Genomic DNA, 57,671 nt, shown 5'->3' with positions numbered 1-57,671 from the left:
TTCGCCACCACCACCGGCACGGCGCAGGCCATGGCCTCGAGGGGCGGCAGGCCGAAGCCTTCGTAGAGGGAGGGGTAGACGAACACGGTGGCCGCCTGGAAGAGCTCGATGAGGCGCTGGCGGGACACCCGGCCGAGCAGAAAGACGCCTTCATCGCGCAGCCTTTCGAGGCGGGCGACGAGGTCGCGGCTGCCCCAACCGTAGCCACCGGCGATCACCAGGGGAGGACAGTCGGGGTTCTCGTGCCGCAGCCGCTGCCAGGCGTCGAGCAGGGCGCCGAGGTTCTTGCGCGGCTCGAGGGTGCCGGCGGCGAAGAGATAGCCCTCGGGGGCGCCGAGCTCCCGGCGGATGGCGGCGACCTGCGCCGGCGAGGCCGGGCGAAACGCCGCGTCGACGCCTTCCGGCACCACCCGCAGACGCTCGCTGCTCGCCGGGTCGAAGGCGGCGAGGTCGTCCGCCGCCGACCGCGAGGGCGTCACGATGCGGCGGGCACGGCGCAGCGAAGGGCGCAGGAAGGGCTTGAGGCTCCAGCGCACCTTCCAGTGATGGGCTTCGGGAAACAGGAAGGCGGTCATGTCGTGGACCGTGACCACCGCCGGTACCGGGGTGCGCAGCGGCAGGGTGAAGAGCGGTGACCAGAAAAGGTCGATGTCGCCCCGGGCCAGCCGCCGCGGTAGCCGAAGCTGCTGCCAGAGGACGCCCAGAGGAGCCGGTTGGTGCTCGACCCGCACGCCGTAGTCCGCCAGCTCGGCGAGATTGCTCGGCGGCCGGTGAGCGAGGCCGAGGAGCGCGAAGTTGTCGCGGCCGCCGAGGGCCCGCAGGAGCTCGGTGGTGTAGATCCCGATGCCGGTCGGTTCTCGCACCACGGCCCGCAGGTCGACGGCGACGGTTGGGCGAGATCTCATGGCGCGGCGTCCTTCGGGCGCTGCGCCTCGGCAGTCACGGCGAAGACCCGGGCGTGCTCTTCCGCCGAGCGCTGCCAGGTGAACTCTCGGCTGCGTCGCAGGGCGCGCTCGGCGAGGTCGCGGCGGAGCGCCTCGTTCTGCACCAGCTCTTGAATCGCCTGGCGCCAGGCTGCGACGTCTTCCGTTCCGAGGTAGCGGGCGGCGTCGGCGGCGACCTCGCGAAAGACCGGAATGTCCGACAAGAGAAGTGCCTTGCCGGCGGCCATCGCCTCCACCGCTGGCAGGCCGAAGCCCTCGTAGAGGGAGGGCAGGGCGACGGCCGTCGCGCCCTCGTAAAGGGCCGCCAGCTCGCCTTCCTCGACGTACCCGAAGTGGTGTAGCCAGCCCTCCTCGACGCCGGCTTCCACCTGCGGCCGAAGCTCCTCCGTGCCCCAGCCGAAGCGGCCGGCGAGGACCAGCGGCAGGGTGCCCTGACGGCAGGCGGCGAGCAGCGTCGAGAGGTTCTTGCGCGGCTCGAGGGTGCCGACCGACAGCAGGTAGCGGGGCGGCGTGCCCGCCGGGCGCCGGGTGGCGCTGGCGCGGTGGCCGAGGCCGTGGTGGATCGCTTCGACCCGCAGCGGGTCGAACCAGCCGGCGTCGGCGATGTCCTGGCGCACCGCATGGCTGGGCGTGATGACGCGCTGCGCCTGGCGCAGGGTGAGGGCGAGGGAGGCGGCGAGGGCGTTGCGGGTGTCCGGCCGAACCGCCCAGGGCAGGCGATGCAGGCTGAGGTCGTGGACGGTGACCACGCGGGCGCCGGGCGCCCGCTCGAACTTCGGGGCGAGCAGGAAGTTGGGACCGAAGAGCACCCGGTTGCGGTCCGCCGCCAGCAAACGGGCCTCGCGGCGGCGCAGCCAGCGGAAGAGCAGCGAGCGCGGCAGCAGGAGGTCGTCCGGCACCTCGTAGGTCACCCACTCGAGGGCCGGTCCTGTCGGGATCTCGACCTCTGGGGGCGGCACTTCCGGCCCGCGGGGTAGCGCCGCGCCGTAGAGGCGCAACCGCAGATCGTCGCGCGACGCCAGGGCCTGGAGAACTTCGTAGAGGTACCAGCCGATGCCGGTGAGGGGCTCCCAGAAGGCGGCGATGTCGACCCCGACGGTGAGCCGGGTCTCGCGGCGCCGGCGCTGGCTGGCGGCGCGGATCGACCTCCGCCACTGCCAGGTGCGGCGCCAGCGCGCCGGCCCCAACCGATGGGCCAGCCGCCGACCGAGTCGGACGGCCCACACCAGGGGCGGAATCTTCTTGAGCAGGGAGCGCATGGTCGGGGGGCTGGAGATCGGTATGATACCCGCGCCTTCAGCGCCTTTCGACCGCCGCGCGGTCGCCCCGGGCCACGCCACGCCATGAGATCCCTACGACCGCTCCACGCCGCCTGCCTGGCCGTTCTCCTGTTGGGACTGTCGGCAACCCTCTACAAGATCCACTTTCCGCCCGGGCCGGTGGCCGACGAAGCCGCCTACCTGATGATCACCCAGAGCCTGTGGCACGACCACGATCTGACCTACGATCATCGCGATCTGCGGCGCTCCTACCGGATCTGGGATCAAGGCCCCTACGGCCTGATCCTGTTCACCGACGACGGCGGCGAAACGATGTACTTCGGCAAGCCTTTGGCCTACTCGGCGGCGGCGGTGCCGTTCTATGCGGTCTTCGGTCCCCAGGGCTTGGTGATCCTCAACATGGCGCTGTATCTGGCGATGCTCGCCATCGCCCTGGCCCTGGTGCGCCGGGAGGCGCCGGAGGGAGCCGCCGTCGGCCTGTGGGTCGGTGGTTTCTTCTTTGCGTCGGCCGGTCTGGTCTATGTCTTTTGGATGCAGCCGGAAGTGTTCAACATGGCCTGCGTCTTTCTGCCCCTGGCCCTCGGCTGGAGCCTGCGGCAGCTCCCCAGCCTCGGGCGTCGGCACCTGCTCGCCCTGGTCGCCGCCGGAGCTTTGCTGGCGGCGGCTTTCGTCTCCAAGGAGCCCCTGATTCTGCTCGGGGCGCCGCTCGGCATCGATTTGCTCTGGCGGCGGCGTTTTCGCGGCCTGGCGGCCCTTGCCCTCGGCGCGGCCCTCGGCGCCGGCCTGTTGATCGGTCTGCAGTGGAAGCTCAGCGATCACTGGAGTCCCTACCGCGACGTGCAGCGGCGCTCCTTCGAGGCGACCTTCCCTTTGGAGGTCGAAGAAGACCTGTGGAGCCTCTACAAGGGCACCAGCTTCGGCTCCTGGTCCGGCGTTCGGCCGAGCTCCACCCTGCCGGTGCTGGCGCGCAACGCGGTCTACTTCCTGATCGGTCGCCACACCGGCCTGCTGCCTTACTTCCCCTTCGGCCTGGCCTGCCTGGTGATGTTCTGCTTCGCCCCCCGCAATCGCTACCGTTGGCTGGTGCTGCTCTCGGTGGTCGCCTACTGCGGCCTCTTGTTCCTGCTGCGGCCGGGCAACTACCACGGCGGGGCAGGCTTCATCGGCAATCGCTACTTCGCCTCCATCTATCCGGTCTTGCTGCTCGTCGCCGGGCCGCTGCGCGCCCGCCGGGCGCTGTGGCTGCCGTTCGCCGCCGCCGGTCTGTGGACGGCGTCCGTGGTCGCCGTTCCGGTGATGCAGATCGCTCCCGAGTTCACCCTCCAGACCCACGTCCGCTCGCGGCCCTTTCAGGCCCTGCCCCTCGAGCTGACGCTGCTGCCGAGTGGTCGTATCCCGGGCTACTGGCAGCGCAACTGGGGACAGGGAACCTGGGTTCTGCGGCGCGACAACTTCTTCGCTCAGGAGAAGCACCCGGAGGGCATCTGGGTGCGAGGCGATTCCAAAACGGAGGTGGTAGTGGTGTCCCAGGAACCGCTCGAGGCGCTGCGCTTCAAGGTCATCTCGCCATTGCCGGAGAACGTTCTCACTCTCGATTCGGGCAGCCATCGTCAGGTGATTCGCTTCGACAGCGAGGCCAAGCGCCAAGGCGTGCCGGTGGAGTTGCCGGTCAAGCCGGTGGCGCGCAACCTCGGCTTCTATCCGGCCGGTCCACCAGACTACTACTACCGCTTCACCCTCGAGACCACCGACGGCTGGGTGCCGGCGCGGATGGCGCCGGGCAAGAGCCGGGACATGCGGTACCTGAGCGTCTTCCTGAGCTTTTCCGGAGACGCTCCATGAGCGACCGGGAGCGCCAGGAGGTCGCCGAGGTCTTCGAGCGCGTCAAGGCCGGCATCCGAATGCGCCAGGGCGAGCTCGCCAGCCTCGGCGAAGGCCGCGAGGAGGCCCGCCTGCAGCTCGCCGAGCTGCGCCGGCGGGAGTTCGTCGACGAACCCATGCCGATCTCGCCCCGGCCCTTCCTCGGTCGGCCCCTGATCTTCCTGCGCAAGGCCTTTTTTCACCTCTTCGGCAAGTGGTTCGCGCGCCCGGTCCTCGAGCAGCAGAACGGCTTCAATCGCGTTGCCGGGCAGCTACTCGACGAGCTGACCAGCTCGCAGGAGCGGCTGGCGGAGTCCCTCGACAGCCTCGACAAGCGCTTGCGAGCCCTCGAAGAGCGCCTCGCCGAGGACGAGCCGGAGCGATGAGCCAGCGCATTCTGGTGTGCAACAGCCAGATGCCCTTCCTCCACGGTGGGGCCGAAATTCTCGCCGACAGCCTGAGCGACGAGCTGCGTGTGCGCGGCTTCGAGGTCGACCAGGTGCGCTTGCCTTTCAGCATGGCGAGTCGGCGGGCGTTGCTCGAGAGCGCCCTCGCCTGGCGCCTGCTGGACGTCACCAAGGTCGAGGGTCGGCCCGTCGACCGGGTCATCTGCACCCGCTTTCCGTCCTACCTGGTGCGCCACCCGCGCAAGGTGGTCTGGCTGGTGCACCAGCTACGCCAGGTCTACGATTTGCGGGGCACCAGCTACAGCGACATCGACAGCGATCCCCGGGATCCACGGTTGGTGGAGATGGTGCAGACGATGGACCGGCGCAGCCTCGCCGAAGCTCGGCGGTTCACCATTTCGCGCAATGTCGCCGGCCGCCTGGAGAGCTTCCTCGGTCTGTCCGCCGACTGCCTCTACCCGCCCTCGAAGCTGGCGCCGGAGCTCGCCGGCGGCGACCACGAGCTCGGTGACTACGTGCTCAGCGCCGGCCGGCTGGTCGAGCCGAAGCGCTTCGATCTGCTGATCCGCGCCCTGCCCCAGGCTCCTGGTGTGCGCGCCGTGATCGCCGGTCGCGGCCCCGAGCGGGAATCCTTGCTGGCCCTGGCCGATCGCCTCGGCGTCGCCGACCGGGTGGAGCTGCCGGGGTGGGTTTCGGACGATGATCTGGTGCGCCTCTACCGCGGCGCTATGGCGGTGTTCTATGCCCCCTACGATGAAGACTACGGCTACGTCACGGTGGAAGCCTTCAAGGCCGGCAAGGCGATGCTCACCACTCCCGATGCCGGCGGCGTGCTCGAGTTCGTGGTCGACGGCGAAAACGGCTACGTCTGTGCCCCCGAGGTCCTCGGTGCGCGCCTGCGGTCCCTGGACCAAGATCGTGCCCTCGCCCGGCGCCTCGGGGCCAACGGCCGGAGCACCGTCGCCGAGATCGATTGGGATCACGTTATCGCCCGCTTGACCGAGTAGCGATGCGCGTCGCCTATCTCAGCCCGCTGCCACCGCGTCCCTCCGGGATCGCCGACTACAGCGCCGAGCTCCTACCGGAGCTCGCCCGGCGCTGGGCCGTCGACGTCTACACCGAGGCCGATTACCGACCGGCGGCGCCCTGGGAGGAGGCTCCCTCGGTGGCGGAATTTCGGCGGCGGGCGGGCGACTACGATGCAGTCGTCTATCAGATCGGCAACCACCCGCATTTCCACGGCGCGCTCTACGACTGCGCCCTCGAGATACCCGGGACGGTGGTGCTGCACGAGGTGGTGTTGCACCACATGGTGCGGGAACGCACCGTCGTGGCCGGAAACATCGCGGCCTATCTCGAAACCCTGCGCTACTGCTGCGGCCCGACGGGCTACCGCCTCGGCCGGCGGATGGTGACCAGCGGGCTGCCGGTGGATCCCTTTCGCTACCCCCTCTTCGAGCGTCTGGTCGATCGCTCCCGGGGGGTGATCGTGCACAGCGAGGCGGCGCGCCGACGAATCCTCGCCAGCCGTCCGGCGGCGGCGGTGGAGGTGGTGCGGCAGCACTTCCACCTGCGCCCTGAGGAGACCGCAGGGGAAGCCGGTGGGAAGGCCGGCGCACGCCAGCAGCTAGACCTCGATCCCGACACACTGGTGGTGGCGACCTTTGGCTTCCTGTCTCGACCGAAGCGCATCGAGATCTGTCTGCGGGCGTTTCAACGGCTCCGTCGAGCCCACCCCGAGGCGCTTTTCGTGCTCGCCGGCGATGCCGATCCCCAGCTCGATCTCGACCGCCTGCTGGCCGGCGAGCTCGGCTGTGGCGTGCGCTGGCTCGGACGAACGCCGATGGCCGACTTCCAGCGCTGGATGCGGGCCGCCGACATCGCCCTCAACCTACGCCACCCCACCGCCGGCGAAACCTCGGCGGCCCTGATGCGACTGCTGGCCCTCGGCAAAGCGGTGGTGGTGAGCGATGGTGGCTCCTTCGCCGAGATCCCCGAAGGATGCTGCTTCAAGGTCGAACCGGGCGCCGGCGAGGTAGAGCTGATCGCCCGCGCCCTGGTCTTGCTGGCCGCGGACCGCGACCTGCGCCGGCGGCTGGGGCGCAACGCCCGGCGCTACATGGCGGAAGCTCACACGGTGGGTCATGCCGCCGACGCCTACGGCACCGCCCTCGAGCGCTTTGGGTCGCGGCCGGCGGCACCCTTCCGGCCGCGTCCCCCGTTGCTCTCCTATCCGGTCGCGGATCTCGACAGCGAGTGGTTCGAGCGCATCGGTCGACACCTCGCCGACCTCGGGATCGAGGAGGGGCAGGAGGATCTGATCGCCGGCGTCTGCGAGCATCTGGTGGAGCTCGGGGCGCGGGCCGAGCCGGAAGTCGGGGAAGATTGACAGGCCTCCGACCGATGGCGTAGGCTCCGCCTTCCGCCTCGGGGGATCTCGAAGTGAAGATACGCCTCGAAGAAGCCAGCAACGAGCCTGTCACGTGGGAAACCGCTGTCGATATTCCGGCAGCTTCTCTCGGACGCTCCGAGCTCTTGTCCCTCGAGCCGGTGATCTGGCGGGGGCGGGTGTTTGCGGTCGAGGGAGGATTCTTGCTGCGAGCTCGCCTCGAAACCTCCCAAGGCCTGCAATGTGATCGCTGTCTCACGACCTTCGATCACGAGCTGATCAGCGACATCGAGCTGATGGTGGTGGCGCAGGACGAAGAGCCGGATCTCGAAGTAGAGCTCAGGGCCGATGATCTCGGGCTGCTGTATGTCGAAGGTGAGTTCTTGGACACCCAGCCGCTGATGCTCGAGCACCTTCAGCTCGGGGTGCCGATGAAACCGATTTGCCGTTCCGAATGCCAGGGCCTTTGTGCCGGCTGCGGGGCGGATTTGAACGACGGGAGCTGTTCCTGCGAGGGGTCTTCGCCCGACCCTCGTTGGGCGGCCCTCGGGGAGCTCAAGGGACGCCTTCCGGAAGGCTGACCTGCTGGCTCCAGTCACAAGCGAGGCGGTGGTACCGCCGCCGACGAGGTTGAAGAAATGGCCAATCCGAAGCGACGTACGTCCAAGGCCCGCCGGAATCGCCGCCGGGCTCACGATGCGCTGGTCCGACCGGGCTCGTCCCTCTGCCCCGATTGCGGCGAGGTGAAGCGTCCGCACCGCGTCTGCCTGTCCTGCGGAACCTACCGCGGCCGCGACATCATCGAGCCCAAGGACGCCCTCTGATTCTGGGCGAGGGTGGAGCCGGCTCGCCGCCATGGGGTGGCGGCGGCTCCTGCTCTTGACGAGTTGACCGTACCGGCGGTGATGGCGCGGTCGCCGCCGCCCTGCAGGAACCTCTAATATTCGGCCCAACCAATGCGGCTCCCCGTCGGGGATCACCGCGGTTCAGTGCCATGTGGATCGCCGTCGATGCCATGGGAGGAGATCACGCACCGCGGGCAGTAGTGCGCGGTGCGTTCCGGGCGGCGCGCGAAGATCGCACTTCCATCTACCTGGTGGGTGAGGAATCGGTGCTGCGGCAAGAGCTCTCGAGCCTCGGCCCCGGCGCCGGCAATCGCCTCGAGATCGTCCATGCAGACCAGGTCGTCGGCATGGACGAACCGGCGATCTCGCCGATCCGCAAGAAACGCCGTTCCTCGATTCGCCGCTGTGGCGAGCTGGTGCGGGAAGGCCGAGCCCAGGGCATGGTCTCCGCCGGCAACACCGGCGCCGCGATGATCGTCGCCAAAATGGTCATCGGCACGGTCCGCGGCGTCGATCGTCCGGCGTTGGCGGCGATTCTTCCCAACGGCACCGGGCGAACGGTGCTCCTCGACGTCGGAGCCAACGTCGACACCCGGCCCGGTCACCTGCGTCAGTTCGCCGTGATGGGCCACTTCTATGCCCAAGAGTTGATCGGCACGCGGGCTCCCAAGGTCGGGCTGCTGTCGATCGGTGAGGAAGAGGGCAAGGGCACCGACCTCACCCGCGAGGTCTTCAAGGTCTTGCAGACCACTGGCCTCAACTTCGTCGGCAATGTCGAGGGCAGCGACGTGTTCAATGGTGCCGTCGACGTCATCGTTTGCGATGGCTTCGTCGGCAACGCGGTGCTCAAGAGCGCCGAATCGCTGGCCCAGCTCCTCGGGCGCATGATGCGCGAAGAGCTGGTGAAAGGAGTGCGGACCCGGCTCGGTTATCTGATGGCCAAACCGGCCTTCGACAACCTGCGCCGGCGAACCGATTATCGCGAGTACGGCGCGGCGCCGCTGCTCGGGGTCGAAGGCGGATGCTTCATCGCCCACGGCCGATCCAACGAGCGCGCGGTGTTGAGCGCCATCCGGCGGGCCGTCGAGTTTTGCGGCGCGAACCTGCACCACAAGATCCGCGACAAGATCGCGGAGCTGCACAGCCAGGAGGCTCGTCTCCTGGGCGATCGGGAGGAAGCGGGAGCATGAGTCAAACGGCGTTCGTCTTTCCTGGGCAGGGGTCCCAGAAGGTCGGCATGGGGCAGGACTGGGCGGAGGGCTGGAGTGTCGCCCGCGAGGTCTTCGCCGAAGCCGACGAGGTGCTCGGTTACAGCCTGTCGCAGCTTTGCTGGCAGGGCCCGGAAGAAGATCTGCGGCGCACCGCCAACACGCAGCCGGCACTGCTTACCGTGTCTACCGCCATCCACCGGGTAGTGGCGCAGGAAGGTCGCCTGTCGGCGGTGGCGATGGCCGGTCACAGCCTGGGCGAGTACTCGGCCCTGGTCGCTGCGGACGTGCTTTCCTTTGGCGATGCGGTGCGCCTGGTTCGCCGCCGCGGTGAGCTGATGCAGGATGCGGTGCCCGAAGGGGAGGGAGCGATGGCGGCTGTCCTCGGCCTCGATGCTGCCGACGTCGAGGCGGTGGCGGCGGAAGCGGCCGGCGACCAGGTCTGCGCCGTGGCCAACTACAACGCCCCCGGTCAGACGGTACTGGCCGGCGCCAGCGCGGCGGTCGAGCGGGCGGTCGAGCTGGCGCGTGAGCGCGGCGCCCGCAAGGCGGTGGCGCTGCCGGTCTCGGCGCCCTTCCACTGCTCGTTGATGGCGCCGGCGCGGGAGGCGATGGCGGAGCTCCTCGACAACACCGAATTTCGCGATCCGCGGGTGCCGGTGGTGGTCAATGTCGATGCTGTGCCGGTGACCCGGGGGGACGCCGCGCGCGATGCGCTCATCCGCCAGATCGACAATCCGGTGCGCTGGGTCGAGTCGGTGTCTTGGATGGCGACCGAGGGCGGCGTCGAGGGCTTCGTCGAGATCGGGGCCGGCAAGGTTCTCGCCGGTCTCATCCGGCGCATCGCCCGCGGTACCCGCCAGATCAGCTTGAACACTGCGGACAGCTACCGGGGCCTCGAAGGCTGACCGGGCGGAGAATCATCATGAAGCGATTCGAAGGCAAGACGGCCCTGGTCACCGGGGCTTCGCAGGGCATCGGCGCGGCGATCGCCCGGCGTCTGTCAGCGGAGGGCGCGTCGGTGGTGCTGGCGGCGCGCAATCAGGAGAAGCTCGAGGCCCTGGCGGCGGAAATCGCCGCGGCCGGTGGCAGTGCCGAGGTCTTTCCCATCGACCTGGCCGACACCGGAGCCCTCGAGGGACGCATCGCCGAGCTCGGCGCGGCGGTCGACATCCTGGTCAACAACGCCGGCATCACCGCCGACAACCTGCTCGCCCGGATGAGCCTGGAAGATTGGGAATCCGTCCTGAGAACCAACCTCACCGGCACCTTTGTATTGACCAAGGCCCTCGTGCGCGGCATGATGCGCAAACGGTGGGGGCGGATCCTGTCCATCTCCTCCGTGGTGGGGTTGATGGGCAACCCGGGCCAGGCCAACTACGCGGCCTCGAAAGCCGCCCTGGTGGGCTTTACCAAGTCCCTGGCCAAGGAGCTGGGAAGTCGCAATATCACCGTCAACGTGGTCGCGCCCGGCTACATCACGACGGCGATGACGGACCGGCTTCCGGAGGCCACGCGCCAGGAGTTGACCGGAGCCATTCCCCTCAAACGTATCGGAACCGTGGAAGATATCGCCGCCGCCACGGCGTTCTTGGCCAGTGACGAGGCCGGCTACATCACCGGTCACGTGCTGAATGTGTCCGGCGGACTCTATATCTGAGGACCCATCCCGCTCGCCGCCCTGCGTAGACCTTGGGGCGGCCTTTGTGCTAGAACCGCGGGGTTCGTAGACGAAGACCTGAAGGAGGATTGAACCATGTCTACTTCTGACAAAGTCAAGGCGATCATCGTCGAGCAGCTCGGAGTCGGCGGTGACGAAGTCACCGACAAGGCCAGCTTCACGGACGATCTGGGCGCCGATTCGCTCGATATCGTGGAGCTCGTGATGGCCTTCGAGGAAGAGTTCGGAATCGAGATCCCGGACGACGACGCCGAGAAGATCGCCACTGTCCAGGACGCCGTCAGCTACATCGACAGCAACGCCGAAAAAGAGAACTAGACCCCCCTCCCGGGCTTATCGGCCCACCCGAGCACCAAACTTCCCCGAGGACCAGCCATGAGTCGCCGAGTGGTCATCACCGGAGTGGGTCTCCTTTCACCGCTGGGCGTCGGCACGGCGGTGAACTGGGACGGCCTGCTGGCCGGGCGCAGCGGTATCGGACCGATCACCCGCTTCGAGGTGACGGACGACTACCCGTCGCGCATCGCCGGCGAGGTCGAAGGTTTCGATCCGACGGACTTTCTCGACAAAAAGGAAGTCAAGAAGAGTGACACCTTCATCCACTACGCCTTGGCGGCGGCGGATTTCGCCATGGAGGACTCGGGGCTGGTGGTCGACGACGGCAATCGCGACCGCATCGGTGCTCTGGTGGGATCCGGAATCGGCGGCTTGCCGCTGATCGAGAAGATGCACGAGACCCTGCTCAACCGCGGGCCGAAGCGCATCTCTCCGTTCTTCATCCCGGGCCTGATCGTCAACATGGCGGCAGGCCAGGTTTCGATCCGTTATGGCCTGCGGGGGCCGAACTCGGCCCCTTGCACCGCCTGTACGACGGGCCTTCATGCGGTGGGAGATGCCTTCCGGTTGATCCAGCGGGGCGACGCCGACGCCATGTGCGCCGGCGGCACGGAGGCGGTGATCACGCCCCTCACCCTCGGTGGCTTCGCCGCCATGAAGGCCCTGTCCACCCGCAATGACGAGCCTGAGAAGGCATCGCGGCCGTGGGACAAAGATCGCGATGGCTTCGTCATCGGCGAAGGCTCCGGCCTGTTGATTCTCGAAGAGCTCGAGTCGGCTCGCCGTCGTGGTGCCGAGATCTACTGCGAGATTCTGGGTTATGGCATGAGCGGTGACGCTTACCACATCTCGGCACCGCTGCCCGATGGCGACGGTGCGGCCCGGGCGATGCAGGCGGCGCTCGACGATGCGGCGATCGAGCCCACCCGGGTGGGTTACATCAATGCCCATGGCACCTCGACGTCGCTCGGCGACCTCGGCGAGGTGCGGGCCATCCATCGCGTCTTCGGGGACCATGCCAATGCCTTGGCGGTCTCTTCGACCAAGAGCTCCACGGGACATCTCCTGGGAGCTGCCGGTGGTCTCGAGGCGGGCATCCTCGCCCTCGCGCTGCGCCACCGCACCCTTCCCCCGACCCTCAACCTCGACGAGCCGGGCGAGGGCTGTGACCTCGACTTCGTGCCCCATTCGGCGCGAGAGGTCACCAACCTTGAAGTGGCGGTCACCAATTCCTTCGGTTTCGGTGGCACCAACGGCTCGTTGGTGATGTCGACGTACGGTCTTTAGCGCCCCTGAGAGCTGGTGACGCCGTTGGCGAGGAGCTCGGCGACCTCGCGGTCGGCGCGAAAGGTCGCCCGCAGCTCGAGGTCGTCGCTCAGCCGCTGATCGAGCACCGCTACCGCATGGGCAGCCTGCCGTTGGGCGGCGGCGGCCTCCTCGGGCCGTCCCTGCAGGCGCCGCAACCGTTCGAGGGTGCGTCCGCCGGCCCAGGCCACCGGGGGTGCGAGGTCGCCAGCGAGCTCGCGCGCCCATTCTTCGAGTCCTTCGTGCCTTCCCTGAGCCAAGGCGGCTTCGATCACCAGGGTGGCGGCGTGGGCGCGATAGGAGCTTTCTCCGGGGCCGACGGCGAGGCTGTGGAGCTCCTCGGCGGCGCGCTGGGCCACCTCCGGTGACCCTTGGGCGAGCTCGGCGCGAGCCTTCCCGAGGGAGAGCGGTAGGAGCAGAATCCAGTCCATCAACCCGGCATCGCCGCTGCGTCGGCGCTGGACTTCGGCGAGCTTGGCGAGGGCTGCCGACGGATCGCCCCCCGCGAGGTCGACCCAGGCGGCGACGATCAGACTCTTGAACAGCAGCTGACCGGTGTCGCCATAGGCTTCCCGGGCGCGGCTCAGGGCGGGCTCGCAGAGGCGGCGGGCGGTCTCGAGGTCGCGCGCCTGTTGGTGGCGCCAACCGAGGGCGATGCGCAGCAACAGAGCCCAGGTCTCGTGTCCATTCTTCTCGGCCATCGTGATGCCGTCGCGGATCATCGGGCCAAGGCCGTCCCAGCGGCCGTTGTGGAGCCGAGCCCAGACGCGGAAGAAAAGGCACACGAAGTAGTCGAAGGCATCGGCCTCGTCGAGGGCCAGGCTCATGCCCGCGGCGCCCTGATGGTCGGCGGCGGAGTAGTCGCCTTTCAGGCAGCTCAGGTAGACGTGGCGGACCGTGTGTTGGCGCACCAGGCCGCGATCACCGCTGCTCTCGGCGGCCTCGACGGCGGCCAGGAAGGCCGCTTCGTCCTGCGCCCGCCAGCCGCGCAGGTTGAGGTTCCAGTGACCGCAGTAACCGCGCACATGGGTCTGCAGCAGAGGATCGTCGAGGACCGCGGCCCGCTGCTCGATGTCGTCGATCAGGGTCAAGCAGCGCTCACGCCGAAACCAGTAGAGGGCGCTCACCAGGTAGAGCAGGCCCTCGATCTCCTGCTCGTGGGCGCCGCTGCGCGCCGCCAGTGCCGCCAGGCTCTCGAAGTCGGCAACGGCCGAGGGCATGTCGCCGCGGGCGCGGTGGATCAGGCCCCGCTCCTTGAGCAGCTCGAGGCGGAGGGCCGACTCGTCCTCGCCGAGCAGGGCCAGGGCCTGCCCGAGGTGGTCGACGGCCTCACGATTGGCGGTGCGGCGGGCCGCCGTGGCCGCCGCCCGGCGCAGGTAGCGAATCGCTCGAGGGCGGTCGAGGGCACGCTCGAAGTGATTGGCCAGCTCGCTCGCCACGGCATCGGCGCGCTCGCCGTGGGTTTGCTCGAGGAAGCGGCCGAGATGGTGGTGGAGGCGGGAGCGTCGCGCCGACGGTAGGGCTTCGTAGAGCACCTGCTGGTAGAGAGCGTGGGCGAAGCCGTAACGGGCCGTGAGGGCGCCCTGACCGCTCTCTTCGATGCCGGCCGGAACCAGCACGCCGCGCTGTACCCAGCGCTCACAAGTCTCTTCGACGCCGAGGGCGGTGTGGTCGAGGCCGGCGGCGACGGCGGCGGCACTGAACTCGGCCCCGGCGACGGCGGCGGTCTCGAGGATGGTGCGGTCGCCGGAGCCTTCGAAACGCCGCATGATGAGCTGGCGAATCTCATCCGGCACAGCGATGCCGCGGGCCTCCTGATCGAGCACCCAGGACTCGCCGTCGCGGTGAATGCGGCCCTCGGCGACCAGATCATCCAGCAGCAGGGTGAGAAACAGCGGATTGCCGCCCGTATGGCGCAGCAGGCGGCGGGGAGTGTCGCGGGGAAACCGGTGCGGCGAGAAGCGCTTGTCGAGCAGCGCCGCCACCTGGCCGCTGTCGAGCTCCTGGAGCTCGAGGAGCTGACCTTGGCGTCGCGCCTCGAGGTCGCTGCTCAACTGCTCGAGGGGCGGGTCGTCGTCGCCGGGATCGCTCGGTCGAAAGGTGGCGACGGTGAGCAGGCGGGCGCGGTCCGGTCGGCGCGCCAGCAGCGAGACCAGGTCGAGGGTGGAGCGGTCGCTCCAGTGGAGGTCCTCGAGCACCAGCACTACCGGCGATTCTTGGCTCAGGGCCTCGAGGGCTTCTGCCATTTCCCGCAGCATGCGCTCCGGAGTGGCGCCGACCGTTTCGCGGTGGAGGGCTTGCCACTCCGACTCCTGGACCAGCGAAGACATCTGCAGCAGCCAGGTGGGAGCGAAGCGGCGCAGCAAGGGGACCAGGGAAGTGCCGCGGGGAGAGCGACAGAGGCGTCCGAGAGCCTCGAGCAGGGGCAGGTAGGGCTCGCCGGCGCCATAGTGCTCGAGGCAATGGCCCCGAATCACCCAGGGGTCGCCGAGGCCTTCGAGAAACGACTCCACCAAGCGGGTCTTGCCGATCCCGGCGCCGCCGGAGAGAAAACAGGTGCGGCGCTGGGCCGTCAGGCATTCCTGGAACGCCTGGTCGAGCACCGCCAGCTCGTGCTCTCGTCCGATCAGCTCGCGGCGCCCTGGAACCTCCGCCGACAGCCGCAGCGGCGAGGGCCCGCGCTCGACCGGCGCGATGAAGCGATACCCCTTGCGGTGAGCGGTTTCGATGTAGGTGGGATGACGAGCGTCGTCGCCCAGCACCTTGCGCAGCTCGCGAATGGTGACCTTGAGGACCCCTTCGGTGACACTCCGTCCTTCCCAGACGGTGTCGAGCAGATGGTTCTTGGTGAGGAGCTCGCCGGGATGGCGCAGAAAGAGGGCGAGAAGATCGTAGGCCTTCGGCGTCAGGGCGACGGGACGTTCTTCCGTCGCCAGCTCGAAGAGGCGCCCGGCGGTCGAGTCCAGGCGAAAGCTTGCGAAGCGAACAGAGGAGATATTCGACCTCTCAGACCAACCCCAAATTAGGCGACCAACAGTCCAACAAACAGCCGACGGCAAGACTTCTAACCGTATTCTAACGGTTTGGCGGCGAGAACATGGAGTCGTAACCGTACTCTCAGGCTTTGCGTGGCGAATTTCCCTAGAGTCAGGTCATCAACCCGGAGGAGGGACTGGTCGCGACCGGTAACCCGGCCGGCCCCATGGACCGATCGACTCGACGAAGGAGTGTGGGATATGCGCTCGAACCATTCAAGCTCCCGCGACCGGCTCCGCAAGCCGATGCGCTGGTTGAACCTGCTCATGATTCTGCTCCTCGCCGCGCCGGCTCTGCCGCTGATGGCGCAAGAGCTCAAGGTCGAGGCGCTGCGCCAGATCGACCAGATATTGACCCTCAAGCGCAGTCGTACGGCGGCGCAGCACAAAATCGATTCGCGACTGCTGATGGAGCTGCGGCAGCGCCGCGGGGAGGGCCTGCGCGGCCGCTTGCCGCAGCTCCGCATGGGCGCCCGGGTGCAGGCCGACGGCACGGTCCGGGTCGACCTGGCGGCGCAGGTCTCGCCGCAGCTTCTGTCGCGCATCGCCGAGCTCGGCGGCCGCGTGCTGAGCTCGCATCCGCGCTTCGAGGCGGTGCGGGCCGATCTCCCGCTGGAAGCTTTGGAGGCCCTCGCCGGGATGCCCGCGGTGCGCTCGGTCCGGCCAGCGGACGTGATGATCACCCAGATGATCAACACCACCGAGGGCGATGTCGCCCACGGCACCGACACGGCCCGCCTCGACTTCGGGGTCGACGGCAGTGGCGTGCGGGTGGGCGCCATGTCCGACAGCGTCGATGCGCTGGTATCGCTGCAGGGTTCCGGAGATCTTCCGGCGGGTGTCACGGTGCTGCCGGGCCAGAGCGGCAATCCCGGCACCAGCGAAGGCACGGCCTTGCTCGAGATCGTCCACGACATGGCGCCGGGGGCGGATCTCTTCTTCGCCACCGGCGCCGGCGGACAGGCCCAGATGGCGCAGAACATTCTCGACCTCGCCGCCGCCGGCTGCAACGTCATCGTCGACGATGTGCTCTACCTCACGGAGCCGGTGTTCCAGGACGGCATCATCGCCCAGGCGGTGAACGAGGTGGCGGCGGCGGGTGTCTTCTACTACTCGTCGGCCGGCAACTCCGGCAATCTCGACTCCGGCACGGCCGGCGTCTGGGAAGGCGACTACTCGGGCATCGCACTGCCCGGTCCGCTCGCTGGCAATGGCCAGTCGGCCCACGATTTCGGCGGCGGCACCAACAACAACGAGATCACCTTCGATTCGCCGAGCCTGGTGACCCTGCAGTGGGCCGACCCCTTCGGCGCCGCCAGCAACGACTACGACCTGTTCATTCTCGATGCTGCCCTGGCCAACGTGCTCGATGCTTCGACCAACACTCAGAACGGCACTCAGAATCCGGTCGAGGCAGTCGACAGCATCGCCGATGACGACACCGGCAACCGGGTGGTGGTGGTGCTGTTCGACGGCGTCAGCCGCTTCATCCACGTCAACACCCATCGCGGCCGCCTGGCCAGCGGTACCGATGGTCAGGTCTTCGGCCACCCGGCGGCCGAAGGGGCGATGGCAGTGGGAGCCGTCAACGTCGCCACCGCTGGTGGTGGTGTCTTCACCGGCGGCCCTGCCAATCCGGTTCAGACCTTCAGCTCCGATGGCCCGCGCCGGATTTTCTTCGAAGCCGATGGCACGCCGGTGGCTCCCGCCGTCGCGACCGCCGTCGATCCGGGCGATGAGCCGCTCGGAGCTCCGATGCCGGAGGTGCGCCAGAAGCCGGACGTCTCTGCTGCCGACGGAGTATCCACCGCAACCCCGGGATTCAACCCGTTCTTCGGCTCGTCGGCCTCGGCGCCCCATGTCGCCGGCTTGGCGGCTCTGCTCAAGGAGCTCATGCCGTCTCTCAACAGCGAGGGGGCCGAGAACCGGGTGAAGGAAGGTTCGGCGGATATCGAGAGCCCGGGCATGGACAACCTCACTGGAGTCGGTTTGCCGATCGGTACCGACGTGCTCGATGGCGCTCAAGGCTTCGATGAGGACATTTTCGACTTTTTGCTGAAGCTGGGGGAGAACGGAAACTGCTCGTCGCCTCATACTTCCGGAACCGGGGACAACGAAGTCTTGTTCGACGGTCTCGACGAGCTGCTCGATCCTTACACCAACGGTACTCAGCCCTTCGTCTTCGAGTTCGAGACCGACGCCAACGACTCGGACGGCTTTACGGGCGAAATCACCGCCAAGTCGGACAACGGCGAGGACCTCTTCCCGGACGGCTTCGAGGATCCCGACAGCGGAACGCCTCTCGATGCCGCATGCATCGAGATCGGGATCGACGACACCCTGGACAGCGACGAAGAGGTGCTGGTGAGCTCGGCGATGGTCGAGTTCTTCAACGACGGCACCGGGCTCTTTGGAGGACCTATCGACATCACGTCGTCCTTCTCGAATCCCTTCGACGGCCGATTGAGCATCATCTTTCCGGGTCTCGCCGGGCAGGACATCGACGAGGTCCGGCTGACCATGGATGTCCAGTCGAAGGACATCTTCGCCGATGGCTTCGAGTCCGGTGACGCGTCTTCCTGGACGGACCAGGTGCCCTGAGTCTGGGAAAGGCGGCTTCCCCTCAAGGCCGATCGGGTTGGAGCTCTTTTCGAGCTTCGGCCCGATCGGTCGTTGGGTTCAGGCCTGGTGGTCGAACAGCGGATCCGGAACCAGCACCACCTTGCCGCGGGCGCGCTTGGTTTCGAGGTAACGGTGGGCTTCGGCGGCCTGAGAAAACGGCAGCACGCGGTCGACGACGATGTCGAGCCCACGGGCGGCGTACCACTGGTCGAGCTGGCGCAGGTCGGCGCCGTTGCCGCGCACGATCACCATGCGCCGGGGGCGCCCGAGGAGCCGCCCCTGGAGCTCGCGCAGGATGGCTCCGGGCGAGGGAACGGTCGTGCAGTGGCGGCCGGAAGGCAAGGCTCGCGAAACCCGGGCCGGTGGGCAATTGCCGAAGACGTCGAAAAAGGCATCGTAGGGGCCGGAGCGGGTGACATCGGTGTGCGTGTAGTCGACGACTTCGTCGGCCCCGAGTCCCGCCACCAGCGCGGCGTTGCGACCGCTACAGACGGCAACGACCTGGGCACCCAGGAGTTTGGCGATCTGCACCGCGAGGGTTCCGACTCCTCCCGAAGCGCCGTTGATACAGACCCTCTCGCCTTCCTTCACCCTCAAAAGGTCGCGCAGGGCCTGCAGTGCGGTCATACCCGCCAAGGGCAGGGCCGCGGCCTGAACAACGCTCATTTCGGTCGGTATGGGAGCGAGCTCCGACTCGCCGGCCACGGCTTGCTCGGCACAGCCCCCGCCGCGCCAGCCGTTGAGCATGCCGTGAACCCGCTGGCCGATGTCGTAGGTGGCTACCGCCGAGCCCTTGGCGATGACCTCACCGGCGATGTCGAGGCCCGGAACCATCGGGAATCGACGTCCGGTGAAGAGCTTGAACTTGCCCTTGCGGGTCAGGATGTCCTTGGGGTTGAGGGCGGCGGCCGCCACCCGCACGAGAACTTCGGTCCGTCGCGGTAACGGCGCCTCGACGGTGCCGATCTCGAGAACCTTCGCCTCGCCGTAGCTGCGGTAGAGGACGGCCTTCACGATCGGATCGTAGCAGTCCAGGGGCTCGCCGGATCTGCGGTGCAACGAATCGCTGCCGGCTGCCCCTAAGCAAGGCAAGGTCTTCTTCGGAAGGCTCCGCGCCCTGGGAGATCGGGCCTTCGGCGCGTCAGCCGACGAGGGCGATGCCTGAAGACCGCGGGCGGTCCGGGTGTGCCGGGCCGCCCTTTCTCGTGGGCCTACTCCGCCAGCTCGCGCTCGAAGAATTGCGTCATGCGGGCGTAGAAATGGCGCGCCGCTTGGCCCCGGAAGCCGTGCTTCTGCTCCGGGTAGATGCCTTGTTCGAAGGCCTTGTCGGCGGCGATCAGGGCCTGGCTCAAGATCAGCGTGTTCTGCGGGTGGACGTTGTCGTCGGCGACGCCGTGGATCACCAACAGGGTGTCCTCCAGGTTGCCGGCATGGGTCACCGGTGAGGACTGCTCGTAGCCGTCGCCGTTGTCCTGCGGGTGATCCATGTAGCGCTCGGTCCAGATGGTGTCGTAGAGGTCCCAGCGCGTCACCGGAGCCCCGGCCACACCGGCCTTCCAGGTTCCAGGGCTGTTGAACAGGCAGTAGAGGGTGTTGCTGCCGCCACCGGACCAGCCCCACAGGCCGATGCGATCGCCATCCACCCAGGGTTGCTCTCGCAGGTAGTCGACGGCGGCGAGCTGGGCCGCCAGGTTGGTCGGCCCGAAATTGCGATGCACTCGATCCTCACCGGCCTTGCCGAAGAAGACCGACGCCTGGTTGTCGACGCTGAAGACGACGAAGCCGCGGCTCGCCATCATCTTGTGCCACAGGTCGCGCCGCCCCCAGCCGTTGCGCACCACCTGCGACGCCGGGCCACCATAGTGGTACATGATCACCGGCCTCGGGGTGGTGTCGTCGGTGCCCGGCGGACGGATCATGCGGGCCGGCAGGCGCGAGCCCTCGGGACCCGGGATGGTGAGGAACTCCCAGCTTGGCAGGGTCGAGGCGTCGAGCGGGATCTCGGCGGCCGAAAGGTCGGCCACCACCTGGCCGTCGGGACTCAAGACGCGTCGCTGCTGCGGCCGGTTGGCGGTGCTGTGGGAGTGCACCCAATGGCCCCCGGAGGGCGCCACCTGGGCGCTGTGCCAACCGCCGCCGCTGGTCAGCTCGGTGATGCCGCTGCCATCGAGGGCGACGGCCAGAACCCGCCGCTCCTGCGCGCCGACGGGGCCCTCACCGTAGGCCGAGACGACGGCGATGCCGCGCTCTTCGTCGACCGTTTCGACGCCGGCCACGGCCCATTCGCCGGAGGTCAGTGTCGCCACCTGACGGCCGGAGGCGTCGTGGCGATAGAGGTGGCGTCGGCCGCTTGCCTCGGAGCCGCGCAGGAAGCCGCCGTCGGCGAGAAAGAAGAAGTCGTTCTCGATGTTGATCCAGGTCGGCCAGCGCTCGCTGTGGAGCTCTGAGCAGGTGCCTTCGCCGGGAGCGCAGGCGAGGGTCTGAAAATGGTTCTGCTCGCGGTTCATCTTGCGGATGGTGAGGCTCTTGCCGTCGGGCCGCCAGTAGATCCGCGCCAGGTATTCGCGATCGTCCTCGCCGGTTTGCATCCAGCTGGTCTCACCGCTGTCGACGTCGACCACGCCGACCCGCACCCGGGGATTGGTCTCGCCGGCCTTGGGATACTTCTGCAGCGTGACCTCGGGATAGTGCGGTTGAGAGTCGAGCAGGGTGTAGGTCGGCACATCGGTCTCATCGAAGCGGTAGAAGGCGACGCGACGACTCTCCGGCCCCCACCAGAATCCAGTCCCTGCGCGCCCCCAGATCTCTTCCCAGTAGACCCAATCGGTGGTGCCGTTGAGAATGACGTTTTCGCGTCCGTCGAAGGTCAGGCGCTTGGCCTCGGCGCCGGCCGCGACCGGCAAGACGTAGAGGTCGAAGTCGTGCACGAAACCGACGTGCTGGCCGTTCGGTGAGATCTTGGGATCTTCGACTGCACCGTCCGGCGTCGTCAGGCGCCGCGGCGAAGCGCTGCCGACCTGCCACCAGAAGAGGTCTTCCTCGGTCGCGAAGAGCAGGCTCTGGCTGTCCGGGGACCAGTGGAAGGCCTCGAGATCGAGCTCCTTCGCCCCCTCCTCTTCGCCCAGGGAGCCGGGCCGTAGCGCCGCCTGCCGCTGGCCATCGGCCATGGCGAGCAGCCAGAGGGCTTCGCCGCTCTCGTCGGACTCGACGAAGGCCAGCGTCTGACCGTCCGGAGACCAGGTAATGCTGGTCGCGCCGCGGGAAGGACGCTCCGCCGGGAAGACATCGTCGAGCTCGAGTCGACGACTGTCTTGCGCGCCGAGGGGAAGGGTGATCGACAGCGCCAGGCAGGTGATGGCGGCAGTAGCAGCGATTCTCGGAACCATCGGGAGATCTCCTCGTGTGGGTGCGGGTCTACGGGAGCCGGCATTCTATCGGCTGCCGGCCGGCTCGCCCCGGGGCGCGACTCGGAAGGCTGGCGGCGCGATCGTGATCGCTGCCGTCGTGGCTCGATCGACTACAGGAGCTGTCCGGTGAAGGGCCCGGCGGCGCGCACCAGAACCACCGTCGGCAGGTCGCCGACGAGCTCCATCAGGCGGCGCGCGTAGGCCTCTTCCTCACCGGCCTTGACGGTCTTCAAGCCCAGGAAGACGGCGTCGGCGTTGTAGGACTCGCGCTCGATGATGCTGCGCACGGTCTCGCCGTTGGAGCGCTCGATGACCTTGGTGTGGGCCTTGATCCGGCAACGCTCGATGAGGGCGGTGAGGCCGCGTTGGGTCTGGTCGAGGGTCATCTGGTTCGAGGCCACCGTCTTGACGGCGAGCTGAACGCCGGACCACTCGCGGTTGAGGGACACCAGGTAGGCGAACAGCAGCAGCATGTCGCCGTTGTTCTCGAGGCCGCCCCACCAAATGTCGATGCGGCGCTGGCGGCGGGCCCACTTGCGCTTGGCGATGCGGCACAGAATCGTCGACTTGCCGAGGGAGGCGGCGCCGCGGGCGATGCGCAGCATCTTGGTCAGACGCTCGAGCTGGTCGCTCCAGCCGAACATGATGGTGTTGGACGCCAGGCCGGCGATGCCGTTTGCCTGGCAGATGTTGAGGGCGCCGGACTCGAAGTCGCGCGCGATCTCGACCTCGGCGAAGGCCACGATGCCGTGTCGGTGGAGGAACTCGTTGGTGCGTTGATTGTGCTCGGGGATTGCCGGCGCCAGCTCTTCGAGGTCGCCGATGAGGAGCTCCGAGACGGTCAGGATGCCGCGGTTTTGATTCAGCCAGGAGGAGAAGCGGATGAGCTCCAGGCGGCGCTGGGCGTCGTCGGCGAAGACCAGGATGTGGGGTCGCCAGTTGCGCGGATCCATCGGCAGGCGGCGCAGGCGCAGCAGGGTGGTGCGCACCAGGGACATCAGGGCGCCGTAGCGCAGGTCCCCCCAGGAAGCGCCGAGGGAGCGGCGGCGCAGGGCCAGGTAGACGGCGGTTTCGACCACGATGGCGACGGCGGCGGCCAGCGGATTGATCAGGATCATCACCCAGACGCAACCGAAAGCGCCGAGCAGTGAGATCACCCACGGCACCGAGATGGTGGGGCGGAAGGACGGCGAGCGACTGATCTTCTCGATGCCGGCCACCAGATTGATGACGCCGTAGGTGGTGAGGAAGAACATGGTGAGGATCGGGGCGACGGCGTTGAGGCCGCCGAGGCCGACGGCGGCGAGGGCGACGGCCGTCGACAGCAGGTGGGGAAGCTGTTTGCCGATCGGTAGGCCGAGGATCTTGGGCGGCATGGCCGGAACCACGCGGTCGCCGGCCAGCGCGTCGAGGGTGCGCGGCGCACCCAGAATGCTGCCGAGGGCCGACGACAGGATGGCGCCGAAGAGGCCCGGGAAGATCAGCACCGGGACCGCCGCCAGCTTGAACCAGATGAGGTTGTCTTCGGCGAGACTCTGCGGGTCCGCCGCGGCGGCGAGGGCGAAGGGGACGGTGAGGTAGACGGCGAATCCGACACCGACGGCGTAGAGGGTGCCGCGGACGATGCTGCGCGTCGGATTGGCGAGGTCCCCGGAAAGGCTGATGCCCGCCATCAGGCCGGTCACTGCCGGGAAGAACACCGCGAACACCTGCCAGAAACCCACCGCTCCCGAGTCCAGGCCGCTCCACAGGGGGACGCTCTCGGACACTCGCCCGGCGGCGCCGATGAACAGCGAGATCAGGGCGAGGGCGATGGCCACCATGATCGGCACCTGCGCCTTGAGGGCGAGATGGGCGCTCTTGCCGGCCAGCAAGGAGACGACCAACACGGTGGCGGCGGCCACCGGTCGCATCGGCAGCTCGGGCCAGAACAGGCGCAGACTTTCGGCCAGGCCGAAGGAGTAGAGGGTGACCGAAAAGGTCTGGGCGAGGAACAGCGGAATGCCGATGGCGCCGCCGATCTCGAGTCCGAGGGAGCGCGAGATCATGAAGTAGGCGCCGCCGGCGCCGACCTGCATGTTGGTGGCGATGGCCGAGACCGAGAGGGCCGTGCTGACGGTGATGATATGGGCCAGCAGGACGATCGCCAGAGCCCCCATCAGGCCGACATTGGCGACCACCCAGCCGGTGCGGAGGAACAGGACGACGCCGAGAATGGTCAGGATCGACGGCGTGAAGACGCCGTAGAAGGTGCTCAGGCCGGCGTTCCGCGCCGCTGCGCCGCCGTTGCTGCCGAGGGCCATGACTAGAGAAAGGAGAGACGGGAGGCCGGGAGTGCGCCCGCAAAAAGTCCGGCGCGGATGGGAACAGAACGATCGACAATCATCACATCGATTCCTGGCAGGGTCCGGTCGGCCCCTCCCGAGGGACCCCGCCATCGAGACAACCGCGCTATCTTAGCCTTTCGCGACCGCTGGTGTCGGAAATCGGCTCTCGGCCGAGGTGGTCGCGAGCCTTGGTCGGGCTGGGTCGAACAACTGCACTCCGAAGGGAGATCCGTGGAAGTCGTCTACTACGTGGCAGCCAGTGTCGATGGCTTCATCGCGACGGCCGATGGCGGCGTCGACTGGCTGAGCCCGTTTCAGGGGCCCGACGAAGACTACGGCTACGGCCGCTTCATCGCCGGCATCGATGTGCTGTTGATGGGCAGCCGAACCTATGAGCAGGTCTTGGGCTTCGGAGCGTGGCCCTATGAACAACCTAGCGTGGTGTTCTCGTCCCGGCTGCCGGCAAGTGACGTCGCCGGCGTCGAGGTGACCGCGCGGGCCATCGGGCCGGTTCTCGAGGAGCTTGCCGCAGGGGGCCACCGCCGGGCCTGGCTGGTCGGCGGCACGGCCCTCGCCACCTCCTTCCGACGGCTCGGCCGCATCGACCGCTACGAGCTCTTTTTGATGCCTCGGTTGCTCGGCCGAGGGGTGCCCCTCTTCGAGGCGATCGCGACTTCCGAGGATCTTCTGCTCGAGGCCAGCAAGAGCTACTCGAACGGCGTTCAGCACCTGCGCTATGGTCGGCGGCAGAGCCAATCTGGAACTTTCTCGGAGAAGATTCCGTAGGGGCTAGGAAGGTTGGAATGGACGGACACTCGCGAGAGGAGAGAATCATGTTGCGCCAAGCGCCCCGCTGGATCTTGCTCTGCGTCGCCGCCCTGGCGATGCTCAACGTTTCCTGCACCTATGACATCGAAGCCGGCGTCTCCGGCCCGGTGGCGACCGAGAGCCGGACCCTCGAGCGGACCTTCCCGGCGGACGTCCGCCTGGCCAATCTCGCCGGGACCGTCGAGATCGTCGAAGGCTCCGGGAGCGAGGTTCGGGTGACCGCCGAGATCCACGCCAAGGGGGACTCGGACAGCGAGACCCAGGAGCTTCTCGAAGGCATGGATTGGATCGAGTATCGCACCAAGAAGGGGGTCGACCTGTGGGCCCTCTCCTATCCCGTCGACGAGCACCGGAAGTTCTCCTATCCCCGCAAGGGCATGGGGCTCCTCCGGTACGGTAGCTCGAGCTCCTATTACCTGGGGAAGAAGGTGACCGTCACCCGCAAGCCCTCCGGAGCTCCAGTGCTCTATGCGCACCTCACCATCGAGGTGCCGTCCGGTGCCGATGTCGGCATGCGCAACCTCGTCGGTGGGATCGAGGTCGAGTCGTTGCAGGCGTCCCACGACCTCGACACTGGCTCCGGCGACGTCACCCTGGCCGATCTCGAAGGTGACCTGATGGTCGACACCGGCTCTGGCAACGTTTCGACCGGCTCCGTCGATGGCGATGTCGGGATCGACACCGGCTCCGGCGATGTCGAGATCGCCGCCGTCCGCGGGGGTGAGCTGGAGGTCGACACCGGCTCTGGCAATGTACAGGTGAGCAGCGGCCGGGTGCGCAGCGTGATGATCGACACCGGTTCCGGCAATATCCGGGTCGAAGACTTCGACGCCGAGGAAATGGACTTCGACACCGGTTCCGGCAACATCACTGTCGACAGTCCCCTCGACTGGGCCCGCAAGGTGGTGGCGGACACCGGCTCCGGCAACGTCACCATCCTGGGCGATGCCGAGGCCTCCTTCAAGATTCGCTCCGACCAGGGCAGCGGTAACCTGACCATCGGCTACCGCGACGCGGAGCTGATCAAGAGCGGTCGCGAGCTGGTGGGGGCCGAGCGCGGCGACCAGCACACCCGCATCGATGTCGACACCGGTTCCGGCAATGTGCGCCTGAGTCCGCGCTGATCCAACGGATCCGTTGCTGAAAAAGGCCCTGCTCTGCGGAGCGGGGCCTTTTTCGTTTCCGCTGGTCGCCGGATGTCGATTCAGCCTATGATGAATCCCGCTTGGGGCCGCAAGCCAGGAGAGGCTGGATATGACGACTCGTCGAGGCGCCGGTGGCGCGCCGATCGCTGCTCTCGCCGCCGCGGCGGTGAGCCTCACGGCCCTTGTTGTCCCTCCCGCCCCAGCCCAGGTGCCCCAAGCCCAGCCGGACACTGGGCCTCGCGGCGCTACCGTGCCGTGGCGGCTCGATCGCAGTCTGACCGAGGTGTTCGAGAGCTCTACCCTCGTGATCCCTGCGCTGTCTCTCTTCGCCGGCGAGGTGCCGGTGCGGTTGCAGCTCGAGCGCATGCAGGTCTGGAAGCCGGGGGCGCGGGTGACGGAGATCGGTTCCGGTGGCGAGCGCACCCTCCACAAACCAACCGCGCGCCGCCACTTCCAGGGGCGGGTGGCCGGAGAGGAAGACTCTCTCGCCTTCCTGGCGGTCGACGCCGAGGGTCGATGGCGGGGTTTGGTGTCGGCCCAGGAGCAGCTCTTCCTGCTGGCCACGCCGCGAGGCGGTGCGGCCGCCATCGAGCTGGCGGCGGTCGGCCCGATCGCTGCCGATTGGAGCTGCGGCAACAGCGCCCTGCCGGCGCCCTTGCGAGGCTCGAGCTCGGTGTCGACGGTGGCGGCCCCAGGCAATGCGATCTCGGGTCGAGGAGCCGGTCGGCCGACGGCGGCGGATCTCGCCGTCGAGACCGATGCCGAGTTCTTCGACCGCCTGGGGTCCGCGAGCGCCGCCTCCGCCTATGTGGCGGATTTGGTGGCGGCGGTTTCGGCGATCTTCTTGCGCGATATCGACGCCGTGCCCCAGATCAGCGATCTCTACCTCTACAGCGGCGGCACGAGCTCCGATCCTTGGACCGCCACCAGCGTCGTGCCGGCGGTCTTCGAGGTGCGGGACTACTGGCTCGCCAACCGTGGCGAGGTCGAGCGCTCGTTGGTCCACTTCCTCACCGGCAAGGCGATGGGGGGCGGTGTCGCCTTCGTCGGCAGCCTGTGCGACACCGTGATGGGCTACGGGGTGACCGGCGAGATCAGCGGCCGGTGGGAGCCTTCGAACCCGCTGGCGGTGCTCGATCTGTTCACCTTCTCCCACGAGCTCGGCCACACCTTCGGGTCTCCCCACACCCACTGCTACAACGACAGTCCGCAGCCGGGCGATCCGCCGATCGATCGCTGTTGGGGGAGCCAGGACGGCTGCTACAGCGGCCCAGTCAGCATGCCGGTCGATGGTGGGGGCATCATGAGCTACTGCTCACTGCAGCCCGGCGGCACCAGCAACGTCAGCCTGTGGTTGGGGCGAGCGGGATTCTACGGCGAGCGCAGCGAGCGGGCGCCGCAGCGCATGCGGGCCTATCTCGACAGCGTTGCCTCCTGCCTACCGGCCTTCGTCGAGACGATCTTCGAAAACGGCTTCGAAACCGGCGACACCAGCGGCTGGGACGCGACCGTCGGCGGTCCTTGAACTCGCGTCTGCGGCTCTTCAGCAGCCTGCTAGCAGGTTGCTGAAAAACTCATCGGCAACCTGCGACCGAGCCCAGAAGGGCTCGGCGGCGGCTCAGCCGCCGCGACGGGAGAGGAGGCCCAAGAACCGCGCTTCTTGGGCCGGAGCGGGACGCGCAGTCAGGGGCGCGCAGCCCCTCTCGGAAAAAACAGCTAGCAGCGCTGAAAAAGTTCAGGTTCGAGGACTTCCGGCCCGCGTGGGACCCCGAGCCCAGCGGGCGAGGCGGCGCCGAGGGCGCCGAGGACGGGGCCGCCCTGGATTGGGGTGAAGGCGCGCGACATGCGCGTAGCCGGGCCGCGTAGGCCTGAGGGGGGCGCCTTTTAGCCCCCCTGGCCGGGCGCCCCTGAAATAGACAGCAGGCGCTGAAGAAGCCGCCACGCGGCTTTTTCAGCAGCCTGCTAGCTGGGGGACTCCGACGGCGTCAGGGACTGGCTCAGCTCCGGGGCCGGCTGGCGGCGCTTCGAGCGCCGCGGGGTGACGACGCTGATCGCCAGCGTGCAGGCGGCGAGGGCCAGGAAGGTGAGGTCGATGCGGATCACCTCCGGCGTGAGCAGCGGCGACATGGTGAGGTCGCCGGCGGCGGTGAGGGCGAGAAGGGCGGCGGTCAAGAAGCCGCCGGCGCGACAGACCAGGAATCCATTGGGAATCACGTAGGCCACGATGAGGCCGAGCACCCAGGTGCTCCAGAAGACCGGCTCGAGAGATTCCGCCATGAAACGGCCGGCGGCGATGGCGGCGGCCGATGCCACCACCTGGCCCACGCAGACCCCGAGGGTCAGCTTGGAGAGCCAACGATGGCGCGGCTTGGCCCCGACCTGGCGTGGCGACGGCTGGCGCTTCTCGAGCCAGATCAACGAGCCGCTGACGATGCCCAAGGACAGAACCAGGCCCGAAATGAAGTAGAGCAGCTTCAGGCCGAGGCCTCCGAAAAGGGCGTAGTGGACCGGCTGCATGGCGCCGAACAGACGGGAGCCGGCACCCTTGCCGGTGAAGGAGCTGCGATGGAAGGTCTCGCCGCTCACCAAGCTGATGCGGTGGGTTTCACCGGCCACCAGCTTGCGGTAAGGGGTGGGCTCGAGGTTGAGCCCGACCTCCGCCGACTCGTCACCGTAGTGGCGGAGCAGGAAGCTGTGCGCCTCGAATCCGGGATTGGCCGCTTCCGTGGTCTCGGCGAGCTCCGCGATGGAGAGCATGATGGCCGGGTTTCCGGTGGCTTCTCGCGGTGGTCCGGAGAACGCTTCCGTCGCCTTCCCGACATCGCCACCGAAGGCGCTCAGCACCATGATCGGGGCGAACAGGCCGAGCAGGCCGATGACGGCGCCGGTGAAGGCCATCACGCCGCCGAAGACCAGTCCCCAGACGCCGGCTTGCTTGTGGAGGTCGCTGAAGCTCATCCGCAGGCTCGGGCGCCAGCGCAACAGGAACAGCTCTTTGAACACCTTCGGGTGGGCCATGGCGCCGGAGATCAACGCCATCATCAGGAAGATTCCGATGAGGCCGACGAGGTAGCGCCCCCAGGGGCGTGGCAAATGCAGGTCCGTATGGAGATGGGTGAGAAAGTCGAAGGCGCTGTCTTCCTTCGTCGCGATCGGCTGGCCGGTGGCGGGATCGAGATTGACCCGGCGCACTCCGGTTTCGCCGAAGGTGCGGGCGTGGAAGGCGGCATTGGCCTCCGACGGTAGCTCGACGAAGACGGTCTCCTCGAAACCACCGAGGTGCTCCTCGGCGTGCTCGATCAGCGCATCGGTGCCGAGGGACTCGGCTCCCGGGGTGCGCCGGAGAGTGGGATTCTCCCAGGAGATGAGGTCGTGCTCGAAGAGGGCGATGGTGCCGCTGAAGCAGCAGACGAAGAAGATCAGGCCGCCGATGACCCCGACCCAAGAATGGATGTCGTAGAACAGCCGATAGCGGCGAGTGTCGAGGCGAAAGGGACCGATGGTCTTCTTCATAGCAAGAGCCCCGCGATGTCGAGGGCGACGAACAGGACGAGCGGCACCAGCGCTCTCAGCCAGGCCCGTCCGGTGGAGGTCGCGAAGAGAATCCACAGCATCACCATCGGCCAGATGAGGACCAAGGCGAGGCCGCCCTGAAAAGCCTGATCGAGGCCATCGAATCCCGGCATGTAGATGGTGATGGCCACGGCGATCGCAAACGACAGCAGGGTACCACCGAGCAAGCTGGCGGTGATCCGGCCGCGCCAGCGAACCTTGGTCGGTGCGCCCTTCGACGCCGCCTTCACGGTCTTGCGAGGGGAGGGGGTAGCCGTTGTCATCGCTCCTCCTCAGAGGATCCAGGCGACCGCACCGGCGGTGAGCCAGAGGACGGCGATCCACAGCGATGATCGCGGCCAAAGGCTCAGCCAGGCGGTGGCGAATAGTGCGGCCAGGGCCGCCCAGATGAGGAAGTAGGCGGCTCCCACTTCACCTCCCTGCTGGGCGATGAAGGCGGCCAAGCACAGGGCGAGGAGAATCCAGCCCGCGAAGAGCACCCACGAACGCCTGCCCGGGTGTCTCGCCAGCGGGCTTTCCTTACCCTGGTGCGCCATGGTGCCACCGAGGGCCAGGCAGGCGGCGAAAACGCCGCAGATGGTGGCCGGCATCATCGCGATCAGAAGCGCACGGTGAACTGCAGGCCACCGGCCCGCGGTGCTCCGAGCTTGCCGAGGTCACGGCCGTCGACGCTCTGGAAGGCGGTCACCGCGTAGGTCTCGTCGCTGACGTTGTTGACATAGCCGATGAGCGAGTAGCGCGCCGTCTCGTAGCCCAGGCGGAAGTTGAGAATGGTGCGCTCGTCGAGCTCGATGTCGTTGTCGACGGTGGCGAAGGCGTCGCCCTGGTAGTTGACGTCGCCGTGGACGAACCAGCCCTTGCCGAAGCGAAAGTTACCGCCGATGGCGGCGGTCACTTCCGGAGCTCCGGCGAAGCGGTTGCCGGAAAGGTCTCCTTCCGTCGCGCTCTGGAAGTCGGTGAACTCGGTGTGGGCGAAGCCGAGGGCGCCGTAGATGTTCCAGCGGCCGACGGCCTGGTAGTTGGTTTCCAGCTCGACCCCGTAGATCTCCGATTCGCCGGCGTTCTCGGTGATGAAATCGAGGGTGCTGGCGCTCTGCTGCACGTTGACCTGCTGATCGTTCCAGGAGCCGAAGTAGAGATTGCCATTGACCACGGCGCGGCCGACGTTGGCCCGGAGAGAGAGCTCGACCAGATCGAGGAACTCGGGATCGAACTCGTTCTGCCGGCCGACCAGGTTGAGCTCGGCGCCGCCGGCGCGGTAGCCGCGCTTGTAGAACAGACTGGAGGTGACGTCGTCGGTCCACTGATGGCTGATGCCCGCCTCAGGCAAGAAGGCATCGTAGTCGGTGGAGGTCGAGATCTCCGAGGTGCCGAGCTGGCTCTCCAGCAGGGCGTTGACCTGGGCGATCGCGCCGGCGAGCTGCGGCGGCAGGCCCGGGGCGGTGGGATCCGGCAGGGTGCTGATCAGGAAGGTACGGCTGAACTGCTCGGAGTCCTGTTCCTCGCTGTCCCAGCGCAGGCCGGCGAAGGCCGACCAGCGCTCGTTGACGTCCCAGTCCCAGTGCGTGAAGACGGCGAGATTGGTGGTCTCGAACTCGGCCGGGAGCTCGCCCGCGACCCGGATCGGGTTGGGGTACAAGGGCAGGAGAAAGGCCGGGATTCCGAGCTCGATCGGCCGCAGGTTGGTCTCTCCGGAGGTGTCGTTGTCGAGGTCCACCTGGGTGTAGTAGATGCCGCTGACACCGCGCACCCGGTCGATGGCGTACTCGAGGCGCAAGTCCTCGGCCCAGTTGCGGTCGACGGCGGTGCGGGCGCGATTGGAGTTTCCGCCACCGGGTGACTGGTCATCGTCGTCGAAGCGGTCGTAATCGGAGTCGAGGTAGGAGGTGATGGAGCGCACGCTCCAGGTGTCGCCGAGGGCCCAGGTCAGGTCCATGGCGAGCATCAGGGACTCGTTGTCCTCGAAGTCGTCGAGGTTCGAGAAGTTCTGCCGCGCGTCGCGATCGGCGAAATCGATGGTGTCGTTGCCGCGGCTGGTCTCGCCGTACTGCACCGAGAACAGAGCCTGCACGCCATCGCCCCGCTCTTGGGGCTGGTAGAGCCACTTGCCGCGCAGCGTGAGATTCTCGCGCGCATCGAAATCGTCTTCGTTACGCGTCGGGTTGGAGACGAAGCCCTCGGTCTCCCAATACTCGGCGGTGAAGCGCACGGCGGAATTGTCGCCGACCTGCGCATTGACCGCTGCGGCGCCTTCCCAGGTCGACTCGCTCGCCGCGCCGAGACGCCAGGAGCTGGCGTTGGTCATGGTCGGGCTCTTGGTCTGCATCAGCACCGCCCCGGCGAGGGCGTTGCGGCCGACGTTGGTGGTCTGCGGGCCACGCAGGATCTCGACCTGCTCGACGTCCCACAGGTGCATTGGACCGAAGCGCTTGGAAAAGCCGGTGAAGGCCACCCCGTCGATGTAGTAGCTGCCGAGCTCGCCGCCGCCGCCGGTGCCGACGCTGTTGTGGTTGATGCCGCGAATGCCGAAGCCTTCGCCGTTGCCGATCTGGTAGACGTTGGCGGTTTGGTTGTAGATGTCCTGCAGCTCACGCAGGGCGGCATCGGTAATGGCATCGGACTGCCAGACGGCGACGCTCTCCGGCGTGTCCTGGAGATCGTCCTGGATCAGGCTACCGGTGACCACGATGCTGTCCTCGACCACCTCCGGTGAGCTCTCCGCGGCCTCTTCGGAAGTCTCTTCGACGGTTTCGGAAACCTCTTCGACGTCTTCCCTGGGCACTGCCTCGGCAGCCTCCGAAGCGAGATCGAAGGCGAGGGTGGAGGGGACGACTAGAAAGAGCGAGGCAAGGCCAGCGACAAAGGAGCAGAGCTTCATGGGGAGATCTCCGAGGACTGCGCGTATCGAGGGGTTATTGAGATGAAGTCTCAATAAGGGCTTTCCTATTTTGGACTCATTTAGTCCTTTTTGTCAACGAAATTGCGCCGTGGAGACGGCGGCGATCGGCCGAGAGAGCCCGCCGGCGGGGCCGCTGCCGGCGAAGAGATCCGGGCACGCGATGACCTGCAAGGGTTACAATGGGTTCTCGGACCCGTGCCCGGGTCCTACTGGCTCCTCGGGGGAGGGTGCTGTCAACTTGCTCTCGGAGCCCGCTCGGTGACGTTTTCGCCGCTCCACTCGGAAATCCGTGGCCCTGGTATCGCGACCGACGAAAAGGTCGGTGGCGTTGACCACTTCCGAGGGGAAGGTTCGTTCGGCGGGATCCAAAGGAGATTGGGATGTCGAGGGATTTGAGCGTTGTGAGGATTTTGCTGCTCTTGCTGGTGGTGTCCGTGGTTCCCGCTCAGGGCCAAGTGATGGTGCAGGGAGGCCAGGTGGCGATCAACCAGGTGACCGCGGGCAATCAGGACTTCGCGGCGATCGACGTCAGCAGCGACGGCGTCTTCGCGGTGTTGTGGGAGAGCGCCGATCAGGATGGATCGGCGGACAACGTTTATCTGCGCCGATTCGGGGCCGATGGGGTGGCCCTCGGCGACCAGATGAGAGTCAATGTCGAGACCGACGACGATCAGCACGATCCGGACGTCGCCTTTCTCAGCGATGGCCGGCTGGTGGTGGTCTGGGACAGTGACCAGCAGGACGGCAGCCAGCGGGGAGTCTACGGACGCTTGTTCGACACCGCCGGCGCTCCGGTGACGGGTGAGTTTCTGGTCAATCAGGTGACCGATGGCGATCAGAACGATCCGGTGGTGGCGGCCGGCCTCAATGGTGGGTTCCTGGTCGCTTGGGAGACCAACCCGGTGGCCAACCCGGCCGAGAACGTCGCCGCACGGCTGTTCGACAGCACCGCCACGGCGGTTGCCGACCAGTTCCTGGTCAACATCACCTTGACCGGTGACCAGGAGGACATCGACGTCGCCTCCGACGGCGCCGGCAATTTCGTGCTGGTGTGGGAGAGCGACGACCAGGATTCCAGTCCCGACAGCATCGTGGCACGGCGGGTCGATGCCTCCGGGGCCCTCCAAGGCGGCGAGATTGCGGTCAACGCGACGTCTGCTGGCATCCACTTCGATCCGGCGCTGGTAGTGCAGCCGGACGGCCGCTTCCTGGTGGTGTGGGAAGAGTTGCCGCCCACCCCCGGGCCCTCGGCCGTCGTCGGGCGCCTGTTCGCCGCCGATGGCACGGCGATGACGTCCGATCTGCGCATCGATGACGGCCAGGGCAGTGCGGAGCTGCCGGGCGCCGCCGGCGGCCCGAGCGGTGACTTCTTGGTGGCCTGGCACGACGACTTCCTCGACAGCGGCGAGCTCACCATCGTCGGACGCCACGTCACCGCCGAGGGCATTCTGCGCGGCGCCGTCGAGCGGCTGAGCCCAGAGGTCGCCGGGGACCAGGCGGTGGCGCGGCCCATCGTGGGGACCGATGGCCGCGGTTTCACGGTCTGGGAGACCGACACGGGAACGGCGATCAACAGCCTCGATCTGTTCGGACGACGTGTCGAGCTGCCGATCTTTTTCGATGGCTTCGAGTCTGGAGACGTCAGCGCCTGGTCGGCGGTGGTGCCCTAGGAACTTGTCGGATGGCGGGCGGCCAGTGCTCTGGCGCCGCTCGCTCAACTCTCCAACTTCGCAATCGTCGGATTACCGCCGCCTCCCACCTTCCGGGGAGGCGGTGGCATCCGGTGCTGCCACCAATGTGACGATCTCGGGGCGGGCCGAAGGAGTCGGCCGATTCGGATTTGACGTCTTTTTGCCGATTCTTGACCGGATCGCATCACTTCGGCTCCCAGCTCCCGCTAGCGGTCCGGCCGATAGCCCCCGGCGGGGTGAAATCGCAGGTCGAGCCCGGAAGGCTCCTGGTGCGCCCCTGTGCTAGGTTTTTTTCGGGGCCAGTACCGGCTATTTCCTTTGATTTCGGCAGGATTTGGGGAGGAACCGTCATGCGGCAGCGTTTTCCGTTCGCGCTTCTGTTGTTGGTCTCGATGTTGGGCACCCCGCTCTGGGCTCAGCCTGATCTCACCGCCACCAAGAGCAACGACCTCACCGGCAACGGCACCGTCGGCACGCCCTTCAACTGGTCCATCGTGGTGGCGAATGGCGGCGATGCCACCGCCACCTTCGGCTTCGGCGGCTTCATGCTGACCGACGTCCTCCCCAATGCCGGCCTCACCTACGGCACACCTTCGGTGAGTCAATCCGGGGTGACCGGCAGTGCCATCTCTTGCACCATCTCGGCGGCCTTTGTGCTGCAGTGCACGCCGGCCACCGGCAATGTCGACATCTCGGCCGGCGGATCCTTCACGGTGACGATCCCGGTGACGCCGACCACGGCGGGCACCTTCGACAACCCGCGCACCAGCGGCATTTGCATAGCCGATCTGGTCAACGCCATCCCCGAAACGGACGACACCAACAATCTTTGTTCCGATTCGGTGACCGTGACCACCGGAGCGGTCGGTCCGGACTTGACGGTGGTGAAGAGCAACAACCGCCTCGGCTCGGTCCTGCTTGGTGTCGATTGGGACTGGTCCCTTCAGGTCGCCAACGGCGGCTCGGCGGCCGCCGACTTCGCTTCCGGCGAGGTCATCCTGCGTGACAGCCTGCCCGACAGCGGTCTCACCTACGGCATGGTCTCGGTGAGCTCCCAGACCGACATCACCGGCAGCGGCACGATCTCTTGCGCCGTTGCGACCTCGGTGCTCACTTGCATCGCCTCCGCAGGCAACGTCAACCTGGCGGCGGCGACCGGTGGCTTCACCGTCTCCGTCAGGGTCGACGCCACCGTGACCGGCACCTTCGACAACCCGCGCAGCGGCGGCGTCTGTGCGATCGATCCCGATGGCGCGATCACCGAGGGCAACGAGACCAACAACTCCTGCAGCGACTCGATGGTGGTCAACCCGTCGCCGGATCTGGTGGCGACGAAATCCAACGACGCGGGCGGGAGCGCCCTCGTCGGCACGCCCTTCAACTGGTCGATCACGGTGCGCAATCAGGGGACTGTCGATGCCGTCGTTCCCTCGGCAGCGTTTCTGCTGCTCGATGCCCTGCCGGACGCCAGCATGACCTACGGCTCGCCATCGGTGGGCGCGGTGAGTGGCGTCACCTTCGATGTCGGAGCTTCCATCTCGTGCTCGATCACCACCGCGCTCTTGACCTGCACGACCGCCGGAGGCGGTTTGACCATCGCTCCCAACGGCACCTTCACGGTGACCTTCGCGGCTACCGCCTCGGTGGCCGGCACCTTCGACAATCCGCGCTCCGGCGGGGCTTGTACGGTCGACGGCAACAACACCGTGACCGAGTCCGATGAGAGCAACAATCAGTGCTCCAACTCGGTGGTCGTCGGCACCGCCGTCGTGGGGCCGGATCTGACCGTCGGCAAGACCAACGATGTCGGTGGCACCGTCGGCCAGGGTGGCGACTGGGATTGGACCTTCCAGGTGGCCAATGGTGGCACCCAGCCGGCGACTTTCTCTGCCGGTGATGCGATCCTGAGCGACAACTTGCCGGCCAGTGGTCTGACCTACGGCTCGCCGGTGGTGGGCTCGCAGGTCGGCATCAGCGGTACCGGCAGCATCAGTTGCGGCGTGATCGGCTCGGACCTGACCTGCAGTGCCAGCGGCGGCACTGTGGTCCTCGCCGCCGGCAGCGGTAGCTTCCTGGTGACCTTGCCGGTCACTCCGACCACCTTCGGCACCTTCGACAACCCGCGCTCCGGGGGGGCTTGCAGCGTCGACCCGGGAGGGGTGATCAGCGAGGGCGACGAAGGCAACAACGCCTGCAGCAACTCGGTGATGGTGACGCCTTCGCCGGATCTGACGGCGATCAAGAGCAACGACACCTCCGGCACCGGTAGCGTCGGGACGCCGTTCACCTGGTCGATCACGGTGCGCAACGGGGGCACCGCCGCGGCTACCGTCGGCACCGGTGGGTTCTTGCTGCTCGACACCCTGCCGGACAGCGGCATGACCTACGGGACACCGTCGATCACCTCCGAGAGCGGTATCACCTACTCGGCCGGAGGCACCGCCATCGACTGTTCGGTGGCCTCGGACGTGCTGTCCTGCGTGCCCGACGCCGGCAACGCGATCATCGCCGTCAACGGCTTCTTCACGGTCGAGGTCGCGGCGACACCGACCACCTTCGGCACCTTCGACAACCCGCGTAGCAGCGGCAACTGCATCACCGACCCGACCAACCAGGCCTTCGAAATCGACGAGAGCAACAACACCTGCTCCGATTCGGTGAGCGTGCCGCCGCCGCTGCCGGACCTGACGGTGGTGAAGAGCAACGACGTCGGCGGCGCGACGGAAGAAGCGGCGACCTGGACCTGGTCGCTGCAGGTGGCCAACGGCGGCCTCGGGACGGCGACCTTCGATGCCGGCGAGCTCATCCTGAGCGACAACCTGCCGGCTTCCGGTCTGGCCTACGGCACCCCGGTGGTGACCCCCGGGGCGGCGCTGTCGGGCACCGGATCGGTGAGCTGCGGCATCGTCAGCGGCGACCTCACCTGCACGGCGAGCGGCGGTACGGCCATCCTCGGCAGCGGGGTCGCCTTCACGGTGACCGTGACGGTCGACCCTTCGGCGGCCGCGACCTACGACAATCCGCGTTCCGGTGGCGCCTGCGCCATCGATCCTTCCGCCTTGATCACCGAGGCCAACGAAACCAACAACGCCTGCAGCGATTCGGTGGCGGTGGTGGCGTCGCCGGATCTGACCGTTGCCAAGAGCAACGATGTCGGCGGCACCGGCGTCGTCAACGAGACCTTCCAGTGGAGCCTGGTGGTCAGCAACGGCGGCGGCGTAGCGAGCTTCGCCAGCGGTGCGCGCATCCTGCTCGACGAGCTGCCGACGACGGACATCACCTATGGTTCCGCCGCCGTCTCGGCGACGTCGGGGCTCTCCGGCAGTGGCACCGTCGCCTGCGCTATCGCCACCTCGGTGCTCACCTGCACGGCGAGCGGCGGCAACGTCGACTTCGGTGACGGTGGCACCTTCACGGTGACCTTCGACGCCACGGCGACGAGCGCCGCGACCTACGACAATCCGCGTTCCGGCGGCACCTGTGCGGTCGATCCGGACGACGCCGAGCTCGAGAACGCCGAGGGCAACAACGGCTGCTCGGATTCGGTGGAGGTCTTCGAGCTGCCTGATCTGACGGCGACCAAGAGCAACGACGTCTCCGGCTCGACGGAGGAGGCGGCGACCTGGACCTGGTCGGTGACGGTCGCCAATCAGGGGGCGGTGGCGACGACCTTCGCCGCCGGCGAGACCATCCTCACGGATGAGCTGCCGGCGAGCGATCTCGCCTACGGCACGGCGTCGGTGGGTGCGGTCACCGGCGTCTCCGGTGGCGGTACCGTCGCCTGCACCATCGCCACCGCTGTGCTGACCTGCAGCGCCAGCGGCGGTGATGTCGTGCTGGCGGCGACCACCGGCAGCTTCACGGTGAGCTTCTCGGTCGATCCGTCGATGGCGGGAACGTTTGCCAACCCGCGCTCCGGCGGTACCTGTGCCGTCGACCCGGGGGCGGTGATCGACGAGGCGGACGAAAGCAACAACGGCTGCTCGAACTCGGTCGATGTCGCGGCCTCGCCGGACCTGACGGTGGTGAAGAGCAACGACCTGACCGGCTCGGGCGTCGTCGGGGCGCCCTTCGAGTGGTCTCTGGTGGTGACCAACGGCGGCGCTGCAGCGAGCTTCCCGAGCGCTGCCCGGATCCTGCTCGATCAGCTTCCGGATACGGACATGACCTACGGCACGGCGGCGGTTTCGGCCCAGTCGGGGGTCTCGGGAGCGGGCACCATCGCCTGCGCCATCGCCGGCTCGGATCTCACCTGTACGGCGAGCGGCGGTGGGGTCGACTTCGCCGTCGGCGGCACCTTCACGGTGAGCTTCGACGCCACGCCGCAGGCCGAGGCCAGCTTCGTCAATCCGCGTTCCGGCGGCGTCTGTGCGGTCGATCCGGATGACGCTGAGCTCGAGACCGCCGAAGGCAACAACGGCTGCGGCAATGTGGTCGACGTGGTGGCCCTGCCGGACCTGGCGGTGGTGAAGAGCAACGATGTCGGTGGCGCGACGGAGGAGGCGGCGACCTGGACCTGGTCGCTGACGGTCACCAACGGCGGTGCGGGCGACGCCACCTACCTCGACGGTCAGGCGATTCTCGGCGACAGCCTGCCGGGCGGCGCGATCAGCTACTCCGGCGCGACCGTCGGTGCCCAGGCCGGGATCTCCGGCAGCGGCACCATCGACTGCACGCTAAGCTCCATCGACCTGTTGTGTCAGGCGAGCGGCGGAGACGTGGTGATCGCCGCCGGCAGCGGCACCTTCACGGTCGAGTTGACGGCCGATCCGAGCGGCGCCGGCACCTTCGACAATCCGCGCGCCGGCGGTGCCTGCGCCGTCGACCCGGGCGGTGCCCTGGAAGAAGAGGACGAGACCAACAACACCTGCTCCGACAGCGTCGTCGTGGCGGCATCACCGGACTTGACCTCGAGCAAGATCAACGACACCTCCGGCAGTGGCGGCGTCGGGGTGCCCTTCGACTGGTCGATCACGGTCAGCAACGGCGGCGCCGTCGCCAGCTTCCCGGCGGCGTCTCGCATCCTCCTCGATGCCCTGCCGACCGGCAACGTCACCTACGGTACGCCGGCGGTGACTGCCTCGAGCGGTCTCTCCGGCAGCGGCACCGTGAGCTGCGCCATCGCCAGCGGCGATCTGGAGTGCACGGCGGACGGTGGCAACGTCGATCTCGCCGACGGCGGCAGCTTCACGGTGGCCGTCGTGGTCACCCCGACGGCGATCGGTTCGTTGGTCAATCCGCGCACCGGCGAGGTTTGCGCCGTCGATCCCGATGGCGTCGAGGCGGAGACCGACGAAGGCAACAACGGCTGTGGCGACACGGTGGTGGCCCAGGGGCCGGATCTGATCGTCGAGAAGCTCAACGACAACCTTGGCATGGGCAGCTTGGGAGTGCCTTTCGAGTGGACCCTGGACGTCCTCAATGACGGGCCGGGAGTGGCGGTTTTCGCCTCCGGTGAGGTGTTCTTGCGGGACGATCTGCCGTCCGGCGCGACCTACGGTACCTTCGCCATCGACGCCATCACAGGAGTGACCGGAGCCGCCAACCTGGTCTGTGGGGTGAGTGCCCAGGTGCTCACCTGTGTCGCCACCGGCGGCGCGGTGGAGTTGGCTCCAGGAGCCCACGTCGCCGTGCGCGGGATGGCGACGCCGACCGCCGCGGGGGCCCTCGAAAACCCGGCGGACGGAGGTGTCTGCGCGGTCGATCCGGCGAACGTCGCCGCCGAGCTCGCCGAAGACAACAACGACTGCAGCGACCGGGTGGTGGTGGATGCGCCGGATCTCCGGCTGACCAAGACCAGCGATCTTGGCTCGGTGCGGATCGGTGAATTCATCACTTACACCCTCGACTACGAGAACGTTGGCAGCCGCGAGGCGACCGGCGTGATCCTGACCGAGAGGGTGCCGGACCTGACGGTCTTCGTCGCCGCCAGCAGCACCGCCGGCTGGGTTTGCCTGCCGGACGAGACCGCCGGCAGTGACTGCGATCTCGACCTCGGCACGGTGGCGGCCGGTGAGTCCGGCAGCGCCCTCTTCGTGGTCGAGGTGATCGGCGGCGGGGCCGGAGACAGCATCAGCAACCAGGCCTTCATCGCCGACGACGGCAACAACGGCGACGATGCCGAGCCGGCCGACAACCAGGCCGAGGCGGTGGTCGGTCTGATCGCCGATATCCCGACCCTCGGCCAGTGGGGCCTGCTCCTCACCTTCCTGCTGCTGGCGGCGGTCGGTGTCCGGGTGCTGCGGCGGCAGCGATCGTAGGAGGTGTACGTTAGCCGTCGCCGGGTTGGGCCCCGGCGGCGGCTTTGCCCTGTCGCTGGACGGTGCTGTCCCAGGCGCTGGTGTTGCCGGCCTCGAAGCCGTCGAGGAAGAGCTCGCCGGCGGCCCAGGCGAGGGCGCCGCGAATCTGCTCCTTGAAGCGACTGTCCTGGAAGGTCTCGGAGCGATGCCCGAGGGCGGTGTAGAAGGCGCGGCCGCCATCGAAATCGTGCGCCCAGGCGATCGGGTGGTCATCGCCCATCGCGCCGCTGCCGGGATTGTAGGAGTCTTCGTCGAGGGTCAGGACGACTTCCACCACGGAGCGCGGGTTGGCGCGGAAGTTGTACCACTCGTCCTCGAAGGAGGTGGTTGGGGCGGTGAAGCCCGCCCCGGGGTGGGTCGGCGCCTCGAGCTCGAGGGTGGCGGTCTGAATCGCCGGATGGGAGAGAAACCAGGCGCCGTTGCCGAGCAGCTCGCCGTACCACGGCCAACCGTACTCGCAATCGGCGGCGGCATGGATGCCGACATAGCCGCCGCCGCTCTGGATGAAGCCCTCGAAGGCCGCCTGCTCGGGAGCATCGAGAACATCGCCGGTGGTCGAAAGCCACACCACGACATCGAAGGCGCCGAGGCCCACGGGGGTGAAAACGGTGGTCTGGTCGGTGACCGTGACGCTGTGTCCTTCCTCGCTGGCGATCTGCTGGATCATGGTGACGCCGTCGGCGATCGAGGGATGGGCGAAGCCTTCGGTACGGGTGAAGACCAGAACGTCGAGGGGAGCGGCCACGGTGGTCGCCGCGATGGCGAGCACGACGACGGCGAAGAGCGGCAAAGAGAGCTTACGAAGCATGAAACCTCCGGCAGAAATATTCATTTCGGCGCATATTTTACCGATGTGAAGTCGATGCGGCCATCGGCCGGCCGATGGCCTGACCTCACTCGTCGGTCAGGCGCTCGAGGTTGCTCTTGAAGAGGGCATTGTCGGGCTCGAGCTCCAAGGCGCGCTCGAGGGCGGCGATGGCGCCGGCACGATCGCCCATCAAGTAGGCGACGTTCGAGCGGTACTGGTAGATCAGCACTTCGTTCGGAGCTTGGCCCTCGGCCGTGGCAAGGAGGTGCAGGGCCGCCGGATAGTCGCCCCGCCGAGCGGCTTCGCTGGCGCCCTCGATCAGGCGGGCGACGGCCGGCTCGGCGGCCGGTCGCGGATCGCGGCGGCCGGTCAATCGAAGGAGAGCTTCGGCCGAGGGTTCGTACTGCGGGTCGTAGCGCAGCGCCGTGCGATAGTCGGCGATCGCCGCATCGACCTCCTCGCGGAGCTCGAAGAGGACCGCCCGATTGTGGTAAGCCTCGACGTTGAGAGGCTCGAGCTCGAGGGCTCGGTCGAGCTCCCGGAGGGCCTCTTCGTGGCGCCCCAGCGAGCCGAGGGCGCCGGCGAAGCTGGCGCGTAGCGCGGCGTTGTCGGGCTCTTCGGCGACCAGCCGGGCGTAGCGGTTGGCGGCCTCGCGGTAGCGCCCGGCGCGAAAGTCGATGGCGGCGAGGTTGCGCTCACTGACCGCCGTGTCGTGAATCTCCTCGGCCGCAGGGCTGGCGCCGGCGAGGTAGCCCAGGTTGGCGAGGTGCTCGCGCTGGGCCTGCTGAACGCGCGACGTCTCGGTGTCGGGTGAGTCGTCCTGGCGGCGTCCTTCCGCCGGCTCCCAGGTGGCGATGCGGCTTTTCACCTGCAACTCCGCCAGGCCCTCGCTGAGCACCCGTCCCGGCATTTTTTCCGCCGCCGGCAGGTCGAGGAGTGCGAGGACCGTCGGCGCGATGTCGAGAATCGAAGCGCCATCGAAGCGGCTGCCCGGGACGACCCGATGGCCGTAGAGATAGAGGATTCCTTCGAGGCGGTGGAAGCGCTCCGAGACGCGCCGCAGGTCGCGGGTCTTCGAGGGGTCGTCGTGGAGCGTACCGAGCTCGAAACCGTGGTCCGAGAGCACCACCAGGGTGGTGTCTTCATCCATCGCCGCGAGGTATTCGCCGACCAGCTCGTCGGCGAAGCGGTACATGCCTTCCACCGCCCGGCCGTACTTCGCCTGCTGCTCGGCGAGTTCGCCGGCGAGGCCCTCGGCGCGGAACAGGTGACCGAAGAGATGGGACGTCGAGTCGACACCCTCGATATAGATCATCGCCAGGGCGGGCCGTTCGCGGCGCCACAGGTCGAGGCCGATGTCGCGATAGCTCTGGGCGGTGGCGAGGGCCCAGCGGAAATGGGCCAAATCGTTGCTGAAGTCGAAGCTGGCGGCGAGGTCCTCGGCGCTGACGTCGACGAAGGGCGCCAGATCCTCAAGGCCGAGATCTCCCGGCCGGCGCAAGAAGGGAGCCATCCGGTCGGCGGCGTCCGGCGGCCAGGTCTTGTCTCGCGCCGATTCTTGCGGCAATCCCGGGTTGCTTCTCCGGCCGCCGGCGAAGCCGCCTCCGAAGAGGAAGTGATAGGCCACGTGATCGCTGATCATGGTGCCTTCGATGGGCTCCGGCGGCCAGGTCGCCCACCAGCCGACGGTGGCGACCGGGCGTTCGTTGCGGGAGGCGATGTTCCACAGCGCCTCGACCCGTCGCAGGCGCGAGCTCGCCGGGATTTCGCGGCCGCGGGAGTCACTGGCGACGAAGTGGCCGATGCCGTGATCCACCGGCTCGCGACCGGTGGCGATGGTGGTCCAGAGGATCGGCGAGAGCAAGGGCCTCTGGCTGCGCAGGGAACCGGCAGCGCCGTTCCGGCGCAGCTCGGCGAAGTGGGGCAGCTCGCCTTCGGGGATCAGCAAGTCGACGACCTCCGGATCCATGCCGTCGAGGCCGAGGACCAGCACCCGCGACGGGCTGCCACCGCAGGCCAAACAGGCCAGACAAGAGAGGGCGATGGCGACCGGGAGGAGGGTGCGAAGCATCGCCGCCAGGCTACCAGTCCGTCGCCTGAGGAGCTGCCGTCCGGGGGGCGCGATCAGCGCGTCTTGAGGCGCCCGAGGCCGCCGTCGATACCCCACACCTGACCGCTCACCCAGGAGCCCGCCGGCGACAGCAGCCAGGCCATCACATCGGCGATCTCTTCCGGCCGACCGACCCGGCCCACCGGGTGCAGGGCGAGGGAGGCTTCGAGGGCTTTGGGATTGTCGACGATGCGGCGGCTCATCTTCGAATCGACCAGGCCTGGAGCGACGGCGTTGAAGCGAATCCCGCTGGTGGCGTAGGTGGCGGCGGCGGAGCGTGTCAATCCCTCGATGCCGGCCTTGGCGGCGGCGATCGCTTCGTGGTTGGCGAGGCCGATGGAGGCGGCGGCGGAGGACACCAGGACGACCGAGCCGCCACCGCGACGGAAGGCGCGGCCGGCGGCGCGGACGACGGCGAAGGCGGTGCCGAGATTGGTGGCGAGGGTGTCGTCGAGATCGCGGGCGGTGGTCAGGTGGGCGGGCTTGAGGAGGATCGAGCCGGCGCAGTTGGCGGCGCCGACGAAGTTGCCGGGGAGGTTCTGGGCTTCTTCGAAGGCGGCCGCGACCTGATCGAAGTCGCGACCGTCGACGCGTAGGGGAACGCCGGCGACCTCGTCCGCCAACTCTTCGAGCTCGGCGAGATTTCGTCCGGCGACCACGACGTGGGCGCCGTCTCGCGACAGGCGGTGGGCGAGGGCACGACCGACAGCTCCGGTGGCGCCGAGGATGAAGTAGATCGGGGTTTCGTCCGCCGTGTTCATGGCAGTTCTCCGAGGGTTGGCAATGGGATGACCGGCGCGAGGGTTCCGGCTATCACTTGGTTTCGCTGATGGGGCGACAACGGATGCAGTCGACGTTTGCGGTCGCGGCGCGGCTCAGAGAAAGCTCAGGGCGAGCGGGGCGCGAAGCGACCAGGCGAGGGTGCGGAGCCAGTTGCTGGTCACCAGGCGATCGACGGTCGCGCGATCGTGGCCGAGGATGAGCTGGCGATGGAGCGGGATCTGGACCACCGCCGTCGAGCCCCAGATCAGCGCCAGCAGGCCGGCGCCGAGCCAGTGCAGCGGGTCACCCGGGGCGGCGACGACGAGGGCGATGGCGGTGCCCAGCTCGAGCAGCATCAGCGGACCGACGACCCAGCCGGTGCGCCGCTGATGCTCGACCGCATAGCGGCGCGAGGCCTCCGCCGGCACGGCCCCGAAGAGCGGGTAGTGGACGATCTGTACGAACCAGATCAGCCCCGCCATGGCGACGGTGGCACCGGCGTGCAGCAGCGCGATCACGGCGGCGGGGGAGCTACTCGTTGTCGCCCAGGCTGGGCAGGTCGAGGCCCCGCTCGCGGGCGCAGCGGCGGGCGATGTCGTAGCCGGCGTCGGCGTGCCGCATGACACCGGTGGCCGGGTCGTTCCACAACACCCGCTCGAGGCGGCGGTCGGCCTCTTCACTGCCATCGGCGCAGACCACCAGGCCGGAGTGCTGCGAATAACCCATGCCGACGCCGCCGCCGTGATGGAGGGACACCCAGGTGGCGCCGCTGGCGGTGCTCAGCAGGGCGTTGAGGAGCGGCCAGTCGGAAACCGCGTCGGAGCCGTCGAGCATCGCCTCCGTTTCGCGATTGGGGCTGGCGACGGAGCCCGAGTCGAGGTGATCGCGGCCGATCACCACGGGGGCCTCGAGCTCACCGCGGCGGACCATCTCGTTGAACGCCAGGCCGAGGCGGTGGCGATCGCCCAGACCGACCCAGCAGATGCGCGCCGGCAGGCCCTGGAACTGGATGCGCTGGCGCGCCATGTCGAGCCAGCGGTGGAGATGGGGGTCGTCCGGGATCAGCTCTTTGACCTTCTGGTCGGTCTTGTAGATGTCCTCCGGGTTGCCGGAGAGGGCCGCCCAGCGGAAGGGGCCGACGCCGCGGCAGAACAGCGGCCGGATATAGGCCGGCACGAAACCGGGAAAGTCGAAAGCCCGCCCGACGCCTTCGTCCTTCGCCACCTGGCGGATGTTGTTGCCGTAGTCGAAGGTCGGAATGCCGAGGTCGTGGAAGGCCAGCATGGCCTCGACGTGGCGCGCCATCGCCTGGCGAGCCGCGGCTTCGACCTCGGCCGGCGCCGTTTCCTGTTTCTGGCGCCATTGGTCGACGCTCCAGCCGATCGGCAGGTAGCCGTGGAGTGGGTCGTGGGCGGAGGTTTGGTCGGTGACCGCGTCCGGCCGCACGCCGCGCCGGACCAGCTCCGGCAAGACCTCGGCGGCGTTGCCGAGGAGGCCGACAGAGAGCGGCTCGTCGGCGCCCTCGAGGAGGGCGAGGGCCTCGTCCAGGCTGGTCGCTTTGCGGTCGACGTAGCCGGTGCGGAGGCGAAAGTCGATGCGTGTCTCGTCGCATTCGACGGCCAGCATCGAGGCGCCGGCGAGGGTGGCGGCCAGGGGCTGGGCGCCACCCATGCCGCCGAGACCGGCGGTCAGGATCCAGCGGCCGGCGAGGTCGCCGCCGAAGTGCTGGCGGCCCATCTCGACGAAGGTCTCATAGGTTCCTTGGACGATGCCCTGGCTGCCGATGTAGATCCACGAGCCGGCGGTCATCTGGCCGTACATCATCAGGCCGCGGCGGTCGAGCTCGCCGAAATGCTCCCAGTTGGCCCAGGAGGGCACCAGGTTGGAGTTGGCGATCAGCACCCGCGGCGCATCGCGGTGGGTCTTGAACACTCCCACCGGCTTGCCCGACTGCACCAGGAGGGTCTCGTCGTCTTCCAGCCGCTCGAGGGTGGCGACCAGGCGGTCGAAGGACGGCCAGTCGCGCGCCGCTCGTCCGACGCCGCCGTAGACCACCAGCTCTTCGGGCCGCTCGGCGACTTCCGGATCGAGGTTGTTGCACAGCATGCGCAGCGGCGCCTCCGTCAGCCAGCTCTTGGCGCTTCGCTGGCTGCCCCGGGCGGCGCGAATGATGCGATCGGGGTCGAGTCGAGTGTTCAACGGTTGCTCCTTCCGGCAGGTCGAGGGGCATCGATCGGTGGCACCACACGGTAGCGGGCACCGAGGTCGTAGCGGCTGCTGGGGTAGGTGAGGGTGGCGGCGGTGACCACCTCGCCACCGTTCCAGGTACGCCGCAGCAGTCGCAGACAGGGCTCGGTCGGGTCGAGGGCGAGGAGCGCAGCGGTTTCGCCGTCGGGGGTGACCGCCTGCACGATGTGCTCCATCTCTTCGGGCTCGATCAGGTCGAGGAGGTGCTCCGACGGGGTGATCTGGGCGAAATCGATGTCGAGGAAGGTCGGCGAGAATCGCGGGTTGACCCAGCGCTCCTCGAGCTGGATCGGTACTTCGTCGTCGAGGTGGACCAGGATCACCTGGAAGACGGCGCTGCCGGCGTCGAGCTCGAGGCGGGCGGCGAGCTCGTCGTCCGCCGCGACCGAGCGCCGCAGCACCTCTCGCGAGCGGTGGCGGCCGCCGCCGGCGGCGATCTCGTCGGCGATGTTGCGGAGCTCCAGCAGGCTGGCGTGGCGCGGTGGCTCGGCGACGAAGGTGCCGCGGCCGGCGACCCGTTCGAGGATGCCCTCCTGGCTGAGCTCGGTGAGGGCCCTGTTGACCGTCATGCGGCTGACGTCGAGGGCCCGAACCAGCTGGTTCTCGGAAGGAATGCGTCGTCCCGGCGACCAATGACCGGCGCGAATCCGGCCGCGGATGCGGTCCTTGATCTGTTGGTAGAGGGGAACCGGCGAATCGGCCTCGACGGGGGCCAGGCTCATGCCGGTCGCTCCCGGCCGGGGTGCCACTCGCCGGCGAGGTAGCGGCCGACGCAGGGATTGGCGCCGAGGTTGGCCACCAGGGCGGCGGGCTTCGAGCAGTCCCAGAGGGCGAGGTCGGCGCTCTTGCCGACCTCGAGGGTGCCGGCTTGATGGGCCACCCCGAGGGCCGCCGCGGCGTGGCGGGTGATGCCGGCGAGGGCCTCCTCGGGAGTCAGGTGAAAGAGCACCGTGCCCAGGCTGGCGGCGGCGAGCAGCGAGTGGAGGGGCGAGCTGCCGGGGTTGAGATCCGTCGCCAGGGCGATGGCGACGCCCCGGCGCCGCAGCTCGGCGACCGGCGGTCGCTGACTCTCGCGCAGGAAGAAGAAGGCTCCGGGGAGCAGCACGGCCACGGTGCCGGCGGCCGCCATGGAGGCGACGCCGGCTTCGTCGAGATACTCGAGGTGGTCCGCCGAGAGCGCCCCGAAGCGGGCCGCCAGGGCGGCTCCGCCCTGATTGCTGAGCTGCTCGGCGTGGAGCTTGACCGGCAGGCCGAGGTCCGCCGCGGCCCGGAACAGGCGCTCGATTTGCTCGGGCGAGAAGGCGATGTGCTCGAGAAAGCCGTCGACGGCGTCGGCCAAACCGGCCGCAGCCACTGCCGGCAGCGTCTCTGCGATCACCCGTTCGAGGTAGGCGTCGCCGTCGCCGGCGAGCTCCGGCGGCACCGCGTGGGCGCCGAGGAAGCTGGTGTGGACGGACACCGGGAGCTCCTCGCCGAGGCGCCGGGCGACCTCCAGCATGCGTTTTTCGGTGTCCATTTCGAGGCCGTAGCCGCTCTTGATCTCGACCCGCGTCACCCCTTCCCGCAGCAGACCTTCGAGGCGTCCGCGGGCGCCCGCCAAGAGCTCGTCGAAGCTGGCGCGTCGGGTGGCCTCGACGGTCGAGTTGATGCCGCCGCCGCGGCGGGCGATCTCGGCATAGGGCACGCCCGAAAGGCGCTGCTCGAATTCGTCGAGGCGATCACCGCCCCACACCAAATGGGTGTGGCAGTCGATCAGGCCGGGGGTCACCAGGCGCGAACCGCAGTCGCGCTCGTTGGCGGCGACGAGCTCCGGTGGTCGCTCGTCGTCGCCACCGACCCAGAGAATCTGCCCCCCACGCACGGCCAGCGCCCCGTCGTCGATCAGGCCATAGGGCCGTGGTCCGGCCATGGTGGCGAGGCGGGCGTGGCGCAGCAAAAGGTCGCAGTGGGAGAGGTCTTGCATCGGGATCGAGCTCCTCGCTAGACTTGTCTATACAAGTTAAGTCAGCCGCCCGATTCAAGTCAACCGTCCGTTGAAAGCCAGTCGATTCCCCTTGGGGAGTCCCGAGCGACCATGACCAGCAGCTTTTACTGCGATCACCTCTTCACCGGCAGCCAATGGCTCGCCGGGGTGCGCCTCGAAGTCGATACCGCGGGTTTCATCGCCGATCTGGAGGTGGCGCCGCCGCGTCCCGCAGACCGGCCGGTGGCGGGCTGTGTCGTGCCCGGCGTGCCGAACGCCCACTCCCACGCCCATCAGCGCGCCATGGCCGGTTTCGCCGAGCGTTCGGGCCCGGGCGACGACTCTTTCTGGACCTGGCGTGAAGTGATGTATCGCCACGCCAGTCGCATGGGTCCCGAGGAGCTCGAAGCGGTGGCCGCCATGCTCTACGTCGAGATGCTCGAGGCGGGCTACACGGCGGTGGGGGAGTTCCAGTATCTCCACCACGATCCAGCCGGTCGCCCCTATGCCGATCTGGCGGAGCTCTCCCGGCGGTGCTTGGCCGCGGCGGAGCAGACCGGCATCGGCCTCACCAGCCTGCCGGTGCTCTACTGCAGCGGGGGCTTCGGGGGACAGCCACCGCAGCCCGGGCAGCGACGCTTCGTCAACGATGTCGAGACCTTCCTCCGCCTGGTCGAGGGGCTCGAAGGCGAGGCCTCACCGCAGCACGCCGTCGGCGTGGCACCGCACTCCCTGCGCGCTGTCGATGCGGAGTCCCTCGCCAGCCTGGTGTCGGCCTTCGCCGGGCGCGGGCCGATTCACCTTCACGTCGCCGAGCAGCAGCGGGAAGTCGCAGACTGCTTGGCCTGGAGCGGCGCTCGTCCCGTCGCCTGGCTGCTCGATGCGGCGCCGGTGGACGAGCGCTGGTGCCTGATCCACAGCACCCACCTGGATGACGACGAAGTCCAGCGTTTGGCGGCGAGCGGTGCCGTCGCCGGCCTCTGCCCGACCACCGAGGCCAATCTCGGCGATGGCTTCTTCCGGGCGGTGCCCTATCTCGCCGCCGGCGGCGCCATCGCCATCGGCTCCGATAGCCACAGCTCGATCAGCCCGGTCGAAGAGCTGCGCTGGCTCGAGTACGGCCAGCGTCTGCGGCGCGAGCAGCGCAATTGCCTGGCCGGTGGCCCCCGGACCAGCACCGGCCGACGCCTGTTGACTGCCGTGCTGGACGGCGGAGCCCAGGCTCTGGGTCGTCCCATCGGCGCCCTCGAGCCTGGCCGCCGGGCAGACTTCGTCGCCCTCGACACCGATCATCCGTTGCTCTACGGCCGGACCGACGACGATTGGCTCGATGCCTGGACCTTCTCCGGCAACGCTCCGCTAGTGCGCGAGGTGATCGTCGGTGGTCTCCCGCTGGTGACCGCCGGACGCCACGTCTCCCGCTCGGCGGTGGCGGCGCGCTATCGCTCCGCCCTCGACCGTTTGAGGAAGGAATCGCCATGACCCCTTGGACCCTCTCTGCTGGCACTGTGACTCTCGACGACCTGCGCCGGGTGCAGGCCGGCTCTGCGAGAGTCGCTCTCGACGCGGCCGCCCGCCTGGCCCTCGATGAGGCGCGCCGAGCGGTGGTCGCGAACCTCGAATCGGGCCAGGTGACCTATGGGATCAACACCGGTTTCGGCCGGCTGGCGCAAACTCGCATCGCCGCCGACGAGCTCGGGGCGCTGCAGCGCAACCTCCTGCTGTCCCACGCCACCGGCGTCGGAGAGCCTCTCGACGAAGGCGTGGTGCGGATGATACTGCTGCTCAAGGCCAACGCCTTGGCGCGTGGCTATTCCGGGGTGCGGGTCGAGATCGTGGACACCTTGCTCGCCATGCTCGAGCACGATCTGCTGCCGGTGATCCCGGCTCAGGGGTCGGTGGGGGCTTCCGGCGACCTGGCTCCCTTGGCTCATCTCAGCCTGCCGTTGATCGGTGAGGGCGCGGCGCGCTGGCGCGGCGAGATCCACTCCGGAGCCGCAGCGCTGCGCGCCATCGGTCGCGAGCCCCTCGTCCTCGAGGCCAAGGAAGGGCTGGCGTTGCTCAACGGCACCCAGGTCTCGACGGCCCTCGCCCTCGCCGGCCTGTTCGCCGCTGAGCGCTGCGCCTCGGCCGCCCTGGTGGCGGGAGCCCTCTCCGTCGAGGCCGCCAAAGGCAGCCGGACCCCATTCGACTCTCGCATCCACGAAGTCCGCGGTCAACGCGGCCAGATCGCCGCCGCCGAGATCCTTCGCCGGCTGCTGGCGGAGAGCGACATCGGTCGCTCCCATGCGCAGTGCGACCGGGTGCAGGACCCGTACTCCTTGCGCTGCCAGCCGCAGGTGATGGGGGCCTGCCTCGACCAGATGCGCTTCGCCGCCGAAGTCCTCGGCCGCGAGGCCAATGCCGTGTCGGACAATCCGCTGATCTTCGCCGCTGCCGACGAGATCCTGTCCGGCGGCAACTTCCACGCCGAGCCGGTGGCTCTGGCGGCCGATGGCCTGGCCCTCGCCATCGCCGAGATCGGCGCCATCTCGGAGCGTCGCATCGCCCTGCTCATCGACTCCTCCCTCAGCCAGCTCCCGGCCTTTCTGACGCCGCGAGCCGGTCTCCACTCGGGATTCATGATCGCCCACGTCACCGCCGCCGCTCTGGCGAGCGAGAACAAAGGCCTGGCCCATCCGGCGAGCGTCGACAGCCTGCCGACCTCGGCCAACCAGGAAGACCACGTCAGCATGGCCACCCACGCCGGCCGGCGTCTGGCGGCGAGGGCCGCCAACAGCGGCCGCATCGTCGCCATCGAGCTCCTCGCCGCCGCCCAGGGCATCGACTTCTGCCGCCCCCTGACCACCAGCGAGCCCCTTGAGCAGGCCTTCGCCAAGATTCGCCAGGTGGCGACCCGTCTCGACGAAGACCGCCTCATGGCCCCGGACATCGAAGCCGTAGCGGACCTGGTGGCCGAAGGGGCCTTTGGGGACTTGGTGCAGGCATTCGTTTCCCGTTAGTCGTCAACCAGCAGCCGTCCAACACCAAAAACGGCCCCCCGCGCCGGCGGTGGCCCCAGGGGAGGCCGGCGCGAGGAGCCCTGGAGGAGCGTTGCTGCCGCAGTGCTGGAGAGCCCTGCGGCGGACGACTCCGGGTGAGACCTAGCCGCGGTGGTTGCGGTCGAAGGTGTCGCCCCGGCCGTCACACTCGATGCAGTCGTAGGGCTCTTCCCAGATCGGCGGCTGCGGGCAGGGGTGGCCGCCGCCGTCGTCGTCGACGCCGTCACCGTTGGCGTCTTCGCAGGCGCAGTGGTCGGGCAGGCCGTCGCCGTTGGAGTCGCCGCCGGCGGCGTAGTTGGAGTGACTGCTGCGGCTGTGGTCCTTGGGGCCGGAGTCATTGGCCACGTGGTCCACCGGAGCGCACTCGGGAGCCCCGCCACCGCCGCCACCACCGTTGTCGTCACAGGTCTTGATGGCGGTCTGGAAGTTCGACTTGCCGATGGTGGTGACGCCGTCCGGCACGCCGTCGGCGTCGACATCGAGGGCGACGTTCGGCGGCAGGGCGTCGATGTTGAGGCCACCGATGGCGGACGGCAGGGACCAGGCGGCGCCCTTGGTCTGGAACAGCACCTCGGGGCAGTCGCCGACGCCGCAGTCCTGCTGTAGCTGGATCGCCGGCAGCGGGCTGACGCGGATGTAGTTGAGCAGGAAGAGGGCCTTGAGGTCGGCGTCGAAGGTGCCGCCGGTGCCGCAGGTCCGGCAGATGGTCATCGAGCCGATCGGCTGGGCCGCCGACAGGCTGAGGCCGGCGACGATCTTCCAGGTCTCGGTGGCGCCGCCGGAGTAGCTGACGGTGAATGTGTTGGACTCGAGGTGCAAGGCCTTGAAGTCGATCGGCACGTCGGCGCAGGAGCCGTTGGTCAGCGGACCGGTGCCCGCCATGCGGCGCACGATGGTGTCGGTGCTGGCGCCCAGGCCGCCGCTGTTGGCGATCTGCTTGCCGAACAGGCTGACCGGGTTGGTCACCGCGTCAGAACCGAAGCCGAAGAAACCGGCCGGAATCGGGTTGATGTCGTAGCGCAGTTGGGTGTTGCCATCGTTGGTCGTGGTCCAGCCATCGTCGCCAGCCTTGACGTCGATGGTTAGCGGCACGGGGACCGGCGCCGGTGCCGGACTCACCGGCGTCACGGTCGTCGTGGTGGTGAACTGAGCCGAAGCCGCGAGCGGCGTCAGCAAGGCCAGGGCCAGCAAGCAAACCAGAGTTTTCGTTCCCATAGTCTTTCCTTTCGAGGTCCGTGGAAACTCATCAAATTGTTCAAGACGACCGGTGTCTTATCCCCAACAGCGAGAAAGCGGGACGGATCGAATGGTCGACAACGAATCGACGCCCAGGAAGCACCGCGGGCACTTCGCCTGGCCCAGGGAAAGTGCCTTGTTCTGAGGGTTTAGAGGCAATTCGAGTAGACTACTCGAGTGTCTACCCTGTGGACCGTCGGTCATTCCAATCGCGAGCTGACGGAGCTCCTCGACCTGCTGAAGGCGGCCGAGATCGAGCGGGTGGTGGATGTGCGGCGCTTTCCTGGATCACGCCGCCATCCCCATTTCGCCGCCCAGGCGCTGGCCCCGGCTCTCGCCGATGTCGGCCTCGACTACGAGCATGCGCCGGCCCTCGGAGGCCACCGTCGGGGCAGCCCGGAGAGCCGCAACACGGCCTGGCGAGAGGCCTCTCTGCGCGCCTATGCGGATCACATGGCGAGCCCGGAGTTCAGCCTTGCCCTGGAGCACCTCGAGGCGCAGGCCGGCCGTTGTCGCGCCGCCATCCTGTGCGCGGAAGCGCTGCCGACGCGCTGTCATCGGCAACTGATCGCCGATGCCATGACGGTGCGCCGATGGCGGGTCGTGCACCTCCTCGGTGGCGGCCGCGAGCAGGTCCATGAGCGCCACCCGGATCTGGCGGTGACGGAGGATGGCGGGCTGCTCTATCCGGGACCGGAAGAACGTCAGCTCGATCTCTTCTGAGGTTCGACCTCGACCCTTTCGCGGTTCGGTGCGGGAGCGAAGTCGACCTCGATGCTGGTCCCGATGCCGGGCGTCGAATCCACCGTCAGGCGCCACCCGAAGCGCTCGCAGAGATCCTTGACGATCGCCAACCCGAGCCCGTGGCCGGGTTCGCTCCGGGTGCTGGCGAAGGGCTCCGTGATCGAGCGCAGATGGTGGGCGGGGATGCCGGGTCCGGTATCGCGAACCCTGAGGCGCTGCCCTGCGTGCTGCACGTCGACCTGCCCTCGGGTGGTGTTGTGGAAGGCGTTCGAGATCAGGTTGCCGGCGGTGATGGCCAAGATCGTCGGGGGCGCTTCGACGGCCGCCGGCTGGTCGAGGACCAGGTGGATGCCGACCTCTTTGTGGGCGAGTAGATGGCGATGGCGATCGACCACCGCGGGAAGCACCTCGGCCGGGTCGGCGGTCTCCCCCGAGAATCCGGAGCCCTCCTCGCGGGCCAGCCACAAGAAGGCCTCGATCAGTTCCTCCATCTGGGTGATGGAGCGTTTCTGGCGTTCGAGGAGGTGACGTCCCCGCTGGTCGGAAGGATCGAGGCGCTGTAAGAGGAGCTCGTTGACGCCACCAAGGACGGTCACCGGAGTGCGCAGCTCGTGGCTGGCATCGCGGGTGAACTGGCGCTCGCGCTCGACGAACCGCTCGACCCGCGCCAGGGATTGATCGAGGGCGGAGGCGACGGTGGCGACTTCGCCCTCGAAGGTCCTCGTCGCCAGGCGATGGCGCAAATCCTCCGGTGGCGAGGCCTCGAGGGTTCGGCTGAGGGTGGTGAGCTGGGCGGTCAGGCGGTGGGCGAGCCGGTTGCCCCACCACAGCCCCAGGAGCACCGTGAGGAGGGCGCCGAGGACCAGCACGGCGAGGGCGAAGAGGCTCTCGTCTTCGGTTTCGAGCTCGGAGATGTCGAACAGCACGTAGAGGCGCTCTTGGCGATTCGGCAGCTCGCGAACGGCCAACAGGCGGTCGCCGCCACCGAAAAAGGGGACGTGGTCGTTCTCGTGGATGCCTTCCGGGAGCTTCTCGGCCGACGCCCTGAGCTCGGCCGGCAGCCCCTGGGTTCCGACGCTGGCGGTCATCCAGCGCGAGTTGGTGGCGAGCTCGGTGTTTGCGGGGTCGGCCACAAGGGCGGATTCGAAGAGACCTTCGACCTCGACTTCGAGCTGGCGTTCGAGCACTCGGTCTTCGAGGCCCGTGAAGGTCCAGACGGCGAGGCCGGCGTAGGCCGTGATGAGGCTGGCCCCGAACAGCCAGAAGGCGCGAACGGCCCGCTGACGCAGGTTCGGGCCGCGATCCGGCCCGGCGACCTCAGTCATCTTTCGCCAGGCGATAGCCGATGCCCGGCACGGTGTGCAGCAGGGGTTGGTCGAAGGGGCGGTCGATCAGCTTACGAAGCGAGTAGACGTGGCTGCGCAGGGCGTCGCTGTGAGGCGGGTCGTCTCCCCACAGGGCATGCTCGAGGTCGGCGCGGGGCACCACTCGGGGGGAGCTCTTGAGGAGCGCTTCGAGCAGCCGGAGGGAGGTTCGGTTGAGGTTCACCGGCTGACCCGCGCGGCGCACCTGCAGGGTGCCCGTGTCGAGCTCGAGGTCGTCGACGCGGAGAGTTCGGGCTTCGCCCCGGCCGCGCCGCATCAGGGCGAGGAGACGGGCCTCGAGCTCGGGCAGGGCGAAGGGCTTCACCAGATAGTCGTCGCTGCCGGCCTGGAAGCCGGCGAGCTTGTCCGGCAGGGTGTCGCGGGCGGTCAGCATGAGCACCGGCACGTCGCGCTCGGCGGCGCGCAGCTTCTCGCACAGGGCGAGGCCGTCGAGGCCCGGCAGCATGACGTCGAGAACCAGGGCGTCGTAGGTCTCGGTGACCGCGAGATGGAGGCCGACGAGACCGTCCATGGCGTAGTCGATGCGGTGCCCCCGACTCTCGAGGTAGTCGCCGATGGTTTCGGCGAGGTCGCGGTGGTCTTCGACGACGAGGATGCGCATGGACGGGCTCGGGGTCGGTTCTCAGAACCTCCAGCTGACGCCGAAGGAGGGCACGATGCCGAGCCAGGTTTCCTCGATCTCGTCGTAGCGCACGCTGCCGTCCGGCTGCAGGACGAAGTTGCGTCCGTCGACCGAGAACCCGGCCTGGTTCTCGCGATTGTAGAGGTTCTGGATCTCGACGAAGATCTCGAGCCGGTTGCCGTTGCGGCGATCGACGAAACGGCTGGCCCGTAGGTCGACGCGGTGGTAGTCGTCGAGGCGCTCGGCGAACAGCGGGCCGATCAAGGGGCGGATCTCGATCTCGCCATCGCTGCCGGTGACGGCTTCGGCGGCAATGGCGGTGGTCGGCCAGCCGGTGCGGTAGGTGCCGGCGAGGTTGAGGCGCCAGCGTGGGCTGAGGCGTAGCGAAAGGTCGGCCTTGAAGGCGTGGGTCTGATCGTTGCTGCGCGGCACGTCGCGTCCGTCGATGCGGTCATCGACCTGGGACCAGGAATAGGAGGCCCACCAACCCACCCGCCCGCCGTCCTGGCGGCCGAGGAAGAGCTCGATGCCCTGAGCCCGGCTGCTCTCCGGGGCGAGGCGAATGCGGTCGACGGTGGCTTCGGGGTTGACCGTGAAGGCATCGAAGAGGTTGTCGTAGCGCGGCCGGGGATCGCGCACCCGGCGATCGAAGGCGTCGAGGCGCAGGTCGAGCCTTTGGCCGAAGGCCCGCAGATCGCGCTGGTAGCCGATGATCAGGTGGTCGGCGACCTCGCTCGGGAAGAATCGGGTCTCGCCGTCTTCGACCTGTAGCTCGTGGGGGCGCTGGCTTTGATGGAAGCGGCCCCAGGCGGCCCTCAGAATGCCGCCCCGGCGCAGGTCGTAGACGGCGTTGAAGCGGGGGCTGGTCTGGTCTTCGTCGGTGAGGGTCTGGCGGTCGTGGCGCAAGCCGAGCTCGAACACCAGGCGATCTCCCAGGCGCAGGCGGTCGGCGGCGTAGAGGGAGTAGCTCTCGGAGGAGAAGTCGTCGGCGAATCGCCGTTCGAGGTTGTTGTCGCGGTCGCCGGTGAAACCGCCGTTGCTGAAGTCCAACTGGTAGTCGTACTCGGCATCGTAAGCGCGGGCCGCCAGTCCCCACTTGATGAGCTGCCGTTCGGTGGCCTGGAGGGTCCAGTCCTGGCGCAGCTCGTAGACGTCGAGCTGCCGCTGGTCGCGGATCACGGAGCGGGCGTCGAACTCTTCCCCTTCGGCTCGCCGGTCGCGATCGACCCGGCCCGCCGAGAGCACCGTTTCGACCACACCACGACTGCCGATCAAGGCCTGGTGTCGTCCCCACAGGTAGCTGTTGCCATAGCTGGTGTCGAGCACCTCGCGCTCGGGGAATCCGAAATCGTCGACCTCCGACTCCTGCTCGTCGAAGGTGTCGTCGGCGGCGAGGGCGTGAAAGCTCAGGGTCTGAGTCGGCGTGAGATCCCATTCGAGCTTGCCGAAGGCGTCCCAGTACTGCGGGCCGTCGCCCTCCGTTTCCTCCTCGTCGTCGGCCACCAGGTCGAGCACCAGATCGAGATAGCCGCGGCGCAGGGAGCCGAGCCAGCGCCCGCGGTCGCCGGCGAGCAGACCCTGGCCGTTGATCCAGCCGTTGGTCAAGCTGACACCGAGCTCGAGGGAGCGAGGTCCGCTGGGCTTCTGGGTCCGGATGTCGAGGACGCCGGCGAGGCGATCGCCGTACTCGCTCGGATAGCCCCCGCTGAGCAGCTCGACGGTGCCGATCATCTCCGGATCGAGGATGCTGAACACCCCCTGAAAGTCCTTCAGGTGGTAGGGCTCGAAGATCTCGATGCCATCGATCTGGAGGCCGACCTCGCGCCGCAGGGAGCCGCGAATGGTGAATTGCGACGAGACGTCGTTGCTGCCGACGCCGGGCAGGAAGCTCAAGGCGCGAAACACGTCGTCCCCGAAATGCGGCAGCTCGAGCAGCTGGTCGCGCCCGAGGACGGCGTCGCTGATTGGATTCTGACGGTCGAGGGAGTAGCTGGCGCTGACCTGGATCTCGTCGAGGCTGGCGACGTCGGCCGGGAGCTGCAGGCGGATCTCGCCATCGGTGCCCACGATGATCTGCTCGAAGGCGGGACGATCCGGCGCCTCGACGACCACCGCCAAACCCTCGGCGGTGAGGGCTTCGAGCTCGGTGAGCAGCACGAAGCGACCGTCGTCGTCGCTGATGGCGACGGCATCGCCCTGGACGACCGCGATGCGGGCTCCGGCGACCGGAGTGCCGTTGGCGTCGACCACCACGCCCTCGAGGTTGAGGGGTGTGGCCTGGAGTGCCAGCGGGATGGCCAGGCAAGCCAAGACCTTCCCCGCCAGGACCAACTTCCGAAGGACCGTCGCTGTCATCACTTCCTCCTCTCGCTCCGCCTGGGAGCCGGTGGTTACGGGAGGAAGTTCTACGGAACGGTGTGTCGGCGCGGCGTGAGGTGGACGTGAAGGGAGCGTGAAGCGGGCCGAGCGAGCCCCTGGCGGAAGCTCGCCCGGCGATCCGACGTCAGCCGTTGGAACAGAAGCTACCGATCTTGGTCACAGTAGTGCTGGCATTGTTGCCGTTGGCGGTCTGCTCCAGCTTCCAGGTGACGCAGCACTTCTGCCACTGGCAGGGTGGCTGCGAGTCCGGGTAGGAGTGGTAGCAGCTGGTGAAGCGCTGCCGACGGCAGTAG

General features: G+C 68.1%; 41 protein-coding genes (1 of these 41 running past the window's edge). 20 read left to right on the top strand and 21 right to left on the bottom strand.

The window, feature by feature from the left end:
• Both AAF604_04140 and AAF604_04135 read right to left on the bottom strand, forming a co-directional pair.
• A protein-coding gene (locus tag AAF604_04140; protein MEM7048821.1) for a glycosyltransferase family 1 protein crosses the window boundary here: on the bottom strand, positions 1–905 show its 5' portion. Its footprint begins 211 nt before the window's first position; 905 of the gene's 1,116 nt are visible here — the first part of the coding sequence; it begins with the start codon at positions 903–905; the stop codon falls past the left edge of the window.
• Positions 902–2,203 carry a glycosyltransferase family 1 protein gene (locus AAF604_04135; GenBank protein MEM7048820.1) on the bottom strand — a complete coding sequence of 434 codons (1,302 nt, stop codon included), beginning with the start codon at positions 2,201–2,203 and terminating at the stop codon, positions 902–904. The genes AAF604_04140 and AAF604_04135 overlap by 4 nt, the downstream gene beginning before the upstream one ends.
• 84 nt (positions 2,204–2,287) lie before the next feature.
• On the opposite strand from AAF604_04135, the gene AAF604_04130 reads away from it, so the two are divergent.
• From AAF604_04130 to fabF, 11 genes are all read left to right on the top strand, one after another.
• On the top strand, positions 2,288–4,066 hold the full coding sequence (locus tag AAF604_04130) for a hypothetical protein (protein ID MEM7048819.1): 1,779 nt from the start codon (positions 2,288–2,290) through the stop codon (positions 4,064–4,066).
• Complete coding sequence (locus AAF604_04125) at positions 4,063–4,470, top strand: hypothetical protein (GenBank protein ID MEM7048818.1); 408 nt, start codon at positions 4,063–4,065, stop codon at positions 4,468–4,470. Before AAF604_04130 ends, AAF604_04125 begins: the two co-directional genes overlap by 4 nt.
• Positions 4,467–5,498: a glycosyltransferase family 4 protein gene (locus AAF604_04120; GenBank protein ID MEM7048817.1), complete on the top strand. Its 1,032-nt coding sequence runs from the start codon at positions 4,467–4,469 to the stop codon at positions 5,496–5,498. Before AAF604_04125 ends, AAF604_04120 begins: the two co-directional genes overlap by 4 nt.
• Before the next feature lie 2 nt (positions 5,499–5,500).
• On the top strand, positions 5,501–6,880 hold the full coding sequence (locus AAF604_04115) for a glycosyltransferase family 4 protein (GenBank protein MEM7048816.1): 1,380 nt from the start codon (positions 5,501–5,503) through the stop codon (positions 6,878–6,880).
• Positions 6,881–6,933: 53 nt separating this feature from the next.
• Complete coding sequence (locus AAF604_04110; protein MEM7048815.1) at positions 6,934–7,461, top strand: DUF177 domain-containing protein; 528 nt, start codon at positions 6,934–6,936, stop codon at positions 7,459–7,461.
• Positions 7,462–7,518: 57 nt separating this feature from the next.
• Positions 7,519–7,704, top strand: a complete 186-nt coding sequence (rpmF, locus tag AAF604_04105; GenBank protein MEM7048814.1) for a 50S ribosomal protein L32 — start codon at positions 7,519–7,521, stop codon at positions 7,702–7,704.
• A 170-nt stretch (positions 7,705–7,874) separates the two neighbouring features.
• Entirely contained in the window at positions 7,875–8,915 is a 1,041-nt protein-coding gene (plsX, locus tag AAF604_04100; protein MEM7048813.1) for a phosphate acyltransferase PlsX, read from the top strand.
• Positions 8,912–9,841 carry an ACP S-malonyltransferase gene (gene fabD / locus AAF604_04095; GenBank protein ID MEM7048812.1) on the top strand — a complete coding sequence of 310 codons (930 nt, stop codon included), beginning with the start codon at positions 8,912–8,914 and terminating at the stop codon, positions 9,839–9,841. Before plsX ends, fabD begins: the two co-directional genes overlap by 4 nt.
• 17 nt (positions 9,842–9,858) lie before the next feature.
• A complete protein-coding gene (fabG, locus tag AAF604_04090) occupies positions 9,859–10,593 on the top strand; it encodes a 3-oxoacyl-[acyl-carrier-protein] reductase (GenBank protein MEM7048811.1) in 735 nt (244 codons plus the stop codon).
• A 96-nt stretch (positions 10,594–10,689) separates the two neighbouring features.
• The gene (locus tag AAF604_04085; GenBank protein ID MEM7048810.1) at positions 10,690–10,932 is read left to right on the top strand and encodes an acyl carrier protein; all 243 of its coding nucleotides are present in this window, start codon (positions 10,690–10,692) and stop codon (positions 10,930–10,932) included.
• Positions 10,933–10,989: 57 nt separating this feature from the next.
• Positions 10,990–12,237 carry a beta-ketoacyl-ACP synthase II gene (fabF, locus tag AAF604_04080; protein ID MEM7048809.1) on the top strand — a complete coding sequence of 416 codons (1,248 nt, stop codon included), beginning with the start codon at positions 10,990–10,992 and terminating at the stop codon, positions 12,235–12,237.
• Here fabF and AAF604_04075 read toward each other — a convergent pair.
• The gene (locus AAF604_04075; protein ID MEM7048808.1) at positions 12,234–15,314 is read right to left on the bottom strand and encodes an AAA family ATPase; all 3,081 of its coding nucleotides are present in this window, start codon (positions 15,312–15,314) and stop codon (positions 12,234–12,236) included. The genes fabF and AAF604_04075 overlap by 4 nt on opposite strands.
• A 222-nt stretch (positions 15,315–15,536) precedes the next feature.
• On the opposite strand from AAF604_04075, the gene AAF604_04070 reads away from it, so the two are divergent.
• Complete coding sequence (locus tag AAF604_04070) at positions 15,537–17,891, top strand: S8 family serine peptidase (GenBank protein MEM7048807.1); 2,355 nt, start codon at positions 15,537–15,539, stop codon at positions 17,889–17,891.
• Between the two features lie 78 nt (positions 17,892–17,969).
• On the opposite strand, the gene AAF604_04065 is transcribed toward AAF604_04070, so the two are convergent.
• The 3 genes from AAF604_04065 to AAF604_04055 form a co-directional block, all read right to left on the bottom strand.
• On the bottom strand, positions 17,970–18,926 hold the full coding sequence (locus AAF604_04065; protein MEM7048806.1) for an NAD(P)-dependent alcohol dehydrogenase: 957 nt from the start codon (positions 18,924–18,926) through the stop codon (positions 17,970–17,972).
• A gap of 197 nt (positions 18,927–19,123) precedes the next feature.
• The gene (locus AAF604_04060; protein ID MEM7048805.1) at positions 19,124–21,298 is read right to left on the bottom strand and encodes a DPP IV N-terminal domain-containing protein; all 2,175 of its coding nucleotides are present in this window, start codon (positions 21,296–21,298) and stop codon (positions 19,124–19,126) included.
• A 131-nt stretch (positions 21,299–21,429) separates the two neighbouring features.
• Positions 21,430–23,622, bottom strand: a complete 2,193-nt coding sequence (locus AAF604_04055) for a Na-K-Cl cotransporter (protein ID MEM7048804.1) — start codon at positions 23,620–23,622, stop codon at positions 21,430–21,432.
• 255 nt (positions 23,623–23,877) lie between these two features.
• Here AAF604_04055 and AAF604_04050 point away from each other — a divergent pair, with 255 nt between their 5' ends.
• The 3 genes from AAF604_04050 to AAF604_04040 all read left to right on the top strand — a co-directional run bounded on the left by AAF604_04050 (position 23,878) and on the right by AAF604_04040 (position 27,144).
• Positions 23,878–24,432 (top strand): dihydrofolate reductase family protein, encoded by a 555-nt coding sequence (locus AAF604_04050; GenBank protein MEM7048803.1) that lies wholly within the window; start codon positions 23,878–23,880, stop codon positions 24,430–24,432.
• Between the two features lie 47 nt (positions 24,433–24,479).
• Positions 24,480–25,598, top strand: a complete 1,119-nt coding sequence (locus AAF604_04045; protein ID MEM7048802.1) for a DUF4097 family beta strand repeat-containing protein — start codon at positions 24,480–24,482, stop codon at positions 25,596–25,598.
• Positions 25,599–25,728: 130 nt separating this feature from the next.
• Positions 25,729–27,144, top strand: a complete 1,416-nt coding sequence (locus tag AAF604_04040; protein MEM7048801.1) for a M12 family metallo-peptidase — start codon at positions 25,729–25,731, stop codon at positions 27,142–27,144.
• Positions 27,145–27,581: 437 nt separating this feature from the next.
• Here AAF604_04040 and AAF604_04035 read toward each other — a convergent pair whose 3' ends face one another.
• From AAF604_04035 to AAF604_04020, 4 genes are read right to left on the bottom strand one after another with little or no spacing between them, the layout of a single operon-like run.
• The gene (locus AAF604_04035; protein MEM7048800.1) at positions 27,582–29,132 is read right to left on the bottom strand and encodes a PepSY-associated TM helix domain-containing protein; all 1,551 of its coding nucleotides are present in this window, start codon (positions 29,130–29,132) and stop codon (positions 27,582–27,584) included.
• The gene (locus AAF604_04030; protein MEM7048799.1) at positions 29,129–29,455 is read right to left on the bottom strand and encodes a hypothetical protein; all 327 of its coding nucleotides are present in this window, start codon (positions 29,453–29,455) and stop codon (positions 29,129–29,131) included. Before AAF604_04030 ends, AAF604_04035 begins: the two co-directional genes overlap by 4 nt.
• Positions 29,456–29,464: 9 nt before the next feature.
• Positions 29,465–29,785: a DUF3325 family protein gene (locus tag AAF604_04025; protein MEM7048798.1), complete on the bottom strand. Its 321-nt coding sequence runs from the start codon at positions 29,783–29,785 to the stop codon at positions 29,465–29,467.
• Positions 29,786–29,790: 5 nt separating this feature from the next.
• Complete coding sequence (locus tag AAF604_04020; GenBank protein ID MEM7048797.1) at positions 29,791–32,070, bottom strand: TonB-dependent receptor; 2,280 nt, start codon at positions 32,068–32,070, stop codon at positions 29,791–29,793.
• Between the two features lie 401 nt (positions 32,071–32,471).
• On the opposite strand from AAF604_04020, the gene AAF604_04015 reads away from it, so the two are divergent.
• Positions 32,472–33,761 (top strand): hypothetical protein, encoded by a 1,290-nt coding sequence (locus AAF604_04015; protein ID MEM7048796.1) that lies wholly within the window; start codon positions 32,472–32,474, stop codon positions 33,759–33,761.
• 371 nt (positions 33,762–34,132) lie between these two features.
• A complete protein-coding gene (locus AAF604_04010) occupies positions 34,133–40,042 on the top strand; it encodes a hypothetical protein (GenBank protein MEM7048795.1) in 5,910 nt (1,969 codons plus the stop codon).
• A 10-nt stretch (positions 40,043–40,052) separates the two neighbouring features.
• Here AAF604_04010 and AAF604_04005 read toward each other — a convergent pair whose 3' ends face one another.
• The 7 genes from AAF604_04005 to hutI form a co-directional block, all read right to left on the bottom strand.
• Complete coding sequence (locus tag AAF604_04005) at positions 40,053–40,889, bottom strand: ThuA domain-containing protein (GenBank protein MEM7048794.1); 837 nt, start codon at positions 40,887–40,889, stop codon at positions 40,053–40,055.
• 85 nt (positions 40,890–40,974) lie between these two features.
• Positions 40,975–42,960, bottom strand: a complete 1,986-nt coding sequence (locus AAF604_04000; protein ID MEM7048793.1) for an alkaline phosphatase family protein — start codon at positions 42,958–42,960, stop codon at positions 40,975–40,977.
• Between the two features lie 53 nt (positions 42,961–43,013).
• The gene (locus AAF604_03995) at positions 43,014–43,760 is read right to left on the bottom strand and encodes an SDR family oxidoreductase (GenBank protein ID MEM7048792.1); all 747 of its coding nucleotides are present in this window, start codon (positions 43,758–43,760) and stop codon (positions 43,014–43,016) included.
• Between the two features lie 114 nt (positions 43,761–43,874).
• Positions 43,875–44,279 carry a hypothetical protein gene (locus AAF604_03990; GenBank protein ID MEM7048791.1) on the bottom strand — a complete coding sequence of 135 codons (405 nt, stop codon included), beginning with the start codon at positions 44,277–44,279 and terminating at the stop codon, positions 43,875–43,877.
• Between the two features lie 13 nt (positions 44,280–44,292).
• Complete coding sequence (gene hutU / locus AAF604_03985) at positions 44,293–45,960, bottom strand: urocanate hydratase (protein ID MEM7048790.1); 1,668 nt, start codon at positions 45,958–45,960, stop codon at positions 44,293–44,295.
• The gene (gene hutC / locus AAF604_03980) at positions 45,957–46,730 is read right to left on the bottom strand and encodes a histidine utilization repressor (protein MEM7048789.1); all 774 of its coding nucleotides are present in this window, start codon (positions 46,728–46,730) and stop codon (positions 45,957–45,959) included. The genes hutU and hutC overlap by 4 nt, the downstream gene beginning before the upstream one ends.
• On the bottom strand, positions 46,727–47,971 hold the full coding sequence (gene hutI, locus AAF604_03975; protein MEM7048788.1) for an imidazolonepropionase: 1,245 nt from the start codon (positions 47,969–47,971) through the stop codon (positions 46,727–46,729). The genes hutC and hutI overlap by 4 nt, the downstream gene beginning before the upstream one ends.
• Before the next feature lie 111 nt (positions 47,972–48,082).
• On the opposite strand from hutI, the gene AAF604_03970 reads away from it, so the two are divergent.
• Positions 48,083–49,453, top strand: a complete 1,371-nt coding sequence (locus AAF604_03970) for a formimidoylglutamate deiminase (protein MEM7048787.1) — start codon at positions 48,083–48,085, stop codon at positions 49,451–49,453.
• Positions 49,450–50,973 carry a histidine ammonia-lyase gene (gene hutH, locus AAF604_03965; protein MEM7048786.1) on the top strand — a complete coding sequence of 508 codons (1,524 nt, stop codon included), beginning with the start codon at positions 49,450–49,452 and terminating at the stop codon, positions 50,971–50,973. The genes AAF604_03970 and hutH overlap by 4 nt, the downstream gene beginning before the upstream one ends.
• A gap of 141 nt (positions 50,974–51,114) precedes the next feature.
• Here the strand turns inward: hutH and AAF604_03960 are convergent, their stop codons facing one another.
• On the bottom strand, positions 51,115–52,227 hold the full coding sequence (locus AAF604_03960) for a hypothetical protein (GenBank protein ID MEM7048785.1): 1,113 nt from the start codon (positions 52,225–52,227) through the stop codon (positions 51,115–51,117).
• 198 nt (positions 52,228–52,425) lie between these two features.
• Here AAF604_03960 and AAF604_03955 point away from each other — a divergent pair, with 198 nt between their 5' ends.
• Positions 52,426–52,971, top strand: coding sequence for a DUF488 domain-containing protein (locus tag AAF604_03955; protein ID MEM7048784.1), 546 nt, complete (start codon positions 52,426–52,428; stop codon positions 52,969–52,971).
• Here the strand turns inward: AAF604_03955 and AAF604_03950 are convergent.
• From AAF604_03950 to AAF604_03940, 3 genes are read right to left on the bottom strand one after another with little or no spacing between them, the layout of a single operon-like run.
• Positions 52,953–54,317 (bottom strand): HAMP domain-containing sensor histidine kinase, encoded by a 1,365-nt coding sequence (locus AAF604_03950; GenBank protein ID MEM7048783.1) that lies wholly within the window; start codon positions 54,315–54,317, stop codon positions 52,953–52,955. The genes AAF604_03955 and AAF604_03950 overlap by 19 nt on opposite strands.
• Positions 54,310–54,978 (bottom strand): response regulator transcription factor, encoded by a 669-nt coding sequence (locus AAF604_03945; GenBank protein MEM7048782.1) that lies wholly within the window; start codon positions 54,976–54,978, stop codon positions 54,310–54,312. Before AAF604_03945 ends, AAF604_03950 begins: the two co-directional genes overlap by 8 nt.
• Positions 54,979–54,999: 21 nt before the next feature.
• On the bottom strand, positions 55,000–57,354 hold the full coding sequence (locus AAF604_03940; protein ID MEM7048781.1) for a TonB-dependent receptor: 2,355 nt from the start codon (positions 57,352–57,354) through the stop codon (positions 55,000–55,002).
• Positions 57,355–57,671: the final 317 nt, after the last annotated feature.

The sequence above is a fragment of the Acidobacteriota bacterium genome, from assembly GCA_039028635.1.
GTDB lineage: Bacteria > Acidobacteriota > Thermoanaerobaculia > Multivoradales > JBCCEF01 > JBCCEF01.
This window is presented reverse-complemented; position numbering and strand designations above follow the sequence as displayed.

Excerpts from the sequence above, each read along its gene's own strand:
- AAF604_04115 (MEM7048816.1), top strand. The coding sequence starts at position 5,501 with ATGCGCGTCGCCTATCTCAGCCCGCTGCCACCGCGTCCCTCCGGGATC.
- AAF604_04060 (MEM7048805.1), bottom strand. The coding sequence starts at position 21,298 with ATGGTTCCGAGAATCGCTGCTACTGCCGCCATCACCTGCCTGGCGCTG.
- AAF604_03970 (MEM7048787.1), top strand. The coding sequence starts at position 48,083 with ATGACCAGCAGCTTTTACTGCGATCACCTCTTCACCGGCAGCCAATGG.
- AAF604_04125 (MEM7048818.1), top strand. The coding sequence starts at position 4,063 with ATGAGCGACCGGGAGCGCCAGGAGGTCGCCGAGGTCTTCGAGCGCGTC.
- AAF604_04015 (MEM7048796.1), top strand. The coding sequence starts at position 32,472 with ATGTCGAGGGATTTGAGCGTTGTGAGGATTTTGCTGCTCTTGCTGGTG.
- AAF604_04120 (MEM7048817.1), top strand. The coding sequence starts at position 4,467 with ATGAGCCAGCGCATTCTGGTGTGCAACAGCCAGATGCCCTTCCTCCAC.
- fabD (MEM7048812.1), top strand. The coding sequence starts at position 8,912 with ATGAGTCAAACGGCGTTCGTCTTTCCTGGGCAGGGGTCCCAGAAGGTC.
- AAF604_04010 (MEM7048795.1), top strand. The coding sequence starts at position 34,133 with ATGCGGCAGCGTTTTCCGTTCGCGCTTCTGTTGTTGGTCTCGATGTTG.
- AAF604_04055 (MEM7048804.1), bottom strand. The coding sequence starts at position 23,622 with ATGGCCCTCGGCAGCAACGGCGGCGCAGCGGCGCGGAACGCCGGCCTG.
- hutH (MEM7048786.1), top strand. The coding sequence starts at position 49,450 with ATGACCCCTTGGACCCTCTCTGCTGGCACTGTGACTCTCGACGACCTG.
- hutI (MEM7048788.1), bottom strand. The coding sequence starts at position 47,971 with ATGCAAGACCTCTCCCACTGCGACCTTTTGCTGCGCCACGCCCGCCTC.
- AAF604_04005 (MEM7048794.1), bottom strand. The coding sequence starts at position 40,889 with ATGCTTCGTAAGCTCTCTTTGCCGCTCTTCGCCGTCGTCGTGCTCGCC.
- fabG (MEM7048811.1), top strand. The coding sequence starts at position 9,859 with ATGAAGCGATTCGAAGGCAAGACGGCCCTGGTCACCGGGGCTTCGCAG.
- AAF604_04020 (MEM7048797.1), bottom strand. The coding sequence starts at position 32,070 with ATGAAGCTCTGCTCCTTTGTCGCTGGCCTTGCCTCGCTCTTTCTAGTC.
- plsX (MEM7048813.1), top strand. The coding sequence starts at position 7,875 with ATGTGGATCGCCGTCGATGCCATGGGAGGAGATCACGCACCGCGGGCA.
- AAF604_04135 (MEM7048820.1), bottom strand. The coding sequence starts at position 2,203 with ATGCGCTCCCTGCTCAAGAAGATTCCGCCCCTGGTGTGGGCCGTCCGA.
- AAF604_03945 (MEM7048782.1), bottom strand. The coding sequence starts at position 54,978 with ATGCGCATCCTCGTCGTCGAAGACCACCGCGACCTCGCCGAAACCATC.
- AAF604_04070 (MEM7048807.1), top strand. The coding sequence starts at position 15,537 with ATGCGCTGGTTGAACCTGCTCATGATTCTGCTCCTCGCCGCGCCGGCT.
- AAF604_03960 (MEM7048785.1), bottom strand. The coding sequence starts at position 52,227 with ATGGGAACGAAAACTCTGGTTTGCTTGCTGGCCCTGGCCTTGCTGACG.
- fabF (MEM7048809.1), top strand. The coding sequence starts at position 10,990 with ATGAGTCGCCGAGTGGTCATCACCGGAGTGGGTCTCCTTTCACCGCTG.
- AAF604_04045 (MEM7048802.1), top strand. The coding sequence starts at position 24,480 with ATGTTGCGCCAAGCGCCCCGCTGGATCTTGCTCTGCGTCGCCGCCCTG.
- AAF604_03940 (MEM7048781.1), bottom strand. The coding sequence starts at position 57,354 with ATGACAGCGACGGTCCTTCGGAAGTTGGTCCTGGCGGGGAAGGTCTTG.
- AAF604_04130 (MEM7048819.1), top strand. The coding sequence starts at position 2,288 with ATGAGATCCCTACGACCGCTCCACGCCGCCTGCCTGGCCGTTCTCCTG.
- AAF604_04040 (MEM7048801.1), top strand. The coding sequence starts at position 25,729 with ATGACGACTCGTCGAGGCGCCGGTGGCGCGCCGATCGCTGCTCTCGCC.
- AAF604_04000 (MEM7048793.1), bottom strand. The coding sequence starts at position 42,960 with ATGCTTCGCACCCTCCTCCCGGTCGCCATCGCCCTCTCTTGTCTGGCC.
- rpmF (MEM7048814.1), top strand. The coding sequence starts at position 7,519 with ATGGCCAATCCGAAGCGACGTACGTCCAAGGCCCGCCGGAATCGCCGC.
- AAF604_04085 (MEM7048810.1), top strand. The coding sequence starts at position 10,690 with ATGTCTACTTCTGACAAAGTCAAGGCGATCATCGTCGAGCAGCTCGGA.
- AAF604_04030 (MEM7048799.1), bottom strand. The coding sequence starts at position 29,455 with ATGACAACGGCTACCCCCTCCCCTCGCAAGACCGTGAAGGCGGCGTCG.
- AAF604_03995 (MEM7048792.1), bottom strand. The coding sequence starts at position 43,760 with ATGAACACGGCGGACGAAACCCCGATCTACTTCATCCTCGGCGCCACC.
- AAF604_03950 (MEM7048783.1), bottom strand. The coding sequence starts at position 54,317 with ATGACTGAGGTCGCCGGGCCGGATCGCGGCCCGAACCTGCGTCAGCGG.
- AAF604_04035 (MEM7048800.1), bottom strand. The coding sequence starts at position 29,132 with ATGAAGAAGACCATCGGTCCCTTTCGCCTCGACACTCGCCGCTATCGG.
- AAF604_04025 (MEM7048798.1), bottom strand. The coding sequence starts at position 29,785 with ATGATGCCGGCCACCATCTGCGGCGTTTTCGCCGCCTGCCTGGCCCTC.
- hutC (MEM7048789.1), bottom strand. The coding sequence starts at position 46,730 with ATGAGCCTGGCCCCCGTCGAGGCCGATTCGCCGGTTCCCCTCTACCAA.